We start from the raw sequence: 54803 nt of genomic DNA, 5'->3' as shown, positions 1-54803 counted from the left end.
CGGTGAATGCTGCGCGGTACGGCGGGCGATCTCGGCCCGCAGGATGTCGATCCGGCCCTGCAGCAGCCGCCGCAGATAGCTCAGATCGGCCTCCTCCTGCTGCGAGTCGCGCCGCACCACCCGCAGCTCGGGCAGCCCCAGGCCGGAGAGGTCGGGAATGTCGGCCGGGCGGCAGTGGTCGCGCTGCTGCGGGGGGCGGGGGTGCTGCGCCTGGCCTGCCTGGAGCATGGGGCCGTCCTCGGTGCCGGCGGGCTCGACCCGAGCCGCTGCCGTGGTCGTAGTGGTGGTGGGTGCGGTGGTGGCCGGTGTGGTGGTGCTCGTCGTGGAGGCGGCCGGCGGCGCCGGCGGGACCGGGACCGCGGGTCCGGGGTCCGGTGTGGGGGAGGCCGGTGCGGTCCGTCCGGTCGGTGTCGTACGGGCGGTTGGTACGGGCCCGGGTGTCTGTCCGGCGCCGAGAGTGCTCATGAATCGTTCCGTCCCCTCGTCCGGTGCCGCGTCCAGGGCATGTTGTCCATGAAACGCACCACGTGCACGCATCGTGCCACTCTGGGCGGTCCTTCTGCAGGGCCATGGCACCCGAACGGCCCCTGTAGTGGCACGGCTGTCCGAAGCACTCCGCCTGCCCGGCATCATGGCGGGTATGCGAGCTGTGGTGCAGAGAGTTGACGGCGCACGCGTCGAGGTGGCGGGCGAGACGGTCGGGGAGATCGTGGGGGAGGGCCTGTGCGTGCTGGTGGGCGTGACCCACGACGACACCCCCCAGAAGGCGGCGCAGCTCGCCCGGAAGCTGTGGTCGGTGCGGATGCTGCAGGGCGAGAAGTCCTGCTCGGACACTTCGGCGCCGCTGCTGGTGATCAGCCAGTTCACTCTCTACGGTGACGCCCGCAAGGGCCGTCGCCCCACCTGGAACGCCGCGGCGCCGGGGCCGGTCGCCGAGCCGCTGGTCGACGAGGTCGTCGCCCAGCTGCGGGCGCTGGGCGCCCACGTGGAGACCGGTCGCTTCGGCGCGCAGATGAAGGTGTCGCTGACGAACGACGGGCCGTTCACGGTACTGGTGGAGGTCTAGGGGAAGGACACCCCAGGCCGTCCCCTAGGGGGCGGCCTGCTCCTTTCTCGGACTGCGGGGGCTGCGGGGGCTGCGGGGGCTGCTCCAGGGGTTGTCCCCCAGGAGCAGCCCCCGCCCGTGCCAGGAGCCCCCTACGGCTCCACCACGACCTCCTGCGCCGCCGCCGTGGTCCCCGCCATCAGCTCGGCGTCCACCGGGACGTTCCGCTTGACCAGGGCCAGGGCGATCGGGCCCAGCTCGTGGTGGCGGGCCGAGGTCGTGAGGAAGCCGAGCTGGCGGCCCTCGGGTCCGTCCGCGGCCAGGCGTACGGGGGTGCCGTGCGGCGGCAGATGCACCTCGCTGCCGTCCAGGTGCAAGAAGACCAGCCGGCGCGGCGGCTTGCCCAGGTTGTGGACCCGGGCGACGGTCTCCTGGCCGCGGTAGCAGCCCTTCTGGAGGTGGACGGCGGTGCCGATCCAGCCCAGCTCGTGCGGGATCGTGCGGTGGTCGGTCTCCAGGCCCAGGCGCGGGCGGTGCGCCTCGACCCGCAGCGCCTCCAGCGCCAGCACGCCGACCGCCGGGCCGTCCGCGGCCGCGGCGAAGGACTCCAGCTGCTCGCGCGGCAGGAACAGGTCGCGGCCGTGCGCGGTCTCGCGTACGACGGTGTCCGCGGGCGTCTCGGTGATGGAGCCGGCCGGCAGATGCACCACGGCGATCTCGGCGGTGCGGTCGGCCACCTCGACCCGGTAGAAGAACTTCATGCTCTCCAGGTAGGCGATCAGCGCCTCCTGCCGGCCGGGCTCGGTGTGCAGCCAGGTCGTCCCGCCGTCGTCGACGAGGTACACGGCGTGCTCGATATGGCCGTGCGCGGAGAGGATCAGCGCCTCGGTGGCCTGGCCGGGCGGGAGTTCGCTGACGTGCTGGGTGAGCAGCAGATGCAGCCAGGTCAGCCGTTCGGGGCCGGTGACGGTGACCACGCCGCGGTGCGAGAGGTCCACGAAGCCGGAGCCGTCGGCGAGGGTGCGCTGTTCGCGGAACAGGTCGCCGTAGTGCGCGGCGACGCCTTCGTCGGGCGCCTCGGCGGGCACGGCGCCGGGCAGCGACAGCAGCGGGCTGGCGGGTGATTGTCGCAGCATGGGCCCAGCCTACGACTCGCCGGCGACTGCCTCAGCCGTCGCCCTCCTCGGAAGCGGTGCGGCAGTTGGCGCAACGCCCGAAGATCGCGAAGTGCTTCATATCCGTCTCGAAGTCGAACTGTTCGCGCAGCGTCGCGGTGAACGGCTCGGCCACCGACAGGTCCGCCTCGATGACGTCGGTGCAGTCCCGGCACACCAGATGGATGTGGTGGTGGCGGTCGGCCAGGTGGTACGTCGGCGCCCCGTGCCCGAGGTGGGCGTGGCTGACCAGGCCGAGCTCCTCAAGGAGCTCCAGGGTGCGGTAGACGGTGGAGATGTTCACTCCGCCCGCCGTCTTGCGCACCTCGGTGAGGATGTCGTCCGGGGTGGCGTGCTCCAGTCTGTCCACAGCCTCCAGCACGAGCTGCCGCTGCGGGGTCAGGCGGTAGCCGCGCCTGCGGAGGTCGCTCTGCCAGTCGGTGGTCACCACACAGCCAGTCTAGGAGGCCGAGGGGCGGGTGCGTATGCCCGCCGCGTCAGCCGGCCGCCCGTACGCCGCGCAGATAGCGGGCGAGCGCGCCGATCGCGGCCGGGTTGCGGGGGCTTTCGACCAGATCGGCGTAGTCCATGACGTAGATCCGGTCGTTCTTCACGGCCGAGACGTTCGCCAGCGGCGGGTAGGACTTCAAGAACGCCTTCTTCTGCGCGCCGGTGGGGGTGCCGTAGTCGTTGACGACGATGACGTCGGGGTCGCGGGCCACGACGGTCTCCCAGCCCACGGTCGTCCAGGAGTCCTTGAGGTCCTTCATCACATGGTCGCCGCCGGCCTTGGTGATGATGTCGTGCGGGCCGGCGTACCTGCCCGCGGTCAGCGGCTTGTCGCGGCCGTCGTCGTAGAGGAAGACGGAGGGGCGGCGGGCGGGCGCGGGTGCCTCGGCGGCGGCCTGGGCGACCTGCCGGCGGTACTTCTTCACCAGGGCGGCGGCCCGGCCCTCGACGTGGAAGATCTTCCCGAGGTTCTCCAGGTCGGCGTAGAGCGCCTCCAGGGGCGGCATCACCCCGCGGGAGCCGCCGGAGGTGCCGTTGCGGCAGGACTCGGTGAGCACATAGCTGCCGATGCCGAGCTTCTTCAGGGACGCCGGGGTGAGGTTGCTGCCCTCGCCGAAGCCGTAGTTCCAGCCCGCGAAGACCAGGTCGGCGCGGGCGTCCAGCGCGATCTCCTTGGTGATCGCCTTCTTGGACAGCCAGGGGACCTTGTCGTAGGCGTCCTTCCAGGCCACCGCGTCGATCCTGCCCCGGTAGGCGGGCATGACGTAGCCGGCCATGTGGTCTTCCAGGCCGAGCGCGAACATGATGTCGGCGATCCCGACGTCGTTGGTGACCACGCGCCGGGGCGCCTGGCGGTAGGTCGTGGGCACACCGCAGTTCTCGACGGTGACCGGGTAGTGGCCGTCGGCGGACCCGCCCGCGGCGCGGTCCGGGGCGACCTCGGCCCCGCAGCCGGTCAGGGCGAGGGCGAGGACGGCGAGCAGGGCGGCGGGGCGGTGGATGCGCATGGTGGTCCTCATGGGGCGGTCGGGGCGATGCGGTCGAAGAGCAGCTGCACGGCGCCGGATCCGGGGTGGGTGACGCGGTGCGCGCGGACGTGGAAGACCTCGGCGAGCAGCTCCTCGGTCAGCACGTCGTGCGGGGCGCCGGAGGCGACGATGCGGCCGCCGGCGACGACGTACAGCTCGTCGCAGTGGACGGCGGCCAGATTGAGGTCGTGCAGGGCGGCGAGCACGGTCGGGCCGCCCTCGGCCCCGTCCCCGGGGCGCCCCCAGTTGCGTACGAGTGCGAGCACCTCCAACTGCTGGGCGATGTCGAGGTGGTTGGTGGGCTCGTCGAGCACCAGCACTCTGGGCCGCTGGGCCAGCGCGCGGGCGATCAGCACCCGCTGCTTCTCGCCGCCGGACAGGCTCGCAAAGCCCCGGTCGGTCAGGTGGCCGGTGCCGGTGCGCGACAGCGCCGCCGCGCAGATCTCCCGGTCGGCGGCGCCGGGGCGCCCGGAGCCGCCGCGCTGGTGCGGCAGCCGCCCCATCGCGACGACCTCGGCGGCGGTGAAGTCGAAGTCGGTGGCGGTCTCCTGGGGGAGCACGGCCAGGTGCCGGGCCTGCTCGCGGGCGGTCATGGCGGTCAGCTCGGCGCCGTCGAGCCGTATGGTGCCGGCGGCCGGGCGCAGCGCGCGGTAGACGCAGCGCAGCAGGGTGGACTTGCCGCTGCCGTTGGGGCCGACCAGCCCGATGAAGCGGCCACTGCCCGCGCGCAGGGTGATGTCGGACAGGAGGCGGACGCCCGCCACGTCCACCGACACGTCCTCGATGTCGACCCGCATCAGGCACCGCCCGAGAAGCTGTAGCCGCGCCGCCGCATCAGCACGATGAAGCAGGGCACGCCGATGACGGCGGTGATCACCCCGACCGGCAGTTCGACGGGCGCCAGCAGCACCCGCGACAGGGTGTCCACCCACACCAGCAGCACCGCCCCGAGCAGCGGTGCGACGGCCAGCACCCGGCGGTGGTCGGCACCGACCAGCATCCGGGCCACATGCGGCACCATCAGCCCGACGAAGCCGATCGCGCCGCTGACCGCGACCACCGCGCCGGTGACGGCGGCCGCGATCACGAACAGCTCGCGGCGCATCCGCCCGGCGTCCACGCCCAGCGCGGCGGCCGTCTCGTCGCCCATGGCCAGCGCGTTCAGCCGGCCCGCGGTCAGCAGCAGACGGGCCAGCGCGGCGGCCACCGCGACCGCGGCGATCGGCAGCGAGCCCCAGCCGGCCCCGCTCAGGCTCCCCAGCAGCCACATCATCGCCGAGCGGGCCGCCTCGCCGCGGTCGGCGGTGAAGACCATCAGGGTGGTGACGGCGGAGAAGCCGTAGTACATGGCGGTGCCGGTCAGCACCAGCCGCAGCGGGGTCAGCCCGTGGGCGGTGCGGGCGGCCGCGTACACCAGGGCCATGGCCAGCAGCGCGGAGGCGAACGCCGATGCCGACAGCGCCCAGACGCCCAGCGCGCCCAGTGCCCCGAAGAGCAGGACGGCGTTGGCGCCGACGGCCGCGCCGGAGGAGATGCCGAGGACGAAGGGGTCGGCCAGGGCGTTGCGGACCAGCGCCTGGACGGCGACGCCGATGGCGGCCAGCCCCGTGCCGACGACCGCGGCCAGCAGCGCCCGGGGGAAGCGCAGCTCCCACACGATGGTGTACGGGGCGACCTCGTCGGGCGCGAGGGTGGCGCCGGTCAGCCCGGCACCGAGGTAGCGCAGCACCTGCGCCCAGCTCACCCCGGAGGCGCCGAGGCCGACGCCGCACAGCAGGGAGCCGAGGAGGACGGCGCACAGCGCGGCCACCAGGGGGGTGGTTCGGGCGGGGGGTGCCAAGGGACCTGCGCCTTCGGCTCGGGCCGCGGGCACAGGAAGGAGCGGCGGCCGGGCGCCCGGCTCGCACCGGGAGGCGTCCGAAGGCAGCGCGGCGTCCCCTCGCAGTCCACGGCGAGTTGAAAGGATCGGGCGCCGCCGCGGGCGATCGGGCTTGCGGAAGGGGTCTTCCGCTTACCGTTGCGGGTCAGCGCCGGACTCTCACCGGACTTCCCCCGCGGGGCGCGTCACACTCGGAGGGCGGTTCAGCCCTGGTACGGAGTGCCGTCCGGGTTGAAGAAGGCGACCCCGTCCGGCATGTCGTCGGGCAGGCTCTCGGCCCACTCCTGCAGACCCGCGACCTTCTTCAGGTGCGCCGACATGTAAGGGCGCAGCGGCACGTCCGGGGTGGCCTTCTCGCCGACCCACATCAGGTCGCCCTTGACGTAGCCGTAGAGCCGCTTGCCGCCGCTGTACGGGCCGGCGGCGGCGGTGCGGGCGACGGCGTCGGTGGCGAGGTCGATCTGCGGCTTCTTGTCGGCCAGCTCGCCGTACCAGACCTCCACCACGCCCTGGTCGCGGATCATGACGATCTCGACCTTGCGGTCCGCGTCGACGCGCCAGTAGCCGCTCTCGGTCTCCAGCGGGCGGACCTTGTTGCCCTCGCTGTCGAGCACCCAGCTGTGCGAGGTGTACTCCAGGAAGTCGCGGCCGTCGTGGGCGAAGACGACCTCCTGCCCGAAGTTGCACTTCTCGGTGCCGGGGAAGTCGGCGACGCCGGCGCCCTCCCAGCGGCCGAGGAGGAAGGCGAGCGGCACCAGGGCCGGGTTCAGGTCGGACGGGATCTCGATCATGACAGCTCAGGCGATCTGTTGAGGGGGCGGTCGGCGGGGTGCGCGAAGCGCTGCGGCGAAGGGCGGCGCTGGCCGGCGCGCGAGCCGGTCAGCGCTGGCCCTGGTACAGCTTCTTCCAGGTCAGCCCGGCGAACGCGATCACGCCGATGCCGACCAGAACCAGCAGGGTGGTGAAGAATGCCTCAAGCACGAGCGCGCTCCTTGGACGGAGTGAGGGTGTAACGGACCGCCTGCGATTCTAGTCGGCGCGGGGAACGGCGGCGCTGTGAGGTCCGCCGCGCGCCGGTGCCCGCTCTACTCTTGCCTTATGGCGAAGAAGCTCGTGATCAAGGTGACGGCGGGCGCGGACGCGCCCGAGCGCTGCTCGCAGGCGTTCACGGTGGCGGCGGTGGCGGTGGCCAGTGGCGTCGAGGTGTCGCTGTGGCTGACCGGGGAGTCGGTGTGGTTCGCGCTGCCGGGGCGGGCGGCCGAGTTCGAGCTGCCGCACGCCGCGCCGCTGCCGGAGCTGATCGACGGGATCCGCGCGGGCGGCGGGGCGATCACGGTGTGCACCCAGTGCGCGGCCCGGCGGAACATCGAGCAGAAGGACCTGATCGACGGGGCGGGCATCGCCGGCTCCCAGCTCTTCGTCAGCGAGATCATGCCCGATGACGTGCAGGCGCTGGTCTACTGACCGTGGTCCCGACGGACGCGCACCGGGCGCTGGTGTACTGACGCGTCCGGCGCGCCGGAGCGCTGAGCGGGTGCGGTGCGCCGGTGTGCCGAGGGCCCGGCGGCCGGGGGCGCGCCGACCGGGGGGCTACCGCGGATGCTTGTCGTCGCCCCGGTCGTCCAGCTCGCGCCACCAGCGGTCGGACTCGGGGTCGCCCGACTCGTCCCACCAGCGTTCGCCGGGCTCCCGGCGGTTGCCGATGATCGCCGCGATCGGCGGGATGACCATGGCGACCAGGCACATGCCCACCGCGGCCGGCACCGACCACAGCCGCACCACGCCCCACGCCAGCACGAACAGCACCAGGCACACGCCCATCAGCACGAAGTAGCGGCGGTGACGGCGCTCGGCGGGCGACCGGCGGCGGCTGTCCATAGCTCCACGGTAAGTCCGCGGCGAGGCGGAAAGAAGCCGCCGCGAAGGCCCGTTCCGCCCCCCGGACACGCCGAAGGGCCGCACCCCGGCAAAGGCGTCCAAACCTCTGGGGTGCGGCCCTCCGGCCGTGCGAAGGTGCCCGAAGGCCGCCGTCAGACGGCGATGGCGACCTCCGACAGGCCGCCCTTCTGGGCGACGACGCTGCGGTCCGCGGTGCCGCCCGGGACCAGGGCGCGCAGCGTCCAGGTGCCCTCGGCGGCGTAGAAGCGGAACTGTCCGGTCGCGGAGGTCGGAACCTCGGCGGTGAACTCGCCGTTGCTGTCCAGGAGTCGGACGTAACCGGTGACGGGCTGGCCGTCGCGGGTCACGCTGCCCTGGATCGTGGTCTCACCGGGCTTGATGGTCGAGGCGTCCGGGCCGCCGGCCTGTGCTCCACACATAGCGGTACTTCCTTGAGGGGTTGAGGGAGAAGCGGTCTGGCTTACTTGTTGGCGCCGAGCTCGATCGGGACGCCGACCAGGGAGCCGTACTCGGTCCAGGAGCCGTCGTAGTTCTTGACGTTGGTCTGGCCGAGCAGCTCGTGCAGCACGAACCAGGTCAGCGCGGAGCGCTCACCGATCCGGCAGTAGGCGATGGTGTCCTTGGCGAGGTCGACGGCCTCCTCCTCGTAGAGGGCCTTGAGCTCGTCGTCCGACTTGAAGGTGCCGTCGTCGTTGGCGTTCTTCGACCACGGGATGTTGCGGGCGCTGGGCACGTGGCCGGGGCGCTGCGACTGCTCCTGCGGGAGGTGCGCGGGGGCCAGCAGCTTGCCGCTGAACTCGTCGGGGGAGCGCACGTCGACCAGGTTGAGGTTGTCGATCGCGGCGACGACGTCGTCACGGAAGGCGCGGATGGAGGTGTCCTGGGCCTTGGCCTTGTACTCGGTCGCCGGGCGCTCGGGCACCTGCGCGCCGTCGACCAGGTCGCGCGAGTCCAGCTCCCACTTCTTGCGGCCGCCGTCGAGCAGCTTGACGCTGTCGTGGCCGTAGAGCTTGAAGTACCAGTACGCGTAGGAGGCGAACCAGTTGTTGTTGCCGCCGTAGAGGACGACCGTGTCGTCGTTGGCGATGCCCTTGGCGGACAGCAGCTTCTCGAAGCCTGCCTGGTCGACGAAGTCGCGGCGCACCGGGTCCTGGAGGTCCTTCTTCCAGTCGATGCGGACCGCGTTCTTGATGTGGTTCTTGTCGTAGGCCGAGGTGTCCTCGTCGACCTCGACGATCACGACCTTCGGGTCGTCGAGGTGGGCCTCGACCCAGTCGGCGTCTACGAGGACGTCGCTACGGCTCATGTTCTTCTCCTCCGGGGCAGTTGCGGGGGGCGGTGTGCAGAGTTGCATGCGGGTACGCCCGTTTTGCGCCGATCTCTTCAGGACGGCCCGATTCATTCGAACGGGGACGAAAGTGGCGCTGAGTGGGGACTCGCGGGGTTGCGGCCTTGAGGGGCCGGCCGGGCGAGGGGGCACCCCCCCGCTCCTAGGGGCCGGGGGAGGTGCTCAAGCCCGTCAGGCAGGGCGACAGAGCATGGCGGCGACGCGACACAGGTCTACTGCCCGCCGCTTCGTGAGTACCGCCTGTCCCCGATGACGGAGAGGGCTCAATGCGCTCTGCATGGCACCGATCGTAGGGACGCGAGGCCGGGCGTGTCACCGGTGTGTCAAATGCCGAGACGTGATTGTCCGTGATGTGGGATGCGGGGTGGTGCGGAGCGCGCCCGGGCGCCGCGCCGGGGGCCGTGCGCCGGTGGGGGGTCTGGCGTACGGACCGGGGTGTCTCAGGAAATGGACGGTGGTTCGGTCGACGGGCGGGCCGGTGGGGCGGCCCGCCGCACGCCCGGTCAGCCGGGGAGCTTGACGTCCGTGCCGGAGGCGGAGATCGAGATGCCGTCCGCCTGCGTCGTGACCTTGTCCAGCTTCAGGTTGCCGGGCAGCTGGTCGAGCTTCCACTCGTGGTCCGTCTGGGAGCGCACCTTCGACTCGCAGCCCGGGAGCACCTTGCACATCGTGGGGACCTTGTCGGCCCGCAGCCGGACGGTGTTGCCGTCCACGGTGAGGGAACCGGTGACATCCAGCGAGCTCAGCAGCGGCACGTTCGGCGAGATCTTGACCTGGCTGCGGCCGTCCTTCTGCCCGGCGTAGGAGATCTTGACGTCGCCGCCCGCCGCCCTGGTCAGGTCGGCGTAGCTGATCCGGGCCGTGCCGGTGGCCGAGGCCGCGCTCTGGATGGACATGTAGTCGCTGGTCAGCGCCACATCGTGGAACTGTGCGGAGAGCTTGTCGATCCGCAGGGTGCGCCCCTCGGCCCTGGCCTCGATGCCGCCGAGCTCGGCGTCGACCTCGTCGAGGCTGCGGCCGGCGACCTGGGTCAGGAACGGGAAGCCCTTGATGGAGACCTCCGGCGTCCGGTCCAGCCCCTGGCTGCCGCGGATCTTCTCCGAGGCCATGTCCTCGGCGAGATTGACCGCCAGCCGGTCGGCGCCCACGAAGAGCCCGCCGAATATGACGAGGATGATCAACAGCACGCGAAGTGCACGCATCGAACCACTACCCCCACACCTGGGCCGGCTCCCGGCCTTGTCGTCCGTGCAGGCCCCCTGCCTGCGCTCCGGACGACCCTAGAGGACGTGGTCGGGGAAGCGGGAGCGGCGGCCGCCGCAAGGCGCAAGTAGCGCCGCGGTACGCGTACGACGACGGCGGCCGCCGGGAGGGGGTGCCTCCCGGCGGCCGCCGTCGCAGGGACCGGCCCTAGTGGCCCAGTGCCCTGCCCAGCACGTACACCGCGGGCGCGGCCAGGGCCAGCGGCAGCGCGACGCCGGCCGTCATGTGCACGAAGCGCGACGGGTAGTCGTAGCTGGCCACCCGCAGGCCGATCAGGGCGCAGCCGCCGGCCGCCAGGCCCAGCAGCGCGCCGGAGGCCCCCAGGCCGGTCAGCTGGCCGGCGCCGATGCCGGCGCCCGCGGCGGCCACCAGGGCGACGCCGATCGAGACGGCGGACGGCATCGGCAGCGCCCTGGCGAGCGTGGCCACCGCGACCGCGGCGGCGCCGACGGACACCGCGTGCCCGCTCGCCGCGAGCTGCCCGGCGGCGAGCACCGCCAGCGCGGTCGAGGTCAGCCCGGCGGTCAGCGCGTACATCCGCTCGTCGGCGCTGCTGCGGTTGCGCAGCTGGAGGATGAGGACGAGCAGGCACCACACGCCGAGCGTGCCGATGCCGACCAGCGGCGCGCTCTCGCGGTCGGTGGCGAGCAGGGCGGCGTCGGTGGTCAGTCCGGCCAGGAACGCCAGCGCGATGCCCTGGCGGGCCGGCCACATGCCGTTCAGCCGGAACCACCCGGCGGCGGTGACCGCCTGCAGCAGCGCCACCGGCACGGCGAGCGCCGGGCGGCCCAGCGGCGCGGTCAGCGCGAGCAGAGCCGCGAGCACGGCGGTCAGCGCGGCCGGCTGGATGCCGGGCGGGATGATCGGCGAGCGGCCCTCGGCGCGGGCGCGCTGGTTGGGCGCGAGGTGCGCGGTGTCGAGCGGTGCGGTGGCGACCGCCGCTGCCGCCGCGGGGGCCGGCGCGGGCCGGGCCGGCGGGTGCTGGCGGGCGTAGGGCTCCCCGGCCGGCGGGGCGCTCTGGTGCTGGGCGGGCAGCTGGCCGTAGTGCTGCTGCGGCGGTGCGGGCTGCTGCTGGGGTGCCGCGGGCTGCTGCGGCTGCTGCTCGTACGCCTCGTAGCCGTAATGGCCGCGCCCGTACGGGTCATGTCCGGGCTGCGGCTGTTGCGGCTGCTGCGCGTAGGGGGCGTGGGCCTGCTGCCCGTACGGGTCGCCGTACGCCGCCTGGGGTGCGTCGTGCGGGGGGTGCCCGGAGTGCCCGGCCTGCTGGGCGTACGGATCCGGCTGCGCGTACGGGTCGTGCGACGGGTACGCCTGGTGGTCCTGCGGCTGGTGGTCGTTCATGGTCTCCTGCTCACCCTCCCGCGAACGGCGGCAGAACCTCGACGGTGCCGCCCTCGGCCAGCGGCACCGCCGCATGGTCGCGGGTACCGACCGGATCGCCGTCCACCAGGAACGAGCAGCGCATCAGGACGCGCGCGAACTCGGGGTTCCCCGAGTGCGCCGCGCGTGCCGCGTCGAGCGCCTCGGCGAGCGTCGCCGCCGCATACGGCTCCTCAGCCGTGCCGGCGGCGGCCTTCGCCGCGGCCCAGTAGCGCACGGTGCCAGTTGTTGTCACGGCGGCCTCTTCGTCGTGTCGGTCGGGGGCCGCCCGTTCTGCGCGCAGCCCCGTCGTTGCCGCCTCCATGATGGCGCACGCGGCGGCCGGTGCCGTTCCGGGCACGTCCCGGCGGCCGCCCGCCCGGCAGCTCACCGGCAGGCTCCGGGAAAATCGATTGCCGAAGGCAAGCGTTCACATAAGCTCCCTATGTGTTGGTCCGACTCGCGCGGGCGCATCTGCGGCCCCACAAGCGCTCGATATCCCTGATCGTGCTCCTGCAGCTGATCCAGACCCTGGCCACCCTCTATCTGCCCACCCTCAACGCCGACATCATCGACAACGGTGTCGTGAAGGGGGACGCGGGCTACATCCTGCGCATCGGCGGTTTCATGACCGCCGTGACCCTGCTGCAGATCGTCTGCGCGATCGCCGCCGTCTACTTCGGTGCCCGTACGGCCATGGCGCTCGGCCGGGACATCCGCCTCGCGGTCTTCGACCGGGTGCAGTCCTTCTCCGCCCGGGAGGTCGGGACGTTCGGCGCCCCGTCGCTGATCACCCGCACCACCAACGACGTCCAGCAGGTCCAGATGCTGGTGCTGATGACGTTCACGATGATGGTCTCGGCGCCGATCATGTGCGTCGGCGGTGTCGTCATGGCGCTCAACCAGGACGTTCCGCTGTCCGCCCTGCTGCTGGTCATCGTCCCGGCCCTCGGGATCCTCGTCTCACTGATCGTGCGCCGGATGCGCCCGCTCTTCCGCGGGGTGCAGGAGCGCATCGACACCGTCAACCGCGTGCTGCGCGAGCAGATCGCCGGTATCCGCGTCATCCGCGCCTTCGTCCGCGACACGCACGAGCGCGAGCGGTTCGCCGGGGCCAACACCGACCTCTACGACGTCTCGATCCGGGCCGGCCGGCTGATGTCGATGATGTTCCCGCTGGTCATGCTGATCATGAACCTCTCCAGCGTGGCCGTCGTCTGGTTCGGCGGACTGCGCATCGACAGCGGCGCCATGCAGATCGGCGCGATGACGGCGTTCCTCAGCTACCTGATGTACATCCTGATGTCGATCATGATGGCGACGTTCATGGTGATGATGCTGCCGCGCGCCGAGGTCTGCGCCGAGCGCATCCAGGAGGTGCTGGCCACCGACTCCAGCGTCGTACCGCCCGCGCACCCCGTCACCGAGCTGCGCCGGCACGGCGAACTGGAGCTGCGCGACGTGGAGTTCCGCTTCCCGGGTGCCGAGCAGCCGGTCCTCAAGAACATCTCGCTGACCGCCCGCCCCGGTGAGACCACCGCCGTCATCGGCTCGACCGGCAGCGGCAAGTCCACCCTCCTCGGGCTCGTCCCCCGCCTCTTCGACGCCACCGGCGGCACGGTCCTGGTGGACGGCGTGGACGTGCGCACCCTCGACCCGGAGACCCTGGCCAGGACCATCGGCCTGGTCCCGCAGAAGCCGTACCTCTTCTCCGGGACGGTCGCCGGCAATCTGCGCTACGGCAATCCGGACGCCACCGACGAGGAGCTGTGGCACGCCCTGGAGACCGCCCAGGCGCGGGACTTCGTCGAGCGGATGGAGGGCGGCCTGGACGCCCCCGTCGCCCAGGGCGGCTCCAACGTCTCCGGCGGCCAGCGCCAGCGGCTGGCCATCGCCCGCGCCCTGGTGCGCCGCCCGGAGATCTACCTCTTCGACGACTCCTTCTCCGCCCTGGACTACGCGACGGACGCCGCGCTGCGGGCGGCGCTCTCCCGCGAGACCGACCGGGCGACGGTGGTGATCGTCGCCCAGCGGGTCTCCACGATCCGCGGCGCCGACCGGATCGTCGTCCTCGACGAGGGCCGCGTCGTGGGCACCGGCACCCACACCGAGCTGATGGCCGACAACGAGACCTACCGGGAGATCGTGCTCTCCCAGCTCACCGAGCAGGAGGCGGCGTGACCACCGCGGACAAGGCGGACAAGGGGGCCGCGGCCCCCGCGGCCACCGAGGATGCCCCTTCGAAGGCCCCGGCCCGGGGCCCGGCCCCGGCGGCCGGCCCGGCCCGCATGATGGGCGGCCAGCCCACCGAGAAGTCCATGGACTTCACGGGCTCCGGCAAGCGCCTGCTCGCCCAGATGGGGCCCGATCGCGCCGTGATGTCCGTCGCGCTGCTGCTCGGGGTGCTGAGCGTGGCGCTGACCGTCGTCGGCCCCAAGGTCCTCGGCCACGCCACCGACCTGATCGTCTCCGGCGTCATCGGCCGCCGGCTGCCCGAGGGGCTCTCCAAGGCAGAGGCCGCGGCCCGGCTGCGCGCCGGCGGACAGGGCGGGCTGGCCGACATGCTCGCCACGATGCCGGTCGTCCCCGGCCGCGGCATCGACTTCGGCGCGGTCGGCACGGTCCTGCTCTGGGTCACCGTGATCTACGCCGCGGCGTCCCTGTGCGGCTTCGTCCAGGCCCGGATCGCGACCAAGGTCGTGCAGCGCACCGTCTTCCGGATGCGCGAGCAGGTCGAGGAGAAGCTCGCCCGGCTGCCGCTGAGCTACTTCGACAAGCAGCAGCGCGGCGAGGTGCTCTCCCGCGCCACCAACGACATCGACAACATCCAGCAGACCCTGCAGCAGACCCTCAGCCAGATCGTGGCCTCGCTGCTGACCATCCTCGGCGTGCTCGCGATGATGTTCTGGATCTCCTGGCTGCTGGCCCTGGTCGCCCTGATCACGGTCCCGGTCTCGGTCGTCGTCGCCACCAAGGTCGGCAAGCGCGCCCAGCCGCAGTTCGTCCAGCAGTGGAAGACCACCGGCAAGCTCAACGCGCACGTCGAGGAGATGTACACCGGCCACAGCCTGGTGAAGGTCTTCGGCCGCCAGAAGGAGTCCGCCGCGATCTTCCGCGAGCAGAACGAGGCGCTCTACTCCGCCGGCTTCAAGGCCCAGTTCATCTCCGGTGTCATCCAGCCCGCGATGATGTTCATCGGCAACCTCAACTACGTCCTGGTGGCCGTCGTCGGCGGTCTGCGGGTGGCGTCCGGGTCCCTGTCCATCGGCGATGTGCAGGCATTCATCCAGTACTCCCGCCAGTTCAGCCAGCCGCTGACCCAGGTCGCCTCGATGGCCAACCTCGTCCAGTCCGGCGTCGCCTCCGCCGAGCGGGTCTTCGAGCTGCTGGACGCCAAGGAACAGGAGCCGGACGCGGCGTCCCCCGACCGGCCCGAACGCGTCGCGGGCCGGGTCGAGTTCGAGGACGTGTCCTTCTCCTACTCCGCGGACAAGCCGCTGATCGAGAACCTCTCGCTGTCCGTCCGCCCCGGCCAGACGGTCGCCATCGTCGGCCCGACCGGCGCGGGCAAGACCACCCTGGTCAACCTCCTGATGCGGTTCTACGAGGTCCGCGGCGGCCGGATCACCCTCGACGGGGTCGACATCGCCGAGATGTCCCGCGAGGACCTGCGCGGCCACATCGGCATGGTCCTCCAGGACACCTGGCTCTTCGGCGGCACGATCGCGGAGAACATCGCCTACGGCGCCCCCGCCGGCACCTCCATGGACAAGATCGTCGCCGCTGCGAAGGCCACCCACGTGGACCGCTTCGTGCGCACCCTCCCCGACGGCTACGACACCGTCATCGACGAGGAGGGCGGCAATGTCTCGGTGGGCGAGAAGCAGCTGATCACCATCGCCCGCGCCTTCCTCGCCGAACCCGAGATCCTCGTCCTGGACGAGGCCACCAGCTCGGTCGACACCCGCACCGAGGTCCTCATCCAGCACGCCATGGCCCAGCTCCGCACCGGCCGCACCAGCTTCGTCATCGCCCACCGCCTGTCCACCATCCGCGACGCCGACACGATCCTGGTCATGGAGCAGGGCAGCATCGTCGAGCAGGGCTCGCACGAGGCGCTGCTGGCGGCGGGCGGCGCCTACGCGCGGCTGTACGCGGCGCAGTTCGCCGAGGCGGTGGCCGAGACGGGGTGAGGCCGTCCGGGCCGGGGTGCGCCCGTGACCTGCGGGTAAACCCAACTCCCCCTGGGAGTTGCGGATTTGTGTGTAGGTCATACGGGCGCACCGCTATGGTGTGACGAACACGTGACGCACGGCGACGCTGTGACGCATGGGGTTCGGGAATGATCCTGGATGCCGACGCCCGCGAGGAACTGGCGGGCGACGGCTGCTGCTTGGGGTGAGTGGTGCCTCCCATGAGGCCGGATCCGCCGCAGAGCACGCACCCGTTGGACCGCCGGGCACGAGCGGGTGCGTGGTGAACGGGAACGCTCCACGCCAAGAGGGTGCGGACGATGGCGTGCGCGCGCGGTCCTCGATGCGGCCCAGTACGGAGACGGCTGTCATGGCCACCCAGGAATCCGCCGCGCCGCTGCGGATCATCTTCGCCGACGATGCCGGCGACTCCCGCACGATCGCGGCCTTCGCCTCGTTATCCGTCCACCTCGACGACCTGGCGATCGCCAAGATGGACCTGCTGCGCTTCCGTTCGGAGCTGGAGGGCGACCCGGATCTGGGTATCCCGATCGACGCCTCCCTGCACGCGCAGGACCTCGCCGCGGGCCGCGGGCGCCACGTCTACCGGCCGGGCCTGCTCGGCGAGGCACGACAGGCGCACCTCGCCCGCTGCCGGGGGGCGATCCGCCGCGGCCTGGAGGCCGTCGCCGGCATCCCCCGGGCGCGGGTGACCGCCGTCTACCGGGAGACCGACGACTACGGCCGCGACCGCCCCGCCCTCCAGCGCGCCTGGCTCGCCCGGATCGAGGCCGAACTCGCCGCGTCGGACGAGTACGGGGTGGTGATCGTGGACGGCGACGGGGCCGAGACCTCCCTGATCGACGCCTACCACGATCTGCCGGAGCGCGACCGGCGCATCAAGGGCGTCCCGCTCTTCGCCTCCGCCCGCATCAACTACTTCCTGCAGGCCGCCGACCTGCTCGCCTACGCCGCGTACCAGAGCGTGGCCAAGCGTCCGGAGCGCGCGTTCATGTGGGACTGGTTCGGCACCGCCCTGCCGTGGGCGGACGGGCCGTACGCGCTGTGACCGACGGGTCCGAGTCTTCAACCACCTGCAAACGACGGAGGGTTCATGTCGAAGTCCGCGGCAGCGCAGCCGATCACCGTGGAATGGGGCAAGGAACAGGTCGTGGTGTCCGACGTCGCGCGGGAGCTGCCCGACGCGTCGAAGGTCGACGACCGGGCGAAGGTGGTCAAGGCCGGGACCGCGAACGGGCTGGCCTCGCTCCCCGAGGACGCCTGGCACGCGGTCTCCCGCGCCTCGATCAGCCCCGAGCTGGTCGCGATGCAGCTGCGCCGGTCGGCGGAGTCCGACGGCAGTCTGCTGCTGGAGGAGCATGTGGACGGGGCCACGCTGCGCTCGGTGCACACCCGGGTGTGGCTGACCGAGCTGTTCCCCGGCATCCAGCCGCGCACCGGCCAGAACGCCCTGGACGAGGACGACCCGCAGGTCTTCGGCATGGCCGAGGACGGGCGGCCGCAGGCGATCCTGCGCTACCGCTACCGTGACCGCGCCCATCTGCGCAAGCACATCTGGCAGACCGTCGAGGGCACCCTGACGCTCAACTCCTACGAGGAGTCGATCCTGGCCCGGCGGGTGACCCGGGCCCTGATCGTGCACCCCGCCGTCTTCGAGTTCGAGGCCGAGGGCGAGGAGCCGGTGCACGCCCTGGTCGCACGGGACGGCATCACCCGGCTCGCCAGCGCCTGGAAGATCCTCGCCGGGCCGGGCGCCACCCAGGCGCGGGCCGCCGAGCTGGCGGTGGAGACCCTGACGGCGGAGCGGGCGCAGCCGCCCAACGAGCCGCCGAAGTCGCGCTCGCAGCGCTGGGCGCTGAGCCGGGAGCAGCGGCGCGGCGCGCTGCGGGAGGAGTTCGTCCGCGAGTCGGCCGGGGAGCTGCCCTCGCTGCGGGCGATCCAGATCGCCCAGACGTATGCGGTGCCGGCGCATATCGCGGTGGGGGCGAAGGCCCACCACTCGGGTCTGCTGCCCGCCGCCGACGTCTTCGACGACGCGCTGCGCTCGATCCTCGCCTCGGTGCACGTCGAGTTCAAACCGTGGGACGCGGCGGCCCAGAACCTGGAGGTGGCCACCCGGGCGCTCAAGCTCGTCGTCCAGACCCGGGCCCGCGAGTGGGGCATGGAGGAGCTGCTCGGCGAGGTCTACGCGCTCGCCGTGGGCCGCCGGGGGGAGTCCGAGACCCCGGCGATCTTCCAGGACGCCCGGATCCCGGGAACGCCGCTGTGGCGAGCCGTCTATCTGCTGCATGTCCTGACCCGGCCCCGGCTCCTGGAGGAGCTGCGCGGCCGCGCCAAGGAGATCAAGAACGAGCGGCGGATGACCATCAAGGGCTACGCGGGGCTGCTCGGCCCCGTGGTGGACAAGCCCTGGCGGGGGCAGAAGAAGTCGGTCGTCAAACAGGCGCTCAAGGCGTGGGGCAACGGCGGGGTGCTGTCCAAGGACGTGCTGTCCGAGGGCTGGATCCCGGTGCCGGTCGACGACTTCACCAGCCTGGTCGAGCCCGCGCTGAACGGCGACGGCGACGCCCGCGGCACCCTCGCCCTGGCCGGCGGCACGGCGCTGATCGCGGACAAGCTGATCTCCAGCAACGTCGGTTCCGCGCTCAGCACCCGGCGCGAGCCCGGCAAGGTGCCCTTCCGCGCCGACGCCAACATCGTGGTTGCCGGCCTGGCCCGCGAGGGCAACGCACTCGGGCTGTGGACCCTGGCACTGGCCGCCCAGCGGTTCCAGGCCGATCGGCTGCCCCGCAACGCCGGCGCCCGGCAGGAGTTCGGGCTGCCGGGCGAGGACGACGCGAGCGCGGGCTATCAGCATGTCGCGGTGGACCTGGCGGCACCGGACCGGATCCGCCGGGTCGAGGGGGCCGAGGTGCCGCTGCTGACCTGGGACGTGGTCTACGCGTCGGACGAGGAGCGGGCGCTGAAGGCCGTCAGGGACGCGCAGCCGGCGGCGCCGGTGCTCCGGCCGTCGCCGCAGCAGCCGGGCGGGCAGGGCGAACCGGAAGCGGAGCCGGGGACGGGGCCGGGCCCCGCACCGGAGGCGGCGGACGAGCGCCCGGTGGGGCAGCGGATCGCCGATCTGCGCCAGTCGCTGGGCCGGTCCCTGGACCAGGCGCAGGGGGCGCTGGCGGCGCTGGCGGAGCTGGACCAGGGGCGGTCGCAGCCGCTGTTCACCGACCGCGACGAATGGGCCGGGCTGCGGGAGAGCGCCATCCAGGTACTGAAGAAGCTGGAGGACTTCCGCCCGCCGATGGAGGAGGACGAGGAGGCGGAGCCCGAAGGCGACGCCTGACGGGCGGTGCCGTGCCGTGTCGGGGCGCGCACGGGGTGCGCATCCGTGCGCTCCCTGTGCTCCCCCTGGCCGCAAGGCGCCGCCCGCCCGTCCGCGGGGCGGGGCGGTCCGCCGGGGGGCGCCCGCGGCGATCGGACGGCGATCGGGGGCGGGCGGGCGGTGGCCGAGGCGCGGCCCGGCGGCCCGGTCCGGGACCCGCGGCCGCCGGTCGTCCGGTCCCCGCCACCGCGGCGTCACCTCGGGGTCAGGCCGCGATCATGTCCGCATGCTGGGAAAACCCGGCGGCGGCGGAAAGTGGTGCGGGGAGATCGGGCCCGCCGGCGAGGCGCCGCGCGACGGCGGTGGCCGCGCCGTCGGCCAGGGGCTCCGATCCGCTTCAGGACGGGCTTTCCGGGGGTGCGGGCGGCCTCGGGCCGGCTCCCTTTTCCGTCAACCGAGGACACGCGCCGACCACTCGAAGTGATCGAGAGAACACAAGAACGTGCAAAATCGGCCTCGGGCTTGGAAGCCCGGTGGGCTATTCTGCTGGGCAAGAAGGATCCGGGCAGCGTAGCCCCCGGGTCCTTTTGTGCTTTCAGCCGCGAGCCGCGCGGCTGTCAGGACCGTACGAAGCAGTGCCGCAGACTCCCCCGGCCAGGGCCGGGAGGTGCCCCCGTCGCAGGGACCGAGGAGGAACCAGACGTCATGGGCGAGCGAAGCAGGCAGGACCGAGAGCAGGACAGGGCGAAATGCTCCGGGAACCGGGCAGGTGGTCGGAGGTGAGTTCGCTCCTGCTGCTGACCAACGCACTCCAGCCGTCGACGGAGGTGCTCCCGGCGCTCGGTCTGTTGCTGCACAGCGTGCGGGTGGCCCCCGCCGAGGGCCCGGCCCTCATCGACACCCCCGGGGCCGACGTCATACTGATCGACGGCCGCCGGGACCTTCCGCACGTGCGGTCCCTGTGCCAGCTGCTGCGGTCCACCGGGCCCGGCTGCCCGCTGGTGCTGGTCGTCACGGAGGGCGGGCTGGCCGCCGTCACCGCCGACTGGGGCATCGACGACGTCCTGCTGGACACCGCCGGCCCCGCCGAGGTGGAGGCGCGGCTGCGGCTGGCGATGGGCCGCCAGCAGATCACCACCGACGACGGCCCGATGGAGATCCGCAACGGCGATCTCTCGGTGGACGAGGCGACCTACAGCGCCAAGCTCAAGGGCCGGGTCCTGGACCTGACCTTCAAGGAGTTCGAGCTGCTGAAGTACCTGGCGCAGCACCCGGGCCGGGTCTTCACCCGCGCCCAGCTCCTTCAGGAGGTCTGGGGCTATGACTACTTCGGCGGTACGCGGACGGTGGACGTGCACGTCCGGCGGCTGCGCGCCAAGCTCGGCCCCGAGCACGAGTCGCTGATCGGCACGGTCCGCAACGTCGGCTACCGCTTCGTGACGCCGGAGAAGGCGGAGCGCCCGGCGGAGGCCAAGGCCAAGGCGGAGGCCAAGGACAAGGAGGACGCCGAGCAGGCAGCCGTCGGGCCCGCCCGGGGCCCGTCCGCGGACGGCCGGGGCACCGGCGACGGCGACGGTTCCGCCAGGGCGGTCGCGGCCGGTGCGGAATCCACCGCCGTACGGCCTGCCCGCCGGTAGGACCACCCGCGTAGACTGCCGCGCGTGGCCAAGGTGACGCGGGATGATGTGGCAAGACTGGCGGGTACGTCCACCGCCGTTGTCAGTTACGTCATCAACAACGGACCACGGCCGGTCGCCCCGGCCACGCGCGAGCGGGTGCTCGCCGCCATCAAGGAACTCGGCTACCGGCCGGACCGCGTCGCGCAGGCGATGGCGTCCCGCCGTACCGACCTCATAGGTCTGATCGTGCCGGACACCCGGCAGCCGTTCTTCGCGGAGATGGCGCACGCGGTCGAGCAGGCCGCCGCCGAGCGCGGAAAGATGGTGCTGGTCGGCAACGCCAACTACCTCGACGAGCGCGAGGTGCACTATCTGCGCGCGTTCCTCGGGATGCGGGTCTCGGGGCTGATCCTGATCAGCCAGGGCCCCAGCGAGCACGCCGCCGCCGAGATCGACGCCTGGGACGCCCGGGTGGTGCTGCTGCACCGCAGGCCGGACGCCATCGACGACGTCGCGGTGATGACCGACGACATCTGGGGCGCGCAGCTGGCGACCCGGCATCTGCTGGAGCACGGCCACCCCTACGTCGCCTTCCTCGGCGGCACGGAGGAGACCCCGAAGTCCGGCGACCCGGTCACCGACCACGTCGAGGGCTGGCGGCGGGCCATGCTGGAGTCCGGCAAGACCCCGGACGGCCGCTACTTCCAGGCGCCGTACAACCGCTATGACGCCTACCAGGTCGCGCTGAAGCTGCTGGCCGGGCCGGAGCGGCCGCCGGCGATCATGTGCGCGACCGACGACCAGGCGATCGGTGTGCTGCGGGCCGCCCGCGAGCTGCGGATCGATGTGCCCGGGGAACTGGCGGTCGCCGGCTTCGACGACGTCAAGGAGGCCGGGCTGACGGATCCGCCGCTGACCACGGTCGCCTCGGACCGCGAGGCGATGGCGCGGGCGGCGGTCGACCTGGTGCTGGACGACGGGCTGCGGGTGGTCGGCTCCCGGCGGGAGCGGCTGCGGCAGTTCCCGTCGCGGCTGGTCGTGCGCCGTTCCTGCGGCTGCGACGGCTAGGGCCTGTCCGCCACCCGGGGGCCTTATACCGGGCATACCTACTTCTGTCGGGTCTCTCAGGGTGTTCTCAGACGGTTCTCATGGACCGGGAGCACAGTGATCACATGACCGAGAGCTACCGCCGAAGCGGCGACGAGATGCCACAGGACCGGCCCTACGCGTACGGCACCGAGCACAGCGAGCAGCACCACGGCGGGCCGGCCTTTCCGCCGCCTCCGCCGTACGCCCCCGCAGCCCCGCGGCGCCGGGCCCGCCGGCCGGTCGCGCTGATCGCGGCGGTGGCACTCGTCTCCGGTCTCGTCGGGGGCGGCAGCGCGGCGCTGATCGCCGGCGCGACCGTCCGCCAGAGCGCCGACGGTTCCTCGACCCCGCTGGTCAACGCGGGCAAGAGCAGCGGCAGCGGGGTCTCGGGCGTGGCCAAGGCGGTCAGCCCGGCGATAGTGGAGATCAAGGCGCGGACCGCGGGCGGGCAGTCCACCGGCTCCGGTGTCGTCATCACCGGCGACGGCGAGATCGTCACCAACAACCACGTGGTCGCGGGCGCGGACGAGGTGGTCGTCACCTTCGGCGACGGCAGCCGGAAGCGGGCCGAGGTCGTGGGCACCGACCCCGGCAAGGACCTGGCGCTGATCAAGGTCCGCGGCGCCAAGGGCCTGACGGCGGCGACGCTCGGCGACTCCGACAAGCTCGCGGTCGGCGACCAGGTGGTCGCCATCGGCTCCCCCGAGGGCCTCACCGGCTCCGTGACCAGCGGCATCGTCTCCGCCCTCAACCGGGACGTCACCGTCCCCAAGGAGGACGGCCGGCAGCGGCAGAGCGACCCGGACGGCGGTGGCGGCTGGCCGTTCGAGTTCGGCGGCAACCAGTACAACGGCGACACCGGCTCGTCGAAGACCTCCTACAAGGCCATACAGACCGATGCCTCGCTCAACCCGGGCAACTCCGGTGGCGCCCTGATCAACATGCAGGGGCAGATCGTCGGCATCAACTCCGCGATCTACTCGCCCAGCTCGGCGACCAGCAGCACGGCGGGCAGCGTCGGCCTCGGCTTCGCCATCCCGATCAACACCGTCAAGGCCGACCTCGACGCGCTGCGCGGCGGCGGGAGCGGGGGCGACAACAGCGGCGTCTGACGGCCCGCCCGGCACCCCCGACCGCCCCGCCCCGGGACGTTCCGCGTCCACGCCCCCGGACCGCCGCCGCCGTGCGAGGCTGAGGGCCGGCCCTTCCATCCCGTCGTCCCACCCGAGGAACCCCTCCACATGAGCCCCGCCGAGCACGGTGACCAGCCCGCCCGCATCCTGATCGTCGACGACGAGCCCGCGGTCCGCGAGGCGCTGCAGCGCTCGCTCGCCTTCGAGGGGTACGGCACCGAGCAGGCGGTCGACGGACTGGACGCGGTCGAGAAGGTCGCCTCCTACGACCCCGAGCTGATCGTGCTGGACGTCCTGATGCCGCGGATGGACGGGCTGACCGCGGCCCGCCGGCTCCGGGCGAGCGGGGTGACCGTACCGATCCTGATGCTGACCGCCCGTGACACGGTCGGCGACCGCGTCACGGGGCTGGACGCCGGCGCCGACGACTACCTCGTCAAGCCCTTCGAGCTGGACGAACTGCTCGCCCGGATCCGCGCGCTGCTGCGCCGCAGCTCCTACGCGGCGGCGGCCGGCGCGCAGCCCGAGGAGGGCGAGACGCTCGGCTTCGCCGATCTGCGGATGGACCTGTCGACCCGCGAGGTGACCCGGGGCGGCCGGCCGGTCGAGCTGACCCGCACCGAGTTCACCCTGCTGGAGATGTTCCTGGCGCATCCGCGGCAGGTCCTGACCCGCGAGCAGATCCTCAAGGCCGTCTGGGGCTTCGACTTCGAACCCACCTCCAACTCCCTCGACGTGTATGTGATGTACCTGCGCCGCAAGACCGAGGCGGGCGGCGAGCCGCGGCTGGTGCACACGGTGCGGGGGGTCGGGTACGTCCTGCGCACGGACGGCGGAGCGGAATGAACCCCGACCACACGGGCCCGGGCGGCCGGCTCGGCGCGCACTTCGGGCGGCTGCCGCTGCGCTCGCGGCTGACCCTGCTCACGGCCGCCGCGGTGGCGGTGGCGGTGGCGGTCTCCGCGCTCGCCTGCTGGCTGCTCACCCGCGCCCAGCTGCGCGACGAGGTGGACAACTCGCTGCAGAACGTCAGCGTCCCGGCGGACTATCTGCAGGTCACCTACGCCAACTGCCAGCCCACCGACCCCACCGAGAACAAGAACGCCCCGCCGTCGTACTACAACGTCCAGATCGTCCAGGTCGACGGCTCGCGCTGCGTGGGCCCCAACTCCCAGCCGGTGCGCGTGCAGCGCACCGACCTCGCGGTGGCGCAGGGCGTGCTGCGCGACACCCTGCACGACGCGGTCACCACCGGCGGTGCGGACGTGCGGGTGCTGACCAAGCACATGGACGTCCAGGGCGTGCAGTTCGCGGTGTCCATCTCGCGTCCGCTCAACGAGATCGACAGCGCGCTGAACACCCTCGCACTGCTGCTGGCCGCCGTCGCGGGGCTGGGCGTGGTCGGCGCGGGCACGGCCGGGCTGGTCATCGCGCGCTCCGGCCTCAAGCCCGTCGACCGCCTCACCGAGGCCGTCGAGCACGTCGCCCGCACCGAGGACCTGACCATCCGCATCCCGGCGGACGGCGAGGACGAGATCGCCCGCCTCTCCCGCTCCTTCAACTCCATGACCGCGGCGCTGGCCGCCTCCCGCGATCTGCAGCAGCAGCTGATCGCGGACGCGGGCCACGAGCTGCGGACGCCGCTGACCTCGCTGCGGACGAACATCGATCTGCTGGTGCGCAGCGAGCAGTCCGGCCGCGAGATCCCGGCGGCCGACAAGGCGGCGCTGCTGTCCTCGGTGAAGGCGCAGATGGGGGAGCTGGCGGCGCTGATCGGCGATCTTCAGGAGCTGTCGCGGCACCCCGAGCCCGGGCAGAGCGCCGTCGAGGTGGTGGCCCTGCACGACATCGTCGACTCGGCGCTGGGCCGGGCCCGGCTGCGCGGCCCGTCGCTGACCATCACCGCCGACATCGAGCCCTGGTACGTACGGGCGGAGCCGGCCGGGCTGGAGCGCGCGGTGGTCAACCTGCTGGACAACGCGGTCAAGTTCAGCCCGCCCGGCGGCGGCATCGAGGTCTCCCTGGCCGGCGGCGAGCTGACGGTGCGCGACCACGGACCGGGCATTGCGCAGGACGAGCTGCCGCATGTCTTCGAGCGGTTCTGGCGCTCGCCGTCCGCGCGCAGCCTGCCCGGCAGCGGCCTGGGGCTGTCGATCGTGGCGCGGACGGCGGAGCAGGCGGGCGGCGCGGTACGGCTGCGCTCCGCCGACCTCGGCGGCACCGAGGCGGTGCTGACCCTGCCGGGCGCGCCGACGCCCCCGCCGCAGCTGCCCGACGAGCCGCCGGTGCCGCCGGTCCCGGGGAGCTGAGCCCCCGGGCGGCGGCCGCCCCCCGCCCCCGTCGCTACTTCTTCTTCGCCGCGTCCCCGAACGGGAGGTTCGCCCCCGTCAGCTCGGCCCGGATGCCGTCCTGCTCGACGGAGATATTGCGCAGCCGGACGTCGCCGGGCGTCTTGGGGAGCCGGAAGGACAGCGACAGCCGGTCGGCGAGCTGCGGCTTGGTCAGCCCGCTGAGGGCGCCGAGGATCTTGGGGTCGATACCGACCTTCTCCAGCAGCCAGGGGTGGTCGATCACCACGTCGACGAGGTTGACCTTCATCAGCTGCTCGATGAAGCGCGGCGACCCGGTCAGCTCGTGCAGCTTCTCCTCGCTGCGCAGCGCCTCTTCGATGTACGCCCGGGGGATGCCGATCCGGTCCGCGATCGCCGGGACGGACAGCATCGACTTGACCTTGGCGGCCTGCCGGCTGAGGTCGGCGGCGGCCTTGCGGGTCAGCCGCAGGCCCTCCTCCTTGCCGGTGCCGGGGCGGTAGACGGCGATATCGCCGATGTCCAGGCGCATCCGGCTGATCTCGGTGGAGATACCGCGGTCGCCGGCCCGTTGAATGCGCGCCTCGGCCCGTACGCGCAATGCGTGGCCGGCGATCGGTAGTTGCCCTTCCGCGCGGATGGAATTGTGGCCCAGCTCACTGAATTTCACCTGCGAGGCGCCCAGTTCGCGATTCATGTCGTCAAAGGCGAGCAGCACGGTGCCGTTCATGGAGCCGATCGTGGCGCCCTTGATGGAGGTGGGCAGATCGCCGTCGAGGCGTACGTCGTTCGCGGTCGCCTCGAATTTCGCCAGCGATACCCGGTCGGCGGCGACATCGGGAATGGTGACGTGCACCCGGTCGACGCGCTTGCCCAGGACCTGGGTGAGGAACGGGAATCCCTGGATGTCGACTTCCGGGGTGGCGTTCAGATGCATGGCGTCCTTCAGCTTCTCCGCGGTCTTGTCCTGTGCGTACAGGACGGCGAACCGGTCGAAGAGGCTGAGGAACGCGGTGCACACCAGCACCGCCACCAGCAGTTTGATGGTGATCGGGACGGCGGCGAAGCGGCTGATGCCGCGCTTGGCGCGGCGGTGGTTGGGCCGCTTCCAGACCTCGCCCTCGTCGTCGTCCGAGCGCAGCCCCAGGCCCAGCGGGTCGTCGCTGTCGTCGCGCTCGTTGAGGTAGCTGCGGCGGCGGACGGATCCGGGGCCGTCGTAGGTGCCGAATTCCTCGTCGAGTTCGGCCGCCGGGTCCGGCTCGGGGTCGGCGAGGGCCGCCAGATCCGCATAGGGATTGACCGGTTCAAGCTTTCTGGTGTCGCCGGCGGGGCCGTTTCCGGCGCCCGGCACCGGGGAATCGGAGGAGGGCCGATCAGCGGATGCCGGCGAGGGTGAGGGTATGCGTATGGGGGATCGCATCCGAACATCCCACCATGAGCACGGGCCTTGAACGCAACTCAAACCGGGGGTAAGCCGGATAAGTGAGGGTTGTCCACTCCGTCTTGGCAAAAAATTGCCGCGCCCGCCGAACGGACCTGAACTACCGTCACTCCTCTTGCCCGACCGCGGAACCGGCCCTGTTCGGAAGGCCGAATTCCCCTTTCTCCGAAGGTGGTCCTCATGATCGTGGTAACCGGAGCAACCGGCAATATCGGCCGCTGCCTCGTCGACCGGCTCCTCGCGGAGGGCGCCGCGGTACGCGCGCTGACCCGCGATCCGGCGCGCGCCGCGCTGCCGGCCGGGGCCGAGGTGGTCCGCGCCGACCTCACCGGCACCGGCGACCTCGCACCGCTCCTCGCCGGCGCCGACGCGCTCTTCCTCAACCTGGCGGCCGGTGGTGACGGGGCGGCCGCCCGCCTGATCGACGCCGCCGCCAAGGCCGGCGTCCGCCGGATCGTCCTCAACTCCTCGATGGGGGTGACCGACACCCCCGCCGACGAGAGCAACTTCATCTCCCGTATGCACGCCGCCCTGGAGCGCGCGGTGCGCGACTCCGGCCTGGAGTGGACCTTCGTCCGCGGCGCCAACTACGCCACCAACACCCTCGCCTGGGCCCCGTCGATCCGTGCGACCGGTGTGGTGCGCGATGCGCACCCGGGCGCCCGGGGCGTGCCCGTCCACGAGGCCGACCTCGCCGATGTCGCCGCCGTCGCCCTCCTGGACCGCACCGGCGCCCATCTGGGCCGGGCCTACCTGGTCACCGGCCCCGAGCCGATGACCGTCGCCGAGCAGGTCGCCGAGATCGGCCGGGCCATCGGGCGCGAGACCCGCGTCGAGCAGATCTCGGAGGACGAGGCGGTCGAGGCGATGGCCGGCCCGCACCTGCCCGAGGAGGCCGCCCGGGAGCTGGTCCGGATGTTCGGCGGGACCGTCGACGCCCCGGCCTTCCCCGTCTCCGACGCCGTCGCACGCGTCACGGGCCGCCCGGCCCGCACCTTCGCCCAGTGGGCGCGGGACCACGCCGCCGACTTCTCCTGAGCGGCCGGCGGCCGGGGCCCGGGCCGGGCGAAAACCCTTTGCCCTGCGGGCTCTTGCCGCCTTACCGTCCGCGCATGCTGCCTCGCGTGGACACGGACGACCAGTGGGACGCGGTCGTCCCCGATGAAGCGGTGATGCGGCCGGGGGCCGCCGAGCTCTGCAGGCGGCTGGGGCTGGCGGACGCGCCCCTGGACCGCTTCCCCGTCGGCTCGCAGCCGGTGTACGCCGTCGGGGACCGCTATGTGCTCAAGCTCTTCCCCGCCGCCGGCGCCGCCGACGCGATCGCCGAGGCCCGGGTCCTGTCCCACCTCCAGGGGCGGCTCCCCGTGCCCACGCCCTACGTCCACGACTCCGGCGAGTACGTCAACGGCTGGCGCTATGTGCTGATGTCCCGGCTGCGCGGCACCGACCTCGCCGTCGCCTGGCCCCGCATCCCCCGCGCCGAACAGGACCGCATCGCCACCGAGGCCGGCGAGACCCTCGCCGCGCTGCACGCCCTGGACCCCGCACCGCTCACCGACGTCCTGGGTCCTGAGGACTGGGGCGCCTTCCTCGGCCGCCGGCGCGCCGCGGCCGTCGAACAGCAGCGCTCCCGCGGGCTCCCGGAGCCCTGGCTGGAGCGGATCCCCGACTTCCTCGACTCCGTGGCGCTGCCCGCGCAGGAGCCCGCAGCCCTCCTGCACACCGAGTTCATGCGCGGGCACATGACGGTCGACGAGGCCGACGACTGGCGGCTGACCGGACTCCTCGACTTCGAGCCCGCCATGATCGGGCACCGCGCCTACGACTTCGTCGCCGTGGGCCTGTTCGTCTCCCGCGCCGATCCCCGCCTGCTGTCCCGGGTCTTCGCCGCCTACGGCGCGCACTTCGCGCCCCGCGAGCTGCTGGCCTACACACTGCTGCACGTCCACAGCGACCTCCCCTGGTACCTGCGCGAACTGCCCGCCCCGCCCGAGGCGACCCTGGAGTCGCTGGCGGAGCGGTGGTTCGGGACGCGGTGAACGCAGCGGGCCGCGCGGGTGCGGCGGCTCAGAAGTCCACCATCGCCCGGTCGTCGACGCGGGCCACCGACTCCTGGCCGAAGCGCTTGGCGTAGGCGCGGCGGATGCGCTCGATCGCGGGGTCGTGCCGGCGGGCCTGCGAGGTGGGGTAGAGGAGGATGAGCTCGTAGGAGCGCTCGCGTTCGATGGTGCCGTGCGCGTCGCGGTACTGGCCCCGGCCCGCCCGGACGGTCAGGCCGTCGGGAAAGTGCGGGGTGACGAAGCCGTCGACGAAGGCGCGGAACTGCCGGTCGGTGACCGCGGGGCCGCCGTCGGGGCGGGCGGTGCCGAAGAACAGGCTGGTCTCGATGTAGGGGCTGCCGTGGGCGGGCAGCGGCGGCTGCGAGACGGGCGCGCGCCCCGGGGCCACGGCGGGAGCCGCGGCGGAGGACGCGGCGCCGAGCAGGACGGTGCACACGGCCAGTACGGCCAGCCGCCCGCGGGCGTGCTGGGACATCGTGCGCAGGGAACGCGACGCGGACAGGGAACGCAAGGGGGCTTCCTCTCGTGGGACCGGCCGAGCGGGGTGCTCGGCCGGATAACGAGAGGAAGCCCCCGGAGCTACTGCGGGCCGCCCGCGGCTACTTCACCACGGTGATCCGGTCCGCCTTGGGCGGGGTGAGGGGCCGCTCCGCCGAGGAGTGGGCGGTCAGGTAGCCGGTGAAGGCGTCGAGGTCGGAGGGGCCGACGTACTTGTTCCGGCCGTCCTTGAAGGCGGGGAAGCCGTCGCCGCCGCCGGCCAGGAACTCGTTCATGGCGACGCGGTAGGTCTTGGCGGGGTCCAGGGCGGCACCGTTCAGCTTGATCGAGTCCTTGACGACGCGGTCGGCGCCCTTCTTGGTCATGTCGAGGGTGTAGGTGAGGCCGTCGGAGACCTGGAGGATCTTGGGGGATGCCTCGTTGGGGCCGCTGACCTGCTGCTGGAGGGCGGTCAGCAGCTGGGCGCCGGTGAGGTCGACGACGTTGGTCATGTTGGTGAAGGGCTGGACGGTGAACGCCTCGCCGTAGGTGACCACGCCGTCGCCCTCCGAGCCGGACGCCGTGAAGGCGAGGTCGGAGCGGATGCCGCCGGGGTTCATCAGCGCGAGCTGGGCGCCGCCCTTGTCGGCCGCCTTGGTGGCTTCGAGCTGGGCGTCGGCGATGACGTCGCCGAGCGGGGACTCGGGGGCGTTCGCGCCGCGGCCGGCGATATCGGCGGAGATATGGCCCACCGGGCGGTTGGCGACCGGGGCGGCGAGCTTGTTCCAGCGGGCGATCAGCGACGTCATGTCCGCGGCCTTGGGCTGGGTGCGGTCGACGACGTGGTTGACCGCGCCGGGGGCCTTGACGCTGGTGCGCACGATGTCGCCGGTGCGGCGGTCGTAGGTCAGCGTGGTGTCGGTGTAGAGCTTGCCGTAGGACGCGGCGGAGGTGACGGTGCGCGGCCGGCCGGAGGGGTCGGGGATGGTGCAGGCGTAGGCCTGGTGGGTGTGGCCGGTGACCAGGGCGTCGACCCGGGGGGTGACGTGCTTGGCGATCTCGGTGATCGGGCCGGATATTCCGTCGCCGGGGCCGGGGCTGTCGCACTTGTAGTTGTAGGAGGTGGAGGCGGGCATGCCGCCCTCGTGGATGAGGGCCACGATCGCCTTGACGCCCTGCTTGTTCAGCACCTTGGCGTACTTGTTGATCGTCTCGACCTCGTCGTGGAACTTCAGGCCCTTGATGCCCTCGGCGTTGACGATGTCGGGGGTGCCCTCCAGCGTCACGCCGATGAAGCCGATCTTGACGCCCTTGCGCTGCCAGACGGTGTACGGCTTGAGCAGCGGCTTGCCGGTCGTCTCGTCCGTGACGTTGGCGGTCAGGTACGGGAAGCCGGCGCCCCGGAACTTCCTGCCGTCCTCGTAGCAGCCGTCCTTCGGGTGGCAGCCGCCCTTCTGCAGGCGGGTCAACTCCGCGCGGCCCTCGTCGAATTCGTGGTTGCCGACGGAGGTGACGTCCAGGCCCAGCCTGTCCATGGCCTCGATGGTCGGCTCGTCGTGGAACAGCCCGGACACCAGCGGGCTGGCGCCGACCATGTCACCGGCCGCCGCGGTGACCGAGTAGGGGTGGCCCTTGCGCGCCGTGCGCAGGGACTGGGCCAGGTACTCGACGCCGCCGGCCGGGACGGCCTTCTTGGTGCCGTCCGGCTGGAGCTCCTCGACCGTGCCGGAGGAGCCCTGCGGCGGTTCGAGGTTGCCGTGGAAGTCGTTGAAGGAGAGCAGCTGTACGTCGACCGTGCGGCCGGAGCGCTCCGCCGCGCCGGTGTCGGCGCCGGCCGGCAGGGCGGTGGCGGCAAGGCCCGCCGCGGCGGCCAGGGCGGCGGCGCCGATCGTCAATCTTCGTACGGTGCGGCGCCGTTGCGTTGTCGCTGGCATGGGTTCCCCTCCTGGATGTACCTGAGCGGACGGCAGCATACGGTTGACGCGCGTAGCGCAACAGGGGGTGCGGGGTTACGGACGGGTGGCCGGGGAGCGGCGGGGGCGTGGGTGGCGCCCCTGCGCGGCCCCGGCCGGGTCGTACGCTTCAGACATGACTGACGCTGCACAGGAGATGGGACGCACCGGCCGCCGGATCCAGGTGGTCGACGAGCTCGGGCCGGAAGGGGCCGCGGCCGTCCTGGAGCTGATCGAGCGGGCCGCGCGCACGGACGGGCAGCCCGCCGTGTCCGAGCAGGGCCGGCTCCAGCTGCGGGGCGGCCCGCGCGAGGGCGTGCGGCATGTGCTGGTGTGCGCGCGCGGGGAAGAGGCCGAGGAGCTGGTCGCGTACGGGCAGCTGGAGGACACCGACCCGGTCGAGGCGCCGGCCGCCGAGCTGGTGGTGCACCCCGGGTTCCGCGGCCGCGGGCACGGCCGGGCGCTGGGCGGTGAGCTGCTGGAGCAGTCCGGGCGCCGGCTGCGGGTCTGGGCCCACGGCGGGCATCCGGCCGCCCGGCACCTGGCCCAGACCCTGGGGCTGACGATGTTCCGGGAGCTGCGGCAGATGCGGCGCCCGCTGGTGGATCTGGAGCTGGCCGAGCCGGTGCTCCCCGAGGGCGTGTCGGTACGGACCTTCCAGCCCGGCACGGACGACGCGGCCTGGCTGGAGGTGAACGCGGAGGCGTTCGCGCACCACCCGGAGCAGGGCTCGCTGACCCAGCGCGACCTGGAGGACCGCAAGGGCGAGGCGTGGTTCGACCCGAAGGGCTTCTTCCTGGCGGAGAAGGACGGCCGGCTGGTCGGCTTCCACTGGACCAAGGTGCACGCCGACGAGGGCCTGGGCGAGGTCTATGTGCTCGGGGTGCGGCCCGGAGCCCAGGGCGGCGGCCTGGGCAAGGCGCTGACCTCGATCGGACTGCGGCATCTGGCGGGCCAGGGGCTGCCGACGGCGATGCTCTACGTCGACGCGGACAACGCGGCGGCGGTGTCGGTGTACGAGCGGATGGGGTTCGTCACGCACGAGACGGATCTGATGTACCGCTCGGAGACGTGACGGGCGCGCACGCGGGGACGTGAGCGGCGGGGCGGGCCTCCAAGGGCCCGCCCCGCTCGTCGTTCGGCGTCCTCAGCCCCGCCGGGCCCGCCACTCGCGCGCCAGCATCGCGTAGACCACCTCGTCGGTCCATTCGCCGTCGAGGAACTCGTTCTCCCGCAGATGCCCCTCGCGGCGCATCCCCAGCCGCTCCAGGACCCGGGCCGAGGCGGTGTTGCGGCCGTCCAACTCGGCCTGGACGCGGTGCAGTCCCAGCTCCTCGAAGCCCAGCTCCAGCAGCGCGCGGCCGGCTTCGGTGGCGTAACCCCGCCCGGAGTGGTCGGGGTTGAAGACATAGCCGATGCCGCCCTGGCGGTGCTCGCGGCTGGTGTAGACGAAGGTGACGTCGCCGACCAGCGTGCCCGTCTCGCGGACGACGACGGCGAGCTGGAGGATGTCGCCGGAGTCGCGCAGCGTGGTGCGGGTGGACTTGGTGGCGACGGAGGTCCGGGACCCGGCCTCGTCGAGGGGTCCCCAGTACAGGTACCGGCAGACCTCGGGCCGCCGTTGGTAGGTGTGGATCGCGGCGAAGTCGTCGGCGGTGACGGGGCGCAGATCCAGCCGTGCGGTGCGGATCGGGTAGTCGGGGGTGTACGGCAGCGGCGGCGCTGGGAGCTCGGAAGGCAGGGGCACACGGCCAGCGTAGGCGTCGAGGTTGACAGGTGCAGCCCACTTCCCGCACGCTTCCACTACTTCATTAGTGGAATGAGGCGGGGATGGGGCAGGGGGCGCGGGGGATGGCGATACGGCCGGTGGGCGGCCACGAGGCGAACGGCGGCGCCGCGGACCGCACCGCCATCGAGGCGATCGGCCTCGGCAAGCGCCACCGCCGCCGCTGGGCGCTGCGCGACTGCACCTTCCGGCTGCCGCCCGGCCGTATCTGCGCACTGGTCGGGCCGGCCGGCGCCGGCAAGACCACCCTGCTCTCGCTCGCGTCCGGGCTGGTGCGCCCCACCGAAGGCGCGGTGCGGATCGGCGGTGCGAACGGGTCCGGCCCGGCCGCCCGCGCCAAGGTCGCGTGGGTGGCCCAAGGCGGGCCGCTCTCCCCCCGGTTGACGGTCGCCGAGACGCTGCGGCTGGGCCGCGAACTCACCCCCGGGCACTGGGACGAGCGGCGCGCCGAGCAGATCGTGCGGGCCGGCCGGCTCCCCCTGGATGCCCGCGTCGGCATCCTGTCTGCCGGGCAGGGCGCCCACCTCGCGCTCACCCTGGCCCTCGCCCGGCAGCCCGAACTCCTGCTGCTCGACGACCTGCCGGCGCACGCCGACCCGCTCGTGCGGCACCGGGTCGCCGCGCTGCTGCTGGCCCAGGCCGCCGAGTACGGCACCACCGTCGTGATGGCCGCGCCGCCGCTCGCCGAACTGGACGGGCTCTGCGACCACCTGCTGGTGCTGGCCGGCGGCCGGATCCGGCTCGCGGGCGCGGCTGAGGACGCCGTCGGGGCGCACGCCCTGGTGATGGGGGAGCGGCGGGGCGAGGGGCTGCCGCCCCGGATCGCCGCCCACCCGGTCGTCGACGCACAGCTGACCGGGCGTCACTTCACCGCGCTCGTACGGCCCGAGGGCGCGATCGCCCCCGGGCCCTGGGAGGTGGCGCAGCCGTCCGTCGAGGAGCTTCTGCTCGGCTATCTGCGGGCCCCCGACGCGCCCGCGCCGAGCGCGCCGGGCGGGGAGCCGGCCGCTTTGCGCCGCCTCCCCGGCGGCACCCCCGGGCACCGGCCCGGCATCCCCGGTATGCCGCGCAACGCGGCACCCGGCCGGCCCGGCGCACCACGCATCGGCCACGACCAGCACAGCGGCAAGGGAGCGGCGGCATGACCGGCACCACGGCACACCTCACGGCGAACGGGAACGGGAACGGGCCCGATGCGGGCGGCACCGGCCACGGCGACGGGCCCGGCGACCCGGCCGGCCGCCGGACGGCTCCCCGCCGCGTCCCGCCGCGCGGCCTGGCCTGGCTGGTCTGGCGGCAGCACCGCCTGGTCCTGGGCGCCGCGCTCGCCGGATCGGCCGCCGCCGCGGTCTGGGGCGCGGTGCTGCGCGGCCGGATGGCCGGGTTCATCGACGCCCACCACCTCGCGGGCTGCTCGCTGATCTCCCAGGTCCCGCGCTGCGAGGGCACCCAGGAGGCGGTCGGCGCCTTCCGCGCGGCCTACCACCCGTCCCTCCAGCTCGCCGAGCTGGGGCTGGTGCTGCTGCCCGCGCTCATCGGCGTGTTCCTCGGCGCGCCGCTGATCGCCCGCGAGCTGGAGGCCGGCACCCACCAGCTCGTACTGACCCAGTCGGTCGGCCCGCTGCGCTGGCTCGCGGCGAAGCTCGCGCTGCCCGCGCTGGTCGTGCTCGCCGCGACCTCGGGACTCTCGGCGGTCTTCGCCTGGCTCTGGCGGGTCGGCGGCGACGAGGTCTCCGGCTCCTACTGGTACTCCGTCCTCGGCTTCGGCTCGCTCGGCCCGATACCCGTCGCCTACGCCCTGCTGGGCCTGGCGGCCGGGACGCTGACCGGTCTGCTGCTGCGCCGTACGGTCTCCTCGATGGCCCTCACCCTGGCCGCCATGATCGTGCTGCAGTCCGCGTTCCACCTGCTCAGGCCGTATCTGATGCCGGCCACCACGACCGAGTTCGGGCGGGACGCGGCGACCTCGGCGCCGGACGACAGCTGGGTCCTGGGGGAGGGGTGGACCACCCGCTCCGGCGCCCGGCTGACCGCGGAGGACATGGGCTGCCGGCCCGAGGGCGACTTCGCCGCCTGCCTGCGCGAGCACGACGTCACCGGCCGGTTCCTGGACCAGCACCCGGCGGCGCACCACTGGCCGCTGGCGTGGATCGAGGCCGGGCTCGTCCTGGCGCTGGCGGCGGCCTTGACCGCGGTCGCCTTCCGGGTGATGCGCCGCCGGCACGGCTGAGGCGGCGCGCGGCGGCCGGGCGCCCTCCCGCGCCGCCGTCACGGCCGCTATCTTGGCGGCCCCGAGGGACCCCCGGAAGGCACCGGGAGGCGGCAACCGGGCCGGTGTCCGCCCCCCGCCCGTGGCACCCCGATTGCCTGTCCGCCATATCCGCGTTACCAGTGATTCAATGTTGCTTGCGAGCATCGCTGAATGCAGCCCGCTGTGCCGAACGTCCCCAACCCGAGGCTCCGTCTCGCGCCGCCTCCTGACGCGCCTGGAACCCCGGGGACGCGGAAGAATAAGGCCATGAACCAGCAGCCCAGCGCTCAGGCCCAGGTCCAGCCCGAGATGCCGACCACGAAGCCCCCGGCCCCGTCGGCCCAGCCTTCCGTGGGCTCCATCGCCGCGCACCGCCCGAACGCGGTCCGCGGGACGGTGCCGGGCCTGGAACCGGACCTGGACGCCGATCCGGACGCGTACGAGGACCAGGGCGTGGTGGGCGCGGACGGCGAGGAGCTGCCCAGCGGCCGCTTCCTGGACCGCGAGCGCAGCTGGCTGGCCTTCAACGAGCGGGTGCTCGAACTGGCCGAGGACCCGGCCACCCCCCTCCTCGAACGGGCTAACTTCCTGGCGATTTTCGCCAGCAACCTCGACGAGTTCTTCATGGTCCGGGTCGCCGGCCTCAAGCGGCGGATAGCCACGGGCGTGGCGACCCGCTCCGCGTCGGGCCTGCAGCCCCGCGAGGTGCTGGAGCAGATCTGGACGCGCTCGCGCGAGCTCATGGCCCGGCACGCCGCCTGCTACCAGCAGGACATCGCCCCCGAGCTGGCCGACCAGGGCATCCATCTGATCCGCTGGCCGGAGCTGACCGAGAAGGAGCAGGCCCGCCTGTTCACCCTCTTCCGCCAGCAGATCTTCCCGGTGCTCACCCCGCTGGCGGTGGACCCCGCACACCCCTTCCCCTACATCTCCGGCCTCTCGCTGAACCTCGCCGTCGTCGTCCGCAACCCCGTCAGCGGCCACGACCACTTCGCGCGGGTCAAGGTGCCGCCGCTGCTCTCCCGCTTCCTGGAGGCATCCCCGCAGCGCTACGTCCCCATCGAGGACGTCATCGCCGCCCACCTGGAGGAGCTGTTCCCGGGCATGGAGGTGCGCGCGCACCACATGTTCCGGGTCACCCGCAACGAGGACCTGGAGGTGGAGGAGGACGACGCGGAGAACCTCCTCCAGGCGCTGGAGAAGGAGCTGATGCGGCGGCGCTTCGGACCGCCGGTCCGCCTGGAGGTCGAGGAGTCCATCGACCCGGCCGTGCTCGACCTGCTGGTCCAGGAACTGAAGATCTCCGACGCCGAGGTCTACCCGCTTCCCGGCCCGCTGGACCTGACCGGCCTGTTCGGCATAGGAGCGCTGGACCGGCCCGAGCTGAAGTACCCCAAGTTCGTCGCCGGCACCCACCGCGACCTCGCCGAGGTGGAGTCCGCCTCCGCCCCCGACATCTTCGCCGCCCTGCGCGTGCGCGACGTGCTGCTGCACCACCCCTACGACTCCTTCTCCACCTCCGTGCAGTCCTTCCTGGAGCAGGCCGCCGCCGACCCCGACGTCCTGGCGATCAAGCAGACGCTCTACCGCACCTCCGGGGACTCGCCGATCGTCGACGCCCTGATAGACGCCGCCGAGTCCGGCAAGCAGGTCCTGGTCCTGGTCGAGATCAAGGCCCGGTTCGACGAGCAGGCCAACATCAAGTGGGCGCGGAAGCTGGAGGAGGCCGGCTGCCATGTCGTCTACGGCCTGGTGGGCCTCAAGACCCACTGCAAGCTCTCCCTGGTCGTCCGCCAGGAAGGCGAGATGCTGCGCCGCTACTCCCACGTGGGGACCGGCAACTACCACCCCAAGACCGCCCGGCTGTACGAGGACCTCGGCCTGCTGACCGCCGACCCGCAGGTCGGCGCGGACCTCTCCGACCTCTTCAACCGGCTCTCCGGCTACTCCCGCCGCGAGACCTACCGCCGGCTCCTGGTCGCCCCCAAGTCCCTGCGGGACGGCCTGGTCCAGCGCATCAACAAGGAGGCCGCGCACCACCGCGCGGGCCGCCCCGCCTACGTCCGCATCAAGGTCAACTCGATGGTCGACGAGGCCGTCATCGACGCCCTCTACCGCGCCTCGCAGGCGGGCGTACCGGTCGACATCTGGGTGCGCGGCATCTGCGCGCTGCGCCCGGGAGTCACCGGCCTGAGCGAGAACATCCGCGTCCGCAGCATCCTCGGCCGCTTCCTGGAGCACTCCCGGGTCTTCGTCTTCGGCAACGGCGGCGAGCCCGAGGTGTGGCTGGGCAGCGCCGACATGATGCATCGGAATCTGGACCGGCGGATCGAGGCGCTGGTGCGGGTGGCCGACCCGGCCCACCGCGCCTCGCTCAACCGGCTGCTGGAGACCGGGACGGCGGACTCCACGTCCTCCTGGCACCTGGGCCCGGACGGCGACTGGACCCGGCGCGCGGTGGACGCGGACGGCGCGCCGCTGCGCAACGTACAGGAAATGCTCATTGACGCCCGGAGGCGCCGGCGTGGCCCAGCGACATGACCAGCCGATCGGGGGGCCGGCCGGTCTCCTCGGTGTCGGATACGAGCCCGGCGGGGCGCCCGGAGCCCGTGCCGCGGTGGTGGACGGGCCGTACGGCGCCGACGACGAGGCGATCACCGATGCCGCCCCCGGCGCCGACTCCGCCTCCGGCGCCGGCCCGGCCGGGACCGCCGAGGAGGTGCTCGCCGGCTATCTGCACCAGCAGTCCGCGGAGTTCCTGCGCAGTCTGCGGCTGCACCGCGAGAGCGGCCCGGACGCCGAAGGCGCCGGCGAGGCCGCCCGCCAGCTGCGCCGCGCCGCCCGCCGGATCAGCGCCACCCTGCACACCTTCCGCCCGCTGACCGAGGAGGCATGGGCCGACCAACTCACCGCCGAACTGGGCTGGTTGTCCGGCGCCCTCGCCCGCGAGCAGGTCTGCGAGGCCCGCCGCGAGCGGCTGATGGCGGCGCTTGCGCGGCTGACGGGCCGGGGGGAACGGCCCGAGCGGTCCGCACGCGGCGAACGGGGCGGCCGGGGCGAACGCGCCAGGCGCACCGACCGGACGGCCTCGGGCCGGCGCCCCGCACCCGCCGGCAGCTCCCCGGAGTCGTCGGCCGCCGCCTCCTCCGCTTCCTCCGAGACGGATCCCGACGCCGCGCTGTCGGCCGGTGCCGCGCGGGCCGGGGCGCTGCTGGACCGCCAGCTCACCCTCGCCCGCACCCGCGCCCACTCCGCCGCGCTGCAGGCGCTGGGCTCCTCCCGCTTCCACGCCGTTGCCGACTCCGTCGCGGTGCTCGCCTCCGAGGCGCCGCTGGCCCGTACGACCGCGGAGCTGCCGGCCGCCGAGGCGCTGCCGCCGCTCGCCGAGCAGGCGCACCGGCGGCTGACCGAGGCGGTCGCGGCGCTGCCGCTGTCGCGTGCCGGGTACCCGTACAACGCCGAGGCGCTGACCGCCGACCACCGCCAGGACGCGCCCTGGCACCAGGTCCGGCTCCTGGTGCGGCTGAGCCGCTACGCCCAGGAGGTGCTCGCGCCGGAGCGGGCCGATCCCCGGCTGCTGGAGGCCGCCCGGGCGCTGGAGCGCCACCGCGACGCCGCGGAGGCCGCCGCCGCTGCCGCCGCCGCGGCCCGCACCCCCCGCATCGCCCCCGCCACGGCCTACGCCCTGGGGGTGCTGCACGCCGATCAGCGCCATCAGGTGGAGGCGGCCCGGTTCGCCTTCGGCCGGGTGTGGCTGTCCAGGGCGCCCAGGGGCTGAGGGGTGGTGCGGATGACCGTCCCTCAGAAGCCGGTACGGGCCGCCGGCTGCGTGCTGTGGCGCCGCGCGGCGTCGGAGGACGGGCTGGAGATCGGCCTCGTCCACCGCCCCAAGTACGACGACTGGTCCCACCCCAAGGGAAAACTCAAGCGCGGCGAGAACCCCCTGGCCGGCGCGGTGCGCGAGGTGGCGGAGGAGACGGGCATGGACTGCCGCCTCGGCTCCCCGCTGCCGACCGCCGTCTACCTCGCCGGCAGCCGCCCCAAGCAGGTCCGCTACTGGGCCGCCGAGGCCGTCGCCGGCGCCTTCACCCCGAACGCCGAGGTCGACCTCCTGGTCTGGCTCCCACCCGCCGAGGCCCGCACCCGCCTGACCCACGAACGCGACCGCCCCCTGGTGGACGCGCTGCTGGCGTCTTTGCATCTGGCCTGAGCCCGCGGGCCGTTGCGCCGTCCCGAGCGGGGGCGCGGCACCCGACGCCCCCTCAGCCTCCCTCCCCCTCGCCCTCCGTGTGCGCGAGCAGCGGGAACAGCCGGGTGATGAGGGCCACCGGGCGGGCGTCTTCGGGGCGGGCCAGGGGGCGTTGTTCGCGGTCGCGGTAGGGGGCGAGCGCCCGGCGGACGGACTCGGCGACGCGGCGCATCTCGTCGGGGGTCAGATAGGCGACGGCGCTGAAGGCCTCGTCGCCGCGCCACTCGGGCGGCGCCTGGTCGCGCCGGGCCAGCCAGCGCTGCCAGCTCTCGTCCTCCAGGCCGCGGGCCAGATCGCCGAACTGATCCTCCGCAGGGTCGCCGGCGGCGGGGGCGGGCCGCCGCAGGCGCCAGGGACGGGCGCGGCCACCGCTGCGCGGGGCCTCTTCGAGGTAGCCGTGGCGGGCGAGTTGGCGCAGGTGGAAGGAGCAGAGGCCGGAGCTGTGGCCCAGCCGGGAGGCGGCTTCGGTCGCCGTGACGGTGCCGACTTCGGCGAGCAGGTCCAGCAGGGCCGCGCGGACCTCGTGCGCGCGCAGTCCCGCGCCCGTGCCGCCGGTCCGGCCGTCCGGAGTGGTGAGGTCGTCTTCAGTCACTTTGCAAAGCCTGCTACTTTGCAAAGGACCTGGCAAGTGCGCGCCCTGGCCGAAGAATCGGGTCGCGGTCACCTCCGCGGCCTGGGCGGCAGGCGTGGAACAGAGGAGACAGCCGTGCCTTTACCTCGTCGTCGTGAGCGGTCCAGGGACGGGGGCGAGCGTCCCGTGGACCGGCGAGTCCGGCTGCAGGGCCGCCCCGTCGACGCGTATCCGGCGCTCCCGCCGGAGGCGGAACGGGGCGCGGTGCGCCGGGTCACGGTGGTCGGCGAGGAGGTCCTCGGCCGCCCCTGCCGGGAGGTGACCGAGTTCGGGACGCCGGAGCTGTCGGCGCTGATCGACGACATGTTCGTGACGATGTACGTGGCCACCGGCGCCGGCCTGGCCGCCAACCAAGTGGGCGTCGACCTGCGGCTGTTCGTCTACGACTGCCCGGACGACGACGGTGTCCGGCATGTCGGCCACCTCGTCAACCCGGTGCTGGAACTGCCCGAGGCGCCCGACCGCCGACTCGTCGACGACGCCGAGGGCTGCCTGTCCGTGCCCGGCGCCACCATGTCGGTCCCCCGTACCGATCGCGCCGTCGTCCGCGGGTTCGACAAGGACGGCAACCCGCTCGTCATCGAGGGGACGGGCTACTTCGCCCGATGCCTGCAGCATGAGAGCGATCACCTCGTCGGCCACACCTACCTCGACCGGCTCTCCAAGGCCGACCGCAAGGACGCGCTGCGGCAGATGGCCAACCGCCGGGAGGACGTCTTCGCCCGGCGCGCCGAGAAGGCCGCCGGTCTGGGGCGGTGAGCCGCGGCGGTGCGGCACCGGGGCCCGGTGGCCGGCCGGGGCGCCCGGCCGGCCACGGGGACGGTTCGCTCAGCGCCGGCGCAGCGACGCGTCCTCGACGGCCGGCGGCAGGTAGTAGCTGTCCGCCCGGTTGAGGTCGGTGCCGGGCGGCACGATGGCGTCGATCCGGTCCAGGATGTCGGCGGTGAGGGTGGTTTCGCAGCCCTCCAGCAGGCCGTCGAGCTGGTCGAGGGTGCGCGGGCCGATGATGACGGACGTCACCGCAGGGTGGCTGCGGACGAACGCGGTCGCCAGGTGCGGCAGCGACAGGCCGGCGTCCGCGGCGACCTCGGACAGGGCGGCGACCGCCTCCGCCTTGCGGGCGTTCTCCGGGACCGAGAGGTCGAACTTCCCCGATTCCATGCCGGCCCGCGAACTGGCCGACAGGGCACGGCCGGAGAGCCAGCCGGCGCTGAGCGGGCCCCAGGTCAGCACGCCCATGCCGTAGCGCTGCGCGGTCGGCAGCACCGCGTTCTCCGCACCGCGCGCCAGCATCGAGTACGGCGGCTGCTCGGTGCGCGGGCGGACGTGGCCGCGGCGCTCGGCGGCCCAGTGGGCCTCCACGATCTGCTCGGCGGGGAACGTCGAGGTGCCGATCGCCCGGACCTTGCCGGCGCGCACCAGGTCCGACAGGGCCGAGAGCGTCTCGTCGATGTCCGTGGTGGGGTCGGGGCGGTGCACCTGGTAGAGGTCGATGTGGTCGGTGCCGAGCCGGCGCAGACTGTCCTCCACGGCGCGGACGATCCAACGGCGGGAATTGCCGCCGTGGTTGGCGTCCGGGCCCATCGAGTTGAAGAACTTCGTGGCCAGTACGACATCGTCGCGGCGGCCCTTGAGCGCCTTGCCGACGATCTCCTCGGACTCGCCGGCGGCGTAGACGTCCGCGGTGTCGACGAAGTTGATGCCGGCGTCCAGCGCCCGGTGCACCAGGCGCACGCACTCGTCGTGGTCGGTGTTGCCCCAGGCGCCGAGCATCATCGCGCCCAGCGCGTACTCGCTGACCGAGATGCCGGTGCCGCCGAGGATCCTGCGCTGCATGACTCACTCCTTGTCCGTCCCCCGGGATACGTCCCCCCAAGGGGTGTGCCGACCACCTTGGTGCCCTCACGGGGAGCGGACCAGGCCCGTCGCAGCCTGGGTCCGGCGGAACCACCCGGCCGGCGGTGCGTCGCATACTGGACGGATGCTGCACGCGGAAATCGAGATCAGCTCCTTCCTCAAGGCGCGCCGCGCCGCGCTCGACCCGGCCGACCTGGGCCTGCCCGGCGGGGCCGGCCGCCGGCGGGTGCGCGGACTGCGGCGCGAGGAGGTCGCCCAGCTCGCCGGCATCAGCGTCGACTACTACACCCGGATCGAGCAGGGCCGTGCGCAGGCCATCTCCGACTCCGTCCTGGACGCCATCGCACGGGCGCTGCGGCTGTCCGGCGGCGAGGTGACGTATCTGCGCAATGTCGCGGCGCCCCGCCGGCGCACGGCGGACTGCTGCGCGCGGGGCCCCGTCGGCCGGACCGTACGGCCCGAGGTCCGCCAGCTCCTGGACGCCATGGACACCACCGTCCCCGCCATGGTCATCGGCCGCGGCCTGGACATCCTGGCCTTCAACGCCCTCGGCGGCCGGGTCTCCTTCGACCTGGAGGAGCTCGCGCCGGACCGCCGCAACAGCGCCCTGCTGGTCTTCCTCCACCCGCAGGCGCGCGCCCTGCACCCGGACTGGGAGGCCAAGGCCGTCGAGGTGGTCGGCAATCTGCGCGCCGACAGCGGCCGGCACCCGGACGACGCGCGGATCTGCGAGGTCGTCAACGAGCTGCTGGCGCACAGCGCGGAGTTCCGGCGGATCTGGGAGACGCAGTCGGTGCGCGAGTGCCTGCGCGGCACCAAGCGCATCCTGCACCCGGAGGTCGGCGAGCTCGACGTGACCTTCGAGAGCTTCCGGCTGAGCACCGACGAGGACCAGTCGCTGGTGACGTACACGGCCCCGCGGGGGTCGCAGACCGAGCGGCGGCTGCGGGAACTGGCGGCAGCGGGCGAACGGCGGGCCGCGGAGGCGGCGGCCTAGGCGATACCCCGGCGCTCCGCGCGGAGCCGGCGCTTCCCGGCGCGCCTGCGCCTACCCCCGCGGAGCCAGCGCCTCCCAGCGCACCGTCACCTCGCCCTGGCGGCGCCGCCGCGGGTCGCCGGCCAGCGGCCAGTCCGCCGCCAGGGCCGCCACGGCGGCCCGCCACCGCTGGCGCGCGCCCAGGGCGCCCAGCGGGGCGGCGCTCGCCCAGGCGCGGTCGAAGTCCCGCAGGAAGGCGTGCACCGGCTCGCCCGGCACATTCCGGTGGATCAGCGCCTTGGGAAGGCGTTCTGCCAGGTCGGAGGGGGTGTCAAGGGAGCCGAGCCGGGTGGCGAAGGTGACCGTGCGGGGCCCCTCGGGGCCCAGCGCCACCCACACGTGCCGCCGCCCGATCTCATCGCAGGTGCCCTCCACCAGCAGCCCGCCGGGCGCCAGCCGGGCGCACAGCCGCCGCCAGACCGCGGCCACCTCGTCCTCGTCGTACTGCCGCAGCACGTTCGCCGCCCGGATCAGCACCGGCGCCCGCCCCCGGGCGCCCGGCAGCGGCACCTCGAAGCCGCCGTGGACGAAGTCCAGCCCCGGCTCCTCGTACGGCCGGGCGGCCTCGACCCGCGCCGGTTCGATCTCGACGCCGACGACCCGGGCGTCCGGCCGGACCGTGCGCAGCCGGCCCAGCAGCTCCACCGCGGTCCAGGGCGCGGCGCCGTAGCCGAGGTCGACCGCGACCGGGTCGGCGCTGCGGCGCAGCTCGGCGCCGTGCTCGGCGGCTATCCAGCGGTCCATGCGGCGCAGTCGGTTGGGGTTGGTGGTCCCGCGGGTGACGTTTCCGACGGGCCGCGCAGGGGCGGGTGCCGCCGCTGCGGCGGCGGAGAAGGAGGGCGGCGAGGGGCGGCGGGCCATGGCTTCGAGAGTATGGGGTGCCCGGCGAACCGCTGAATTCGGCCGCGTTCTATGGTCACGCTTTGGCAAAGTACGCAGACCGGGCGCCGGACGGGAAGGGATGGCCGGGGTTCGTTGTTGCATCGGGGCGGAGGCGTGCCGCCCGCCCTGCCTAGGAGGTAGCCCGACGTGAGCCAATACGTGTCCCGGCTCCGCAGCCGACCGCACGGCCCGTTCCCGGGCCAGGGACGACTGCGTCTGCCCGGCGGGCCCCGCCGGCCCCGCCGCGTGGCCATGCTCAGCGTCCACACCTCGCCGCTGCACCAACCCGGCACCGGCGACGCCGGCGGCATGAACGTCTACATCGTCGAGCTGGCCAGAAAGCTCGCCTCGATCAACATCGAGGTGGAGATCTTCACCCGCGCCACCACCGGCACCCTCCCGCCCACCGTCGAGCTCGCCCCCGGCGTCCTCGTACGGCATGTGGACGCCGGCCCGTACGAGGGCCTGGCCAAGGAGGACCTGCCCGCCCAGCTGTGCGCCTTCACCCACGGCGTGATGCAGGCATGGGCCGGCCAGCGCCCCGGCCACTACGACCTGGTCCACTCGCACTACTGGCTCTCCGGCCATGTCGGCTGGCTGGCCGCCGAGCGCTGGGGCGTCCCGCTGGTGCACGCCATGCACACCATGGCCAAGGTCAAGAACGCCGCGCTGGCCGTCGGCGACACCCCCGAGCCGGCCGCCCGGGTGATCGGCGAGACGCAGATCGTCCGGGCCGCGGACCGCCTGATAGCCAACACCGCCGAGGAGGCGGACGAGCTGGTGCGGCACTACCACGCCGAGCGCGGCAAGGTCGCCGTCGTCCACCCCGGCGTCAATCTCGACCGCTTCCGGCCCGACGGCGGCCAGGTCGCCGGCAGCCGGGCCGCCGCCCGCGCCCGCCTGGGCCTGCCCCAGGACGCGGTCATCCCGCTGTTCGCCGGCCGAATACAGCCCCTGAAGGCCCCCGACATCCTGCTGCGCGCGGCCGCCGCGCTGGTGGCCGAGGACCCCTCGCTGCGCTCCCGCCTGGTCGTGCCCGTCGTCGGCGGGCCCAGCGGCAGCGGCCTGGCCAAGCCCGAGGGCCTGCAGAAGCTGGCCGCCCGGCTGGGCATCGCGGACCTGGTGCAGTTCCGGCCCCCGGTCGGCCAGGAGCAGCTCGCCGACTGGTACCGCGCCGCGTCCGTGCTGGTCATGCCCTCCTACAGCGAGTCCTTCGGACTGGTCGCGATCGAGGCCCAGGCCTGCGGCACGCCCGTCGTCGCGGCCGCGGTCGGCGGCCTTCCGGTGGCCGTACGCGACGGCCTCAGCGGCTTCCTCGTCGCCGGCCACGACCCCGCCGACTACGCCCGCGCCCTGCGCCGCTTCGTCGACGACCCCGCCCTGGCCACCCGCATGGGCACCGACGCCGCCCGGCACGCCCAGTCCTTCGGCTGGGACACCGCCGCCGCGGCGACCGGCGAGGTCTACACCGCGGCGATGCAGGAGAGGCGGCGTCACCTACGATCGGCGCATAACTGACCGCGCACGGCAGGTGCGGGACGCGGGATGCCCGGCTGACCGCGCACGGCAGGTGCGGGACGCGGGATCGGTGCGGCAAGCGCGACAGACGGGACGGGTGCGGCAAGGTGGGACCGGTACAGCAGGCGCAACAGGCTCAGCAGGCGCGACAGGTGATCGAGGCGGCTCTCGTGGACGCCGGCCTCGAATGGGAATCCCCCTCCGACGGCAGCTACGTCGTCAAGCTCCCCGGCACCCGCAAGCTCTCCACGACCTGCTCCCTGATCGTCGGCCGGCACTCGCTGTCCATCAACGCCTTCGTCGTCCGCCACCCCGACGAGAACCACGAGGCCGTGCACCGCTGGCTGCTCGAACGCAACACCCGCCTCTACGGCGTGAGTTACGCGATCGACCGGCTCGGCGACATCTACCTGGTGGGCAAGCTCCCGCTCGCCGCCGTCGCCCCCGACGAACTCGACCGCATCCTCGGCACGGTCCTGGAGAACGCCGACGGCAGCTTCAACACCCTCCTGGAGATGGGCTTCGCCACCGCCATCCGCAAGGAGTACGCCTGGCGGGTCGCCCGCGGCGAGTCCACCCGCAACCTGGAGGCGTTCGCGCATCTGACGCGCGAGAGCACCACCGAGGCCGGCGGGGCCGGCGGGGCGAGCGAGTCCAGCGAGGCCGCCGAGACCCCCAAGGCCACCGAAGTCTGAGCCTCCCCGGCGGCCCTGTTGCGGAAACGGCAACAAGGTTTGCCCGCCGGGCACCCCCGGGCGCATGGTCGGCGCCAGGAGGTGCTCCACCATGGAAGACGTACTGGATGTACTGATCGTCGGGGGCGGCGCCGGCGGGCTCAACGCCGCGCTGATGCTGTCCCGGACCCGCCGCCGGGTGCTGGTGATCGACTCCGGCGACCCACGGAACGCACCCGCCCGGGAGGTGCACGGATTCGTCTCCCGCGACGGCACGCCGCCGGCGGAACTGCTGGCCGCCGGCCGGGCGGAGGTCGAGCGGTACGGCGGATGGTTCACGACGGGCGAGGTGCGCGCCCTGCGCAGGACCCACGACGACCACGACGACCACGAGGGCCACGGCAGTCACGGCAGCCATGGCAGCCATGGCAGCAACGACCGCCACGACGGCAACGACAGCCACGACGGCAACGACCGCCACGACCGCCTCACCTTCGAGGCCGAACTGGCCGACGGCCGCACCGTCCTCGCCCGCCGGGTGATCGTGGCGACCGGCCTGCGCGACGAGCTCCCCGACATCCCGGGCCTGCGCGAGCGCTGGGCGCGCGAGGTGCTGCACTGCCCGTACTGCCACGGCTGGGAGGTCCGCGATCAGCCGCTGGGCGTGCTCGCGGTGGCCGGCCGGGAGGCGGCGGCGGTGCATCAGGCCCTGCTGGTGAGGCAGTTGTCCAACGACGTGGTCTGCTTCGCCGAGGCCCTCGCCGACGCCGACCGCGCCCGGCTGACCGCCGGCGGCATACGGATCGTGGACGGCGCGGTCGGCGGCCTGGTCGTCGAGGACGACGCACTGCGCGGCGTACGGCTGGCGGACGGCACCGTCGTGGCGCGGTCCGCGCTCTTCGTGCCCACCCGGCCCGTACCCCGTGACGAGCTGCTCACCGGCCTGGGCTGCGCACGGGACGAGGACGGCCGGGTCCGTACCGATCCCAGTGGGCTGACCAGCGTGCCGGGCGTCTGGGCGGCCGGCAACGCGGTCGACTTCCGCGCCCACGTGGTCACCGCGGCCGCGGCCGGCGCCAAGGCCGCACTCGCGGTGAACCTGCACCTCATCGAGGAAGACCTGGCGGCTCACGAACCGACCGCCCACGAACCGACCGCCCCCGAACCGACCGCCCCCGAACCGGCGGACCACGAGCGACTGGAGCAGGTGCGATGACCCACGACGACCACGGCCACCCGAGCCACGACAGCCATGGCAGCCACGACAGCCACAGCAGTCACCACACCCACCACACCCACCACACCCACAACGGCGACGACTTCGACTGGGCCGCGATGGCCGACCTGCTGGAGCTCGAAGGCGAGACCCACAGCCCCTACGTCCGGCAGGCCCTCACGGAACTGGCGCAGCTGACTCCGCGTCGGATCCTGGACATCGGCAGCGGCCCGGGCGTCGCGGCCTGCCGACTGGCGGAGGTCTTCCCCGACGCCGAGGTCACCGCGGTCGACGGGGCGCCGGAGCTGCTGGCCCGCGCCGCACAGCGCGCCGAGCGGCTCGGCGTCCGGCTGCGGACCCAGGAGGCCGAGTTCCCCGCGGGGCTGGCCGACCTGGGCCCGGCGGACCTGGTGTGGTCCGGGCAGGCCGTCCACCACGTAGGTGACCAGCAGGGCGTACTGAACCAGCTGGCCGGACTGCTCGAACCCGGCGGCGTACTGGCCGTCGTCGAGGGCGGCCTGCCGCCCCGCTGGCTCCCCCGCGACCTCGGCTTCGGACGCTGCGGGCTGCAGGAACGGATCGATGTGGCGATGGCGGAACGCTTCGGCAGGATGCGGGTCGAGCTGCCCGGTTCGGTGGCGGTGGTCGAGGACTGGCCCGGCATGCTGCGAGCCGCCGGACTCACCGACGCCCGCAGCCGCACCTTCCTCATCGACCACCCAGCCCCCCTCGCCGAGGGTCCCCGCCGCTTCGTACGAGGATCCCTGGAACGAGGCCGCCAGGTGCTCACCGACCTCCTGGACGCCGAGGACCTGTCGACCCTCGACCGCCTCCTCGACCCATCCGACCCGGCGAGCGTCGACCACCGCACGGACCTGTTCCTCCTGACCGCCAAGACCGTCCACTTCGGCACGGCACCGCGAACCTGAGCAGTCCGCATACGGGGGCGGGCCGACCGGCACCGACCGGGGCGATCGGCACCGACCGGGCCGACCGGCCCGACGGGCGACCCGGCCAACCGGACCGGCCCGGCGTCCCGATCAGCCCGCCCCGTGGCCCTTCGCGATCCGCACCGCGTCCACCAGCGCCGCACACAGCAGCTGCTCCGCCAGAAACCGCAACTGCCGCGCGTCCACCCCCGGATCGCCGATCATCGCCCGCGCGTGCGCCAGCAGCCCGATACACATGCCGAGCTGCAAGGTCTCGATGCCATCGGCGAACCGGCCGACGTAGCCGTCGTCCCGGTCCGTGAGTAAGTAGCTGGGCTTGCCGTCCGGACCGGCGGAGGGGAGCAGCCGGGGGGTGGGGGGCGTCGTCATGGCTACCGGCCTTCTGCTCGCGTGGGCCGTCGCCTTCGACGGCACCGGCAACGCTAGGCAGGGCTTCCCTCGTCCGACAGGGACGCTCTGTGCCACTTCCCCGGCGGCTGGGACGCCATGTCCTAGCCGTCGAGGTCCAGCCGGTCCGCCAGCTCCGTCAGGGGGGACGTACGCCGGCGTTCACGGTTGCGGAGGTCGGCCACGAGGCGGCGGCTTGTGGAGTGGTAACGCATCCACTCCGGTGCGGTGCGCTCGGCGGTGAGCAGCGCCTGTACCGCGCCGTCGTCCTTGCGGAGGTCGGCGAAGGCCAGCGCGCGGTCCACGTGGAACCGTGCGCGCCAGGTCGGCGGAAGGGTGTGCAGCTCGGGGACGGTGCGCGCGGCGCGCAGGGCCTCGGCGCCATCCGCCATCTCCACCAGGAAGTTGACCTTTGCCACGCCCACGTTCGTCGGGCCGAACGGCGTCGCGTAGTCGAGCCGGTCGGTGCCGATACGGGCGGCTGCCGCGCCGGCCATCGCCAGCAGCTCCCGTACCGTGTCCTTGCGCTCCAGCCGGACCGCGGCCGTCGCCGCGCGCAGCAACAGGATTCCCCACAGCGAGAGTTCGACCGGCGCGGACCGGAATCCGGGCTCGATCCGGTCGGCGGTACGCAGCGCGACACGTTCGGCGTCGGCCAGCCTCCCCTGCTTGGTGAGCACCCAGGCGAGGCTGGAGAAGCCGACGGTCTCCAGATGGGGGTCGTCCCCCTTCGCCGCCGCGTCCCTGGCACGTTCGAGCGCGGTGAACGCGGCGTCCTCCTTGCCCAGTGCCGTCAGTGTCGTCGCCGCGATCTGGTAGGTCTCGGCCAGGACCGAGTGGGCCGCGGCGGCCTCGCTCCCGGAGGAGGCGCGGGCCACGGCCTTCGCATCCCCGATCAACTGCGGTAGCAGCGCACCGATCTCCGTCATCCGCCCCTCGCGGCGGATGCGTTCAGTAGACCGCAGGGACGCCTGCAACGCGGCGATACCCGGCGGATCCTCGGGGTCCGGATCGTCGCCGAGCAGATCGGACACCGGCGAGATCGCCTGACGCAGTGCGAGGACGGACGGCTGCTCGCCGCCCTCGCTGCGCACTTCGAACGTCGTGGGTTGTCCGACGAGCACGGACGTTTCCACGTCCAGAGCCCTGGCCAGCGCGTTGAGCGTGGTCAGCCGAGCCGTCCGGCGCACGCCTTGTTCGAGCTTGCGGACGATGTCGACACACAGGCCCGCCCGCTCGGCGAGACCTTCCTGCGTCAGCTTCCGGCGTGCGCGCAGCCGGGCGATGCGCTCACCAATGCCGGGTTCCTCGTGGTTCAACTCCATGGCCACCCCCGCGAGAAGGACGTATCGACCACGCTACGCCCGCTACGCCACGGTCTCGCCCGCCGCTGGGCAACCGCCCCTTCCGCTCCCGTCCCGCGTCCCTCCGCGGTCCCCATCCCCACACCGCCCCCACCAATGGGGTCCACAGGGAATTTGGCCGCGTTGGCGCCAGCGCAAGATGGCACCTGACCTGCGACTTTATAGAACGGCGCCACAGTGTGGCACCCATGTCACCACGAATGACGCCATGAATGGCTCGCCATGGCGCCATGCGTGTGCCATGATGGTGTCACGCAAGCGGGGCCGGTCAACCACCCCCGCGAAGCGCGAAGTTCAGGATCCGAAGCAGATTCCGAAGCAGATTCAAAGGAGCACGCCACCATGTCCGTCACCCTGACCGTCCAGGACAAGAACACCCTCCGGACCGCCGCATACGGCGCCGTCTCGCTGCTGGCCGCCGCTGACGCCGCCGGCTCGCCCCACAAGGTCGCCACGCACGGCTCCATCGCCCTGGCCTCCGCGACCGGCCCGGTCGGGTATGTGCTCGCCGGGAAGTCGAAGATCGAGAAGCTGAACGGCAAGTCCGTGGCCGAAATCGCCGATCAGGTGCTGCCGGCCCTGACGGCGTCGATAGACCTGCTCAAGAAGCAGGATCCGGCGGAGGCCGACAACTTCCGCAACACCGTCACCGTCGCCATCGAGGCGGCCACCCGGGCCCGCAAGGGCGAGCCCAGCCCCACCATGGCCGACATGACCCGCAAGATCACCGGAGCTCTCGACGGCCAGACCGCCTGACGCGGTGCGAGGACGGACGACTGCTCGCCCCCGCTACGCCCGCTACGCCACCGTCTCGCCCGCCGCCGGGGCGACGGCCCCTTCCGCACCCGCCCCGCGCGGCGAGTGTGCGACCGGCTCGCCCGTGGCCGGCTCGCCCGTGGCCGGCTCGCCCGCGACCGGCTCCGTCGCGGGCGGCAGGCTCCGCAGCAGCAGGCCGTAGCCGAGTGCCGCCAGGGTGCCGATGGCCGCGCAGCCCGCCCACAGGACGTCCGCGCCGTAGTGGTCGATGACCGTGCCGCCGAGCAGAGGGGCCGTCAGGGAGGCGATGGACCACGACAGGGAGTACATGCCCTGGTAGCGGCCGCGGCCGTGGAGGGGGGAGAGGCGCACCACCAGGCCCATCTGGGTGGGGGAGTTGATGATCTCGCCGAGGGTCCAGACGGCGACGGCGAGTGCGTACATGGCGACGGAGCCCGCCAGCGCGGTCAGTCCGAAGCCGTAGCCGGTCAGCAGTGCCGAGCCGATGAGCAGCATCGCGGGGCTGCGGTGCTCGATGAAGCGGGTCACGGGGATCTGCAGCAGCACGATCAGGACGCCGTTGACCGCGATGACCGTGCCGAAGTCGGCGCTGGAGAAGCCGTTCTGACCCATCGACACCGGCATCGAGACATACGCCTGCTGGAAGAGCAGTGCCAGCAGCAGGTTGAGGCCGACGACGGTCATGAAGCGGCCGTCGCGCAGCACGGTCAGCATGGAGACGGGGGTGGGGGAGGGGGCGGGGGAGGAGGTAGCGGTGCCCTGGGCGTTCGCCGCCCCGGTCGTGGCGGGGCGGGATTCCGGCAGCTTGACGAAGACGACGACGGCGCAGGCGAGTACGAGGCCGGATTCGCCCAGGAAGAGGGCCAGGTAGCCGTGTTCGGCGATGAGTCCGGCGGCGGTGGAGGAGATCGCGAAGCCGAGGTTGATCGCCCAGTAGTTGAGGGAGAAGGCGCGGACGCGGTCCTCGGGGGCGACGATGTCCGCCATCATCGCCTGGACGGCGGGGCGGGAGGCGTTGGTCGCCATGCCGACCACGGCCGCCACCGCCGCGATGGCGACGGGGTCCTCCATGAAGCCGAGCAGCGCCACCGATGCCGCCGTGGACAGCTGGGCGATCAGCATGGTGGGGCGGCGGCCGAGGCGGTCGGTCAGCACGCCGGCGCCGATGGACGAGACCACGCCGCCCAGCCCGTAGAGCGCGCCGACCAGGCCGGCGTAGGAGGCGGAGTGGCCGCGCTCGACGGTCAGATAGAGCGCCAGGAACGTCGCGACGAACGCGCCCAGGCGGTTGATCAGGGTGCTGGTCCACAGCCACCAGAACTGGCGGGGGAGACCCGAGACGCTCTCCACGGCGGCGCGCCTCAGACTACTGATGGATGCGGACATGACATTTCCCCCTGATGGTGCGGCGCACAGTGGCGTGCGGGTGCGTACGAGGCCCGTCCGGCGGATGTGCGTAAGTGGCGCAGGCAACGTTCGCAACCTACTTTCGGGTCGGCTCCGGTCGCCACTCAATTGACGGGAACCGTCAATCCTCGCCAGGAAGCCCAGGTCGTGGACCCGCGCAAGGCCATATCCGGAATTGGATTACGCTCGACGGCATGGCCGACGCACCGTACAAGCTGATCCTCCTCCGTCACGGCGAGAGCGAGTGGAACGCGAAGAACCTGTTCACCGGCTGGGTGGACGTCAACCTCAACGAGAAGGGCGAGAAGGAGGCGGTCCGCGGCGGAGAGCTGCTCAAGGACGCCGGCCTGCTCCCCGACGTAGTGCACACCTCCCTCCAGAAGCGCGCCATCCGCACCGCGCAGCTGGCCCTGGAGTCCGCCGACCGGCACTGGATCCCGGTCCACCGCAGCTGGCGGCTGAACGAGCGCCACTACGGCGCGCTGCAGGGCAAGGACAAGGCGCAGACCCTGGCCGAGTTCGGCGAGGAGCAGTTCATGCTCTGGCGCCGCTCGTACGACACCCCGCCGCCCGCCCTTGAGGACGGCTCCGAGTTCTCCCAGAGCGACGACCCGCGCTACGCCGGCATCCCCGGCGAGCTGCGCCCGCGCACGGAGTGCCTCAAGGACGTCGTCACGCGGATGCTGCCCTACTGGTACGACGGCATCGTCCCGGACCTTCTCGCCGGCCGCACGGTGCTGGTCGCCGCCCACGGCAACAGCCTGCGCGCCCTGGTCAAGCACCTCGACGGCATCTCCGACGCGGACATCGCCGGCCTGAACATCCCCACCGGCATCCCGCTCTCCTACGAGCTGGACGCCGACTTCCGCCCGGTCACCCCCGGCGGCACCTACCTCGACCCGGAGGCCGCCAAGGCCGCCATCGAGGCAGTGAAGAATCAGGGCAAGAAGAAGTAGGAATGGCGATCACGCCCCTCATCTGCGTCTTTGTCGCGGATGAGGGGCCGTCGCCGTTCTCGGGCCGGCTGTGGGCCGTCAGCACGGTTGATCTTCTGGCCCGCCGGGCGGCGCAAGTACGGTCGGTACGGTCTGTTACACGATCCCGTAGACCAAAGACCCGTGGGAGCCCGAAACGGCCTTGCCGTTCTTGATGTTGAATGCCTGGAGCGTGAACCGCTGTCCGTTGTGGAGCCTGGGCTTGTACGTCTGGCACTTGCCCTTGCCCTTGGCCATCTCGTAGCCGAAGAAGTTGCCGTCGTCTTCGATCGTCACAGCAACGCTGAGGCCGTCAGCGGCGTTGTCGCACACCTTGAGCGTGTTGGTGGAGCTGTTGAACACGGCGCTCCCCTTGTTCATGTAGTGGGGGTGCGCGGTGTACGAGGCCGCGTGTGCCGGCGAGGTCGCGAGCACGGTGGCTGCCGCGGCGAAGGCAACGGCCCCCAGCGTCCGGGCGTAACGCATATGTCCTCTTTCTTCAGGTGAGTCGTACAAGATCGCGACGCTACCAGCATGATCAACTGTGCGGAGCAGGAGGGCGGGCTGCGGACCGCGTCGGGCCGGAGCCGGCCGGCCGCTGACCGCCCACGGGCTGCGCGAAGAGCCCGCCACCAGGTAGAAACTGCAGGTGGCGGGCCCTCGGGCGTGGAGTGCTGCGTCGTGCCCTGGGGCGGGGGCCGAGCGATGGCGACCGCCGGCGGTGCCCGAACTCCCTGTGCGGCCGGACCTCAGACCCGCGCTGGTACGTGCCGGGGCTCGACGACCAGCCCGTAGATGACCAGCAGCGACAGCACCATGACGAAGATCGACCAGTACGGGAACGTCGACAGGAACATCAGCTGGCCGACCAGGCAGGCGGAGGCCAGCACGATGCCGGTGATCCGCGCGGCCCGTACGCCCAGCAGCACGCCCAGACTCACCAGGATCTGCGCGACCCCGACGACGATCCACACCCAGCCCCAGGCGGAGAAGTTGAAGACCAGCAGGCGGTTGCCGTGGTTGGCGGTGGTCGCGTAGTAGCCGTGGTCCAGCAGCGCCACGAAGCCGTTGATGAGGTCGAACAGGCCGCTGAGCATCAGCAGGATGCCGGCGAAGACCACCCAGTGGGATCGTTCGGCGGGCGGTACGGGCGGGCTGTCCGAGGTGGGGGGATTCGGCTGCATGTATCCCATCTCGCCGGGCGCGGCGCGGCGGCGCAACGGGGGCGGGCCATTGGGGCGAGAACCTGGGCGCACGGAGGCAGCATGGAAGTGCGGGAACTGCGGGGGGAACCGGGCGCGCGGGCTGCGGGAGGGGACGGGAGCCCTGCCCGGCACCGTCAGCGAGCGGAAGGATGACGCAGATGCCCAAGTTCATGGACGTCCATCACGGCATGACGGGCCTGACGCCCGAGAAGTTCAACGAGGCACACCAGGCCGACCTCGCCATACAGAGCGAGGAGGGCGTGACCTTCGAGCGCGCCTGGGCCGACACCGAATCCGGCGACGTCTTCTGCCTGTCGGACGCGCCCTCGGCGGGCGCGGTGCAGCGCATACACGAGCGCGCCGGCCACAAAGCGGACGAGATTCATCCGCTGACGCTCAGCCTGTGACCCGACCGTGCGGCAGGTGCCGCTCCTAGGGAGTCCCGGCCCCCGGACACGGCAGCGGGGCCGGGTGGGCGGGCAGGCGAACAAGGGAGAGGGGGGGCCGTGGCGTGTACGCCCTCGGGCGGCGATCAACCCACGCTCCA

The 54803-nt window shown here is 72.8% G+C and carries 54 protein-coding genes (1 of these 54 cut by a window edge); 28 read left to right on the top strand and 26 right to left on the bottom strand.

Annotated elements, in window-relative coordinates; all coding sequences use genetic code 11:
- A protein-coding gene (locus ACZ4NB_RS16570) for an RsiG family protein (RefSeq protein WP_467662181.1) crosses the window boundary here: on the bottom strand, nt 1–228 show its 5' portion. Its footprint begins 318 nt before the window's first position; only the first 228 of its 546 coding nucleotides appear in the window; it begins with the start codon at nt 226–228; the stop codon falls past the left edge of the window.
- Nucleotides 229–640: 412 nt separating this feature from the next.
- Here ACZ4NB_RS16570 and dtd point away from each other — a divergent pair, with 412 nt between their 5' ends.
- A complete protein-coding gene (gene dtd, locus ACZ4NB_RS16565; RefSeq protein ID WP_467662063.1) occupies nt 641–1066 on the top strand; it encodes a D-aminoacyl-tRNA deacylase in 426 nt (141 codons plus the stop codon).
- 131 nt (nt 1067–1197) lie between these two features.
- On the opposite strand, the gene ygfZ is transcribed toward dtd, so the two are convergent.
- The 6 genes from ygfZ to ACZ4NB_RS16535 all read right to left on the bottom strand — a co-directional run bounded on the left by ygfZ (nt 1198) and on the right by ACZ4NB_RS16535 (nt 6407).
- Entirely contained in the window at nt 1198–2181 is a 984-nt protein-coding gene (ygfZ, locus tag ACZ4NB_RS16560; protein WP_467662061.1) for a CAF17-like 4Fe-4S cluster assembly/insertion protein YgfZ, read from the bottom strand.
- Nucleotides 2182–2212: 31 nt separating this feature from the next.
- Entirely contained in the window at nt 2213–2650 is a 438-nt protein-coding gene (locus ACZ4NB_RS16555; RefSeq protein WP_399148704.1) for a Fur family transcriptional regulator, read from the bottom strand.
- A gap of 46 nt (nt 2651–2696) precedes the next feature.
- Nucleotides 2697–3728 carry an ABC transporter substrate-binding protein gene (locus tag ACZ4NB_RS16550; RefSeq protein WP_467662059.1) on the bottom strand — a complete coding sequence of 344 codons (1032 nt, stop codon included), beginning with the start codon at nt 3726–3728 and terminating at the stop codon, nt 2697–2699.
- A complete protein-coding gene (locus ACZ4NB_RS16545; protein WP_467662057.1) occupies nt 3725–4534 on the bottom strand; it encodes an ABC transporter ATP-binding protein in 810 nt (269 codons plus the stop codon). Before ACZ4NB_RS16545 ends, ACZ4NB_RS16550 begins: the two co-directional genes overlap by 4 nt.
- Nucleotides 4534–5577, bottom strand: coding sequence for a FecCD family ABC transporter permease (locus ACZ4NB_RS16540; protein WP_467662055.1), 1044 nt, complete (start codon nt 5575–5577; stop codon nt 4534–4536). Before ACZ4NB_RS16540 ends, ACZ4NB_RS16545 begins: the two co-directional genes overlap by 1 nt.
- A 242-nt stretch (nt 5578–5819) precedes the next feature.
- Entirely contained in the window at nt 5820–6407 is a 588-nt protein-coding gene (locus ACZ4NB_RS16535) for a heme-binding beta-barrel domain-containing protein (protein WP_467662053.1), read from the bottom strand.
- Between the two features lie 307 nt (nt 6408–6714).
- Between ACZ4NB_RS16535 and ACZ4NB_RS16530 the strand changes: the two genes are divergently transcribed.
- Nucleotides 6715–7080, top strand: a complete 366-nt coding sequence (locus ACZ4NB_RS16530; RefSeq protein WP_393488416.1) for a DsrE family protein — start codon at nt 6715–6717, stop codon at nt 7078–7080.
- A 126-nt stretch (nt 7081–7206) separates the two neighbouring features.
- Here ACZ4NB_RS16530 and ACZ4NB_RS16525 read toward each other — a convergent pair whose 3' ends face one another.
- The 7 genes from ACZ4NB_RS16525 to ACZ4NB_RS16495 all read right to left on the bottom strand — a co-directional run bounded on the left by ACZ4NB_RS16525 (nt 7207) and on the right by ACZ4NB_RS16495 (nt 11723).
- On the bottom strand, nt 7207–7494 hold the full coding sequence (locus ACZ4NB_RS16525) for a DUF3099 domain-containing protein (protein ID WP_384424758.1): 288 nt from the start codon (nt 7492–7494) through the stop codon (nt 7207–7209).
- Between the two features lie 152 nt (nt 7495–7646).
- Nucleotides 7647–7934, bottom strand: coding sequence for a DUF1416 domain-containing protein (locus tag ACZ4NB_RS16520; protein ID WP_467662050.1), 288 nt, complete (start codon nt 7932–7934; stop codon nt 7647–7649).
- Nucleotides 7935–7975: 41 nt separating this feature from the next.
- On the bottom strand, nt 7976–8821 hold the full coding sequence (locus ACZ4NB_RS16515; protein WP_467662048.1) for a sulfurtransferase: 846 nt from the start codon (nt 8819–8821) through the stop codon (nt 7976–7978).
- Nucleotides 8822–9034: 213 nt separating this feature from the next.
- Nucleotides 9035–9142 (bottom strand): putative leader peptide, encoded by a 108-nt coding sequence (locus tag ACZ4NB_RS16510; RefSeq protein ID WP_393488412.1) that lies wholly within the window; start codon nt 9140–9142, stop codon nt 9035–9037.
- 224 nt (nt 9143–9366) lie between these two features.
- A complete protein-coding gene (locus tag ACZ4NB_RS16505; protein ID WP_467662046.1) occupies nt 9367–10065 on the bottom strand; it encodes an LmeA family phospholipid-binding protein in 699 nt (232 codons plus the stop codon).
- A 208-nt stretch (nt 10066–10273) separates the two neighbouring features.
- Nucleotides 10274–11467, bottom strand: a complete 1194-nt coding sequence (locus ACZ4NB_RS16500; RefSeq protein WP_467662044.1) for a hypothetical protein — start codon at nt 11465–11467, stop codon at nt 10274–10276.
- A gap of 10 nt (nt 11468–11477) precedes the next feature.
- Complete coding sequence (locus tag ACZ4NB_RS16495; RefSeq protein WP_393488526.1) at nt 11478–11723, bottom strand: MoaD/ThiS family protein; 246 nt, start codon at nt 11721–11723, stop codon at nt 11478–11480.
- 209 nt (nt 11724–11932) lie between these two features.
- Between ACZ4NB_RS16495 and ACZ4NB_RS16490 the strand changes: the two genes are divergently transcribed.
- The 9 genes from ACZ4NB_RS16490 (at nt 11933) to ACZ4NB_RS16450 (ending at nt 25162) form a co-directional block, all read left to right on the top strand.
- Nucleotides 11933–13666, top strand: coding sequence for an ABC transporter ATP-binding protein (locus ACZ4NB_RS16490; RefSeq protein WP_467662042.1), 1734 nt, complete (start codon nt 11933–11935; stop codon nt 13664–13666).
- A 110-nt stretch (nt 13667–13776) separates the two neighbouring features.
- Nucleotides 13777–15678 (top strand): ABC transporter ATP-binding protein, encoded by a 1902-nt coding sequence (locus tag ACZ4NB_RS16485; protein WP_467662178.1) that lies wholly within the window; start codon nt 13777–13779, stop codon nt 15676–15678.
- Nucleotides 15679–16048: 370 nt separating this feature from the next.
- The gene (locus ACZ4NB_RS16480; RefSeq protein WP_467662040.1) at nt 16049–16747 is read left to right on the top strand and encodes a DUF3800 domain-containing protein; all 699 of its coding nucleotides are present in this window, start codon (nt 16049–16051) and stop codon (nt 16745–16747) included.
- A gap of 45 nt (nt 16748–16792) precedes the next feature.
- Nucleotides 16793–19033: a hypothetical protein gene (locus tag ACZ4NB_RS16475; RefSeq protein WP_467662038.1), complete on the top strand. Its 2241-nt coding sequence runs from the start codon at nt 16793–16795 to the stop codon at nt 19031–19033.
- Between the two features lie 758 nt (nt 19034–19791).
- The gene (locus ACZ4NB_RS16470; protein ID WP_467662036.1) at nt 19792–20649 is read left to right on the top strand and encodes a response regulator transcription factor; all 858 of its coding nucleotides are present in this window, start codon (nt 19792–19794) and stop codon (nt 20647–20649) included.
- A 24-nt stretch (nt 20650–20673) separates the two neighbouring features.
- The gene (locus tag ACZ4NB_RS16465; protein ID WP_393488399.1) at nt 20674–21699 is read left to right on the top strand and encodes a LacI family DNA-binding transcriptional regulator; all 1026 of its coding nucleotides are present in this window, start codon (nt 20674–20676) and stop codon (nt 21697–21699) included.
- Between the two features lie 104 nt (nt 21700–21803).
- Nucleotides 21804–22832 carry a S1C family serine protease gene (locus ACZ4NB_RS16460; RefSeq protein WP_467662034.1) on the top strand — a complete coding sequence of 343 codons (1029 nt, stop codon included), beginning with the start codon at nt 21804–21806 and terminating at the stop codon, nt 22830–22832.
- A gap of 129 nt (nt 22833–22961) precedes the next feature.
- Complete coding sequence (locus ACZ4NB_RS16455; protein ID WP_399148689.1) at nt 22962–23699, top strand: response regulator transcription factor; 738 nt, start codon at nt 22962–22964, stop codon at nt 23697–23699.
- Nucleotides 23696–25162 (top strand): HAMP domain-containing sensor histidine kinase, encoded by a 1467-nt coding sequence (locus ACZ4NB_RS16450; RefSeq protein ID WP_467662031.1) that lies wholly within the window; start codon nt 23696–23698, stop codon nt 25160–25162. The genes ACZ4NB_RS16455 and ACZ4NB_RS16450 overlap by 4 nt, the downstream gene beginning before the upstream one ends.
- Nucleotides 25163–25196: 34 nt before the next feature.
- Here the strand turns inward: ACZ4NB_RS16450 and ACZ4NB_RS16445 are convergent, their stop codons facing one another.
- On the bottom strand, nt 25197–26582 hold the full coding sequence (locus ACZ4NB_RS16445) for an LmeA family phospholipid-binding protein (RefSeq protein WP_467662030.1): 1386 nt from the start codon (nt 26580–26582) through the stop codon (nt 25197–25199).
- 201 nt (nt 26583–26783) lie between these two features.
- Between ACZ4NB_RS16445 and ACZ4NB_RS16440 the strand changes: the two genes are divergently transcribed.
- Both ACZ4NB_RS16440 and ACZ4NB_RS16435 read left to right on the top strand, forming a co-directional pair.
- Nucleotides 26784–27641: an NAD(P)H-binding protein gene (locus tag ACZ4NB_RS16440; RefSeq protein WP_467662028.1), complete on the top strand. Its 858-nt coding sequence runs from the start codon at nt 26784–26786 to the stop codon at nt 27639–27641.
- A 74-nt stretch (nt 27642–27715) separates the two neighbouring features.
- Nucleotides 27716–28642, top strand: coding sequence for a phosphotransferase family protein (locus tag ACZ4NB_RS16435; RefSeq protein ID WP_467662026.1), 927 nt, complete (start codon nt 27716–27718; stop codon nt 28640–28642).
- Nucleotides 28643–28670: 28 nt separating this feature from the next.
- Here ACZ4NB_RS16435 and ACZ4NB_RS16430 read toward each other — a convergent pair whose 3' ends face one another.
- Together ACZ4NB_RS16430 and ACZ4NB_RS16425 are read right to left on the bottom strand one after the other, a co-directional pair.
- Complete coding sequence (locus ACZ4NB_RS16430; RefSeq protein WP_467662024.1) at nt 28671–29138, bottom strand: DUF3574 domain-containing protein; 468 nt, start codon at nt 29136–29138, stop codon at nt 28671–28673.
- A 124-nt stretch (nt 29139–29262) separates the two neighbouring features.
- Complete coding sequence (locus ACZ4NB_RS16425; RefSeq protein WP_467662022.1) at nt 29263–31074, bottom strand: bifunctional metallophosphatase/5'-nucleotidase; 1812 nt, start codon at nt 31072–31074, stop codon at nt 29263–29265.
- A gap of 175 nt (nt 31075–31249) precedes the next feature.
- Between ACZ4NB_RS16425 and mshD the strand changes: the two genes are divergently transcribed.
- Nucleotides 31250–32167 carry a mycothiol synthase gene (gene mshD, locus ACZ4NB_RS16420; protein ID WP_467662176.1) on the top strand — a complete coding sequence of 306 codons (918 nt, stop codon included), beginning with the start codon at nt 31250–31252 and terminating at the stop codon, nt 32165–32167.
- 72 nt (nt 32168–32239) lie between these two features.
- On the opposite strand, the gene ACZ4NB_RS16415 is transcribed toward mshD, so the two are convergent.
- Nucleotides 32240–32839, bottom strand: a complete 600-nt coding sequence (locus ACZ4NB_RS16415; RefSeq protein WP_467662021.1) for a GNAT family N-acetyltransferase — start codon at nt 32837–32839, stop codon at nt 32240–32242.
- Between the two features lie 104 nt (nt 32840–32943).
- Between ACZ4NB_RS16415 and ACZ4NB_RS16410 the strand changes: the two genes are divergently transcribed.
- The 5 genes from ACZ4NB_RS16410 (at nt 32944) to ACZ4NB_RS16390 (ending at nt 39339) form a co-directional block, all read left to right on the top strand.
- Nucleotides 32944–34023, top strand: coding sequence for an ATP-binding cassette domain-containing protein (locus tag ACZ4NB_RS16410; RefSeq protein ID WP_467662020.1), 1080 nt, complete (start codon nt 32944–32946; stop codon nt 34021–34023).
- Nucleotides 34020–35108 carry an ABC transporter permease gene (locus ACZ4NB_RS16405; RefSeq protein ID WP_467662019.1) on the top strand — a complete coding sequence of 363 codons (1089 nt, stop codon included), beginning with the start codon at nt 34020–34022 and terminating at the stop codon, nt 35106–35108. Before ACZ4NB_RS16410 ends, ACZ4NB_RS16405 begins: the two co-directional genes overlap by 4 nt.
- 288 nt (nt 35109–35396) lie before the next feature.
- On the top strand, nt 35397–37670 hold the full coding sequence (locus ACZ4NB_RS16400) for an RNA degradosome polyphosphate kinase (RefSeq protein ID WP_467662017.1): 2274 nt from the start codon (nt 35397–35399) through the stop codon (nt 37668–37670).
- Between the two features lie 112 nt (nt 37671–37782).
- A complete protein-coding gene (locus ACZ4NB_RS16395) occupies nt 37783–38907 on the top strand; it encodes a CHAD domain-containing protein (RefSeq protein WP_467662174.1) in 1125 nt (374 codons plus the stop codon).
- Nucleotides 38908–38919: 12 nt separating this feature from the next.
- The gene (locus ACZ4NB_RS16390) at nt 38920–39339 is read left to right on the top strand and encodes an NUDIX hydrolase (RefSeq protein ID WP_467662015.1); all 420 of its coding nucleotides are present in this window, start codon (nt 38920–38922) and stop codon (nt 39337–39339) included.
- 52 nt (nt 39340–39391) lie between these two features.
- Here the strand turns inward: ACZ4NB_RS16390 and ACZ4NB_RS16385 are convergent, their stop codons facing one another.
- Nucleotides 39392–39970 (bottom strand): helix-turn-helix domain-containing protein, encoded by a 579-nt coding sequence (locus tag ACZ4NB_RS16385; protein WP_467662013.1) that lies wholly within the window; start codon nt 39968–39970, stop codon nt 39392–39394.
- 165 nt (nt 39971–40135) lie between these two features.
- Between ACZ4NB_RS16385 and def the strand changes: the two genes are divergently transcribed.
- A complete protein-coding gene (gene def, locus ACZ4NB_RS16380) occupies nt 40136–40768 on the top strand; it encodes a peptide deformylase (RefSeq protein WP_467662011.1) in 633 nt (210 codons plus the stop codon).
- Nucleotides 40769–40837: 69 nt separating this feature from the next.
- Here def and ACZ4NB_RS16375 read toward each other — a convergent pair whose 3' ends face one another.
- Nucleotides 40838–41845 carry an aldo/keto reductase gene (locus tag ACZ4NB_RS16375; protein ID WP_467662010.1) on the bottom strand — a complete coding sequence of 336 codons (1008 nt, stop codon included), beginning with the start codon at nt 41843–41845 and terminating at the stop codon, nt 40838–40840.
- A 145-nt stretch (nt 41846–41990) separates the two neighbouring features.
- On the opposite strand from ACZ4NB_RS16375, the gene ACZ4NB_RS16370 reads away from it, so the two are divergent.
- Nucleotides 41991–42863: a helix-turn-helix domain-containing protein gene (locus ACZ4NB_RS16370; RefSeq protein ID WP_467662008.1), complete on the top strand. Its 873-nt coding sequence runs from the start codon at nt 41991–41993 to the stop codon at nt 42861–42863.
- 51 nt (nt 42864–42914) lie between these two features.
- Here ACZ4NB_RS16370 and ACZ4NB_RS16365 read toward each other — a convergent pair whose 3' ends face one another.
- The gene (locus ACZ4NB_RS16365; RefSeq protein WP_467662006.1) at nt 42915–43763 is read right to left on the bottom strand and encodes a class I SAM-dependent methyltransferase; all 849 of its coding nucleotides are present in this window, start codon (nt 43761–43763) and stop codon (nt 42915–42917) included.
- Between the two features lie 168 nt (nt 43764–43931).
- On the opposite strand from ACZ4NB_RS16365, the gene mshA reads away from it, so the two are divergent.
- From mshA to ACZ4NB_RS16345, 4 genes are all read left to right on the top strand, one after another.
- Nucleotides 43932–45302: a D-inositol-3-phosphate glycosyltransferase gene (gene mshA / locus ACZ4NB_RS16360; RefSeq protein WP_467662004.1), complete on the top strand. Its 1371-nt coding sequence runs from the start codon at nt 43932–43934 to the stop codon at nt 45300–45302.
- A gap of 107 nt (nt 45303–45409) precedes the next feature.
- On the top strand, nt 45410–45997 hold the full coding sequence (locus ACZ4NB_RS16355) for a type III secretion system chaperone family protein (protein ID WP_467662002.1): 588 nt from the start codon (nt 45410–45412) through the stop codon (nt 45995–45997).
- A gap of 91 nt (nt 45998–46088) precedes the next feature.
- A complete protein-coding gene (locus tag ACZ4NB_RS16350) occupies nt 46089–47192 on the top strand; it encodes an NAD(P)/FAD-dependent oxidoreductase (protein ID WP_467662000.1) in 1104 nt (367 codons plus the stop codon).
- A complete protein-coding gene (locus ACZ4NB_RS16345; RefSeq protein ID WP_467661998.1) occupies nt 47189–48121 on the top strand; it encodes a methyltransferase domain-containing protein in 933 nt (310 codons plus the stop codon). The genes ACZ4NB_RS16350 and ACZ4NB_RS16345 overlap by 4 nt, the downstream gene beginning before the upstream one ends.
- 111 nt (nt 48122–48232) lie before the next feature.
- Here ACZ4NB_RS16345 and ACZ4NB_RS16340 read toward each other — a convergent pair whose 3' ends face one another.
- Nucleotides 48233–48511, bottom strand: a complete 279-nt coding sequence (locus tag ACZ4NB_RS16340; protein WP_467661996.1) for a hypothetical protein — start codon at nt 48509–48511, stop codon at nt 48233–48235.
- 122 nt (nt 48512–48633) lie between these two features.
- The gene (locus ACZ4NB_RS16335; RefSeq protein ID WP_467661994.1) at nt 48634–49854 is read right to left on the bottom strand and encodes a helix-turn-helix domain-containing protein; all 1221 of its coding nucleotides are present in this window, start codon (nt 49852–49854) and stop codon (nt 48634–48636) included.
- Nucleotides 49855–50235: 381 nt separating this feature from the next.
- Between ACZ4NB_RS16335 and ACZ4NB_RS16330 the strand changes: the two genes are divergently transcribed.
- Nucleotides 50236–50649: a hypothetical protein gene (locus tag ACZ4NB_RS16330; RefSeq protein WP_467661992.1), complete on the top strand. Its 414-nt coding sequence runs from the start codon at nt 50236–50238 to the stop codon at nt 50647–50649.
- 42 nt (nt 50650–50691) lie between these two features.
- Here ACZ4NB_RS16330 and ACZ4NB_RS16325 read toward each other — a convergent pair whose 3' ends face one another.
- Nucleotides 50692–52056 carry an MDR family MFS transporter gene (locus ACZ4NB_RS16325; RefSeq protein ID WP_467661990.1) on the bottom strand — a complete coding sequence of 455 codons (1365 nt, stop codon included), beginning with the start codon at nt 52054–52056 and terminating at the stop codon, nt 50692–50694.
- Between the two features lie 215 nt (nt 52057–52271).
- Between ACZ4NB_RS16325 and ACZ4NB_RS16320 the strand changes: the two genes are divergently transcribed.
- A complete protein-coding gene (locus tag ACZ4NB_RS16320) occupies nt 52272–53033 on the top strand; it encodes a phosphoglyceromutase (protein ID WP_467661988.1) in 762 nt (253 codons plus the stop codon).
- Nucleotides 53034–53168: 135 nt separating this feature from the next.
- Here ACZ4NB_RS16320 and ACZ4NB_RS16315 read toward each other — a convergent pair whose 3' ends face one another.
- Entirely contained in the window at nt 53169–53537 is a 369-nt protein-coding gene (locus ACZ4NB_RS16315; protein ID WP_467661986.1) for a hypothetical protein, read from the bottom strand.
- Between the two features lie 263 nt (nt 53538–53800).
- Nucleotides 53801–54235: a DUF7144 family membrane protein gene (locus ACZ4NB_RS16310; protein ID WP_467661984.1), complete on the bottom strand. Its 435-nt coding sequence runs from the start codon at nt 54233–54235 to the stop codon at nt 53801–53803.
- Between the two features lie 179 nt (nt 54236–54414).
- On the opposite strand from ACZ4NB_RS16310, the gene ACZ4NB_RS16305 reads away from it, so the two are divergent.
- The gene (locus ACZ4NB_RS16305; protein WP_399148660.1) at nt 54415–54663 is read left to right on the top strand and encodes an SCO4226 family nickel-binding protein; all 249 of its coding nucleotides are present in this window, start codon (nt 54415–54417) and stop codon (nt 54661–54663) included.
- Nucleotides 54664–54803: the final 140 nt, after the last annotated feature.

The sequence above is a fragment of the Streptomyces sp. NPDC026575 genome (genome assembly GCF_055567415.1).
The sequence above is the reverse complement of the archived record's forward strand: the minus strand, read 5'-3'. Positions and strand labels throughout refer to the sequence as shown.

Coding starts and splice junctions, on each gene's coding strand:
- dtd (WP_467662063.1), top strand. CDS start 641: ATGCGAGCTGTGGTGCAGAGAGTTGACGGCGCACGCGTCGAGGTGGCG.
- ygfZ (WP_467662061.1), bottom strand. CDS start 2,181: ATGCTGCGACAATCACCCGCCAGCCCGCTGCTGTCGCTGCCCGGCGCC.
- ACZ4NB_RS16550 (WP_467662059.1), bottom strand. CDS start 3,728: ATGAGGACCACCATGCGCATCCACCGCCCCGCCGCCCTGCTCGCCGTC.
- ACZ4NB_RS16545 (WP_467662057.1), bottom strand. CDS start 4,534: ATGCGGGTCGACATCGAGGACGTGTCGGTGGACGTGGCGGGCGTCCGC.
- ACZ4NB_RS16535 (WP_467662053.1), bottom strand. CDS start 6,407: ATGATCGAGATCCCGTCCGACCTGAACCCGGCCCTGGTGCCGCTCGCC.
- ACZ4NB_RS16530 (WP_393488416.1), top strand. CDS start 6,715: ATGGCGAAGAAGCTCGTGATCAAGGTGACGGCGGGCGCGGACGCGCCC.
- ACZ4NB_RS16525 (WP_384424758.1), bottom strand. CDS start 7,494: ATGGACAGCCGCCGCCGGTCGCCCGCCGAGCGCCGTCACCGCCGCTAC.
- ACZ4NB_RS16520 (WP_467662050.1), bottom strand. CDS start 7,934: ATGTGTGGAGCACAGGCCGGCGGCCCGGACGCCTCGACCATCAAGCCC.
- ACZ4NB_RS16515 (WP_467662048.1), bottom strand. CDS start 8,821: ATGAGCCGTAGCGACGTCCTCGTAGACGCCGACTGGGTCGAGGCCCAC.
- ACZ4NB_RS16510 (WP_393488412.1), bottom strand. CDS start 9,142: ATGCAGAGCGCATTGAGCCCTCTCCGTCATCGGGGACAGGCGGTACTC.
- ACZ4NB_RS16505 (WP_467662046.1), bottom strand. CDS start 10,065: ATGCGTGCACTTCGCGTGCTGTTGATCATCCTCGTCATATTCGGCGGG.
- ACZ4NB_RS16500 (WP_467662044.1), bottom strand. CDS start 11,467: ATGAACGACCACCAGCCGCAGGACCACCAGGCGTACCCGTCGCACGAC.
- ACZ4NB_RS16485 (WP_467662178.1), top strand. CDS start 13,777: ATGGGCGGCCAGCCCACCGAGAAGTCCATGGACTTCACGGGCTCCGGC.
- ACZ4NB_RS16480 (WP_467662040.1), top strand. CDS start 16,049: ATGGCCACCCAGGAATCCGCCGCGCCGCTGCGGATCATCTTCGCCGAC.
- ACZ4NB_RS16475 (WP_467662038.1), top strand. CDS start 16,793: ATGTCGAAGTCCGCGGCAGCGCAGCCGATCACCGTGGAATGGGGCAAG.
- ACZ4NB_RS16460 (WP_467662034.1), top strand. CDS start 21,804: ATGACCGAGAGCTACCGCCGAAGCGGCGACGAGATGCCACAGGACCGG.
- ACZ4NB_RS16455 (WP_399148689.1), top strand. CDS start 22,962: ATGAGCCCCGCCGAGCACGGTGACCAGCCCGCCCGCATCCTGATCGTC.
- ACZ4NB_RS16450 (WP_467662031.1), top strand. CDS start 23,696: ATGAACCCCGACCACACGGGCCCGGGCGGCCGGCTCGGCGCGCACTTC.
- ACZ4NB_RS16445 (WP_467662030.1), bottom strand. CDS start 26,582: ATGCGATCCCCCATACGCATACCCTCACCCTCGCCGGCATCCGCTGAT.
- ACZ4NB_RS16440 (WP_467662028.1), top strand. CDS start 26,784: ATGATCGTGGTAACCGGAGCAACCGGCAATATCGGCCGCTGCCTCGTC.
- ACZ4NB_RS16435 (WP_467662026.1), top strand. CDS start 27,716: ATGCTGCCTCGCGTGGACACGGACGACCAGTGGGACGCGGTCGTCCCC.
- ACZ4NB_RS16430 (WP_467662024.1), bottom strand. CDS start 29,138: ATGTCCCAGCACGCCCGCGGGCGGCTGGCCGTACTGGCCGTGTGCACC.
- ACZ4NB_RS16425 (WP_467662022.1), bottom strand. CDS start 31,074: ATGCCAGCGACAACGCAACGGCGCCGCACCGTACGAAGATTGACGATC.
- mshD (WP_467662176.1), top strand. CDS start 31,250: ATGGGACGCACCGGCCGCCGGATCCAGGTGGTCGACGAGCTCGGGCCG.
- ACZ4NB_RS16410 (WP_467662020.1), top strand. CDS start 32,944: ATGGCGATACGGCCGGTGGGCGGCCACGAGGCGAACGGCGGCGCCGCG.
- ACZ4NB_RS16405 (WP_467662019.1), top strand. CDS start 34,020: ATGACCGGCACCACGGCACACCTCACGGCGAACGGGAACGGGAACGGG.
- ACZ4NB_RS16400 (WP_467662017.1), top strand. CDS start 35,397: ATGAACCAGCAGCCCAGCGCTCAGGCCCAGGTCCAGCCCGAGATGCCG.
- ACZ4NB_RS16390 (WP_467662015.1), top strand. CDS start 38,920: ATGACCGTCCCTCAGAAGCCGGTACGGGCCGCCGGCTGCGTGCTGTGG.
- ACZ4NB_RS16375 (WP_467662010.1), bottom strand. CDS start 41,845: ATGCAGCGCAGGATCCTCGGCGGCACCGGCATCTCGGTCAGCGAGTAC.
- ACZ4NB_RS16370 (WP_467662008.1), top strand. CDS start 41,991: ATGCTGCACGCGGAAATCGAGATCAGCTCCTTCCTCAAGGCGCGCCGC.
- ACZ4NB_RS16365 (WP_467662006.1), bottom strand. CDS start 43,763: ATGGCCCGCCGCCCCTCGCCGCCCTCCTTCTCCGCCGCCGCAGCGGCG.
- ACZ4NB_RS16350 (WP_467662000.1), top strand. CDS start 46,089: ATGGAAGACGTACTGGATGTACTGATCGTCGGGGGCGGCGCCGGCGGG.
- ACZ4NB_RS16345 (WP_467661998.1), top strand. CDS start 47,189: ATGACCCACGACGACCACGGCCACCCGAGCCACGACAGCCATGGCAGC.
- ACZ4NB_RS16340 (WP_467661996.1), bottom strand. CDS start 48,511: ATGACGACGCCCCCCACCCCCCGGCTGCTCCCCTCCGCCGGTCCGGAC.
- ACZ4NB_RS16335 (WP_467661994.1), bottom strand. CDS start 49,854: ATGGAGTTGAACCACGAGGAACCCGGCATTGGTGAGCGCATCGCCCGG.
- ACZ4NB_RS16330 (WP_467661992.1), top strand. CDS start 50,236: ATGTCCGTCACCCTGACCGTCCAGGACAAGAACACCCTCCGGACCGCC.
- ACZ4NB_RS16325 (WP_467661990.1), bottom strand. CDS start 52,056: ATGTCCGCATCCATCAGTAGTCTGAGGCGCGCCGCCGTGGAGAGCGTC.
- ACZ4NB_RS16320 (WP_467661988.1), top strand. CDS start 52,272: ATGGCCGACGCACCGTACAAGCTGATCCTCCTCCGTCACGGCGAGAGC.
- ACZ4NB_RS16315 (WP_467661986.1), bottom strand. CDS start 53,537: ATGCGTTACGCCCGGACGCTGGGGGCCGTTGCCTTCGCCGCGGCAGCC.
- ACZ4NB_RS16310 (WP_467661984.1), bottom strand. CDS start 54,235: ATGCAGCCGAATCCCCCCACCTCGGACAGCCCGCCCGTACCGCCCGCC.
- ACZ4NB_RS16305 (WP_399148660.1), top strand. CDS start 54,415: ATGCCCAAGTTCATGGACGTCCATCACGGCATGACGGGCCTGACGCCC.